General features: G+C 67.2%; 53 protein-coding genes and 1 pseudogene (2 of these 54 cut by a window edge). 30 read left to right on the top strand and 24 right to left on the bottom strand.

From position 1 onward, the window contains the following. Positions 1-270 carry the 5' portion of a PAS and ANTAR domain-containing protein gene (locus tag AC4LGL_RS07430; protein ID WP_491838154.1) on the bottom strand. 417 nt of this gene lie to the left of the window's left edge, so only the first 270 of its 687 coding nucleotides appear in the window; the start codon lies at positions 268-270; the stop codon falls past the left edge of the window. A 72-nt stretch (positions 271-342) separates the two neighbouring features. Between AC4LGL_RS07430 and AC4LGL_RS07425 the strand changes: the two genes are divergently transcribed. Beyond that, positions 343-906, top strand: coding sequence for a restriction endonuclease (locus AC4LGL_RS07425; RefSeq protein WP_491838153.1), 564 nt, complete (start codon positions 343-345; stop codon positions 904-906). On the opposite strand, the gene lat is transcribed toward AC4LGL_RS07425, so the two are convergent. Together lat and AC4LGL_RS07415 are read right to left on the bottom strand one after the other, a co-directional pair. Continuing rightward, a complete protein-coding gene (lat, locus tag AC4LGL_RS07420; protein WP_491838152.1) occupies positions 903-2,237 on the bottom strand; it encodes an L-lysine 6-transaminase in 1,335 nt (444 codons plus the stop codon). The two genes, AC4LGL_RS07425 and lat, sit on opposite strands and share 4 nt — an antisense overlap. A 52-nt stretch (positions 2,238-2,289) precedes the next feature. Then, a complete protein-coding gene (locus tag AC4LGL_RS07415) occupies positions 2,290-2,754 on the bottom strand; it encodes an Lrp/AsnC family transcriptional regulator (protein WP_491838151.1) in 465 nt (154 codons plus the stop codon). Between the two features lie 42 nt (positions 2,755-2,796). On the opposite strand from AC4LGL_RS07415, the gene amaB reads away from it, so the two are divergent. Then, the gene (amaB, locus tag AC4LGL_RS07410) at positions 2,797-4,347 is read left to right on the top strand and encodes an L-piperidine-6-carboxylate dehydrogenase (RefSeq protein WP_491838150.1); all 1,551 of its coding nucleotides are present in this window, start codon (positions 2,797-2,799) and stop codon (positions 4,345-4,347) included. A gap of 5 nt (positions 4,348-4,352) precedes the next feature. Here amaB and AC4LGL_RS07405 read toward each other — a convergent pair whose 3' ends face one another. The 3 genes and pseudogenes from AC4LGL_RS07405 to AC4LGL_RS07395 all read right to left on the bottom strand — a co-directional run. Next, positions 4,353-4,601, bottom strand: coding sequence for a hypothetical protein (locus tag AC4LGL_RS07405; protein WP_491838149.1), 249 nt, complete (start codon positions 4,599-4,601; stop codon positions 4,353-4,355). Positions 4,602-4,683: 82 nt separating this feature from the next. Then, positions 4,684-5,394 carry a Rieske (2Fe-2S) protein gene (locus AC4LGL_RS07400; RefSeq protein WP_491839293.1) on the bottom strand — a complete coding sequence of 237 codons (711 nt, stop codon included), beginning with the start codon at positions 5,392-5,394 and terminating at the stop codon, positions 4,684-4,686. Positions 5,395-5,424: 30 nt separating this feature from the next. Then, positions 5,425-5,640, bottom strand: a pseudogene (locus AC4LGL_RS07395) (RNA polymerase sigma factor); the annotation flags it as partial. Between the two features lie 189 nt (positions 5,641-5,829). On the opposite strand from AC4LGL_RS07395, the gene AC4LGL_RS07390 reads away from it, so the two are divergent. From AC4LGL_RS07390 to AC4LGL_RS07380, 3 genes are read left to right on the top strand one after another with little or no spacing between them, the layout of a single operon-like run. After that, positions 5,830-6,192, top strand: a complete 363-nt coding sequence (locus AC4LGL_RS07390) for a cupredoxin domain-containing protein (protein WP_491838148.1) — start codon at positions 5,830-5,832, stop codon at positions 6,190-6,192. Then, a complete protein-coding gene (locus tag AC4LGL_RS07385; protein ID WP_491838147.1) occupies positions 6,189-7,106 on the top strand; it encodes a metallophosphoesterase family protein in 918 nt (305 codons plus the stop codon). Before AC4LGL_RS07390 ends, AC4LGL_RS07385 begins: the two co-directional genes overlap by 4 nt. A gap of 9 nt (positions 7,107-7,115) precedes the next feature. After that, a complete protein-coding gene (locus AC4LGL_RS07380; RefSeq protein ID WP_491838146.1) occupies positions 7,116-7,919 on the top strand; it encodes an SDR family NAD(P)-dependent oxidoreductase in 804 nt (267 codons plus the stop codon). On the opposite strand, the gene AC4LGL_RS07375 is transcribed toward AC4LGL_RS07380, so the two are convergent. After that, positions 7,899-9,350 carry a lipase maturation factor family protein gene (locus AC4LGL_RS07375; RefSeq protein ID WP_491838145.1) on the bottom strand — a complete coding sequence of 484 codons (1,452 nt, stop codon included), beginning with the start codon at positions 9,348-9,350 and terminating at the stop codon, positions 7,899-7,901. The genes AC4LGL_RS07380 and AC4LGL_RS07375 overlap by 21 nt on opposite strands. Positions 9,351-9,430: 80 nt before the next feature. Beyond that, on the bottom strand, positions 9,431-10,822 hold the full coding sequence (locus AC4LGL_RS07370) for a cytochrome P450 (RefSeq protein WP_491838144.1): 1,392 nt from the start codon (positions 10,820-10,822) through the stop codon (positions 9,431-9,433). A 62-nt stretch (positions 10,823-10,884) separates the two neighbouring features. On the opposite strand from AC4LGL_RS07370, the gene AC4LGL_RS07365 reads away from it, so the two are divergent. Beyond that, a complete protein-coding gene (locus AC4LGL_RS07365; RefSeq protein WP_491838143.1) occupies positions 10,885-11,538 on the top strand; it encodes a TetR/AcrR family transcriptional regulator in 654 nt (217 codons plus the stop codon). A gap of 36 nt (positions 11,539-11,574) precedes the next feature. Then, positions 11,575-16,095, top strand: a complete 4,521-nt coding sequence (locus tag AC4LGL_RS07360; RefSeq protein WP_491838142.1) for an ATP-dependent helicase — start codon at positions 11,575-11,577, stop codon at positions 16,093-16,095. Between the two features lie 6 nt (positions 16,096-16,101). On the opposite strand, the gene AC4LGL_RS07355 is transcribed toward AC4LGL_RS07360, so the two are convergent. Further along, on the bottom strand, positions 16,102-16,638 hold the full coding sequence (locus AC4LGL_RS07355; protein WP_491838141.1) for a TrmH family RNA methyltransferase: 537 nt from the start codon (positions 16,636-16,638) through the stop codon (positions 16,102-16,104). Between the two features lie 102 nt (positions 16,639-16,740). Here AC4LGL_RS07355 and nei2 point away from each other — a divergent pair, with 102 nt between their 5' ends. Both nei2 and AC4LGL_RS07345 read left to right on the top strand, forming a co-directional pair. Beyond that, a complete protein-coding gene (nei2, locus tag AC4LGL_RS07350) occupies positions 16,741-17,493 on the top strand; it encodes an endonuclease VIII Nei2 (protein WP_491838140.1) in 753 nt (250 codons plus the stop codon). 68 nt (positions 17,494-17,561) lie between these two features. After that, positions 17,562-19,106 carry an HNH endonuclease signature motif containing protein gene (locus AC4LGL_RS07345; protein WP_491838139.1) on the top strand — a complete coding sequence of 515 codons (1,545 nt, stop codon included), beginning with the start codon at positions 17,562-17,564 and terminating at the stop codon, positions 19,104-19,106. Positions 19,107-19,126: 20 nt separating this feature from the next. On the opposite strand, the gene AC4LGL_RS07340 is transcribed toward AC4LGL_RS07345, so the two are convergent. Together AC4LGL_RS07340 and AC4LGL_RS07335 are read right to left on the bottom strand one after the other, a co-directional pair. Continuing rightward, positions 19,127-20,443, bottom strand: coding sequence for a flavin monoamine oxidase family protein (locus AC4LGL_RS07340; protein WP_491838138.1), 1,317 nt, complete (start codon positions 20,441-20,443; stop codon positions 19,127-19,129). A 90-nt stretch (positions 20,444-20,533) separates the two neighbouring features. Next, the gene (locus AC4LGL_RS07335) at positions 20,534-21,142 is read right to left on the bottom strand and encodes a TetR/AcrR family transcriptional regulator (RefSeq protein WP_491838137.1); all 609 of its coding nucleotides are present in this window, start codon (positions 21,140-21,142) and stop codon (positions 20,534-20,536) included. Between the two features lie 45 nt (positions 21,143-21,187). Here AC4LGL_RS07335 and AC4LGL_RS07330 point away from each other — a divergent pair, with 45 nt between their 5' ends. Further along, positions 21,188-21,703, top strand: coding sequence for a GNAT family N-acetyltransferase (locus tag AC4LGL_RS07330; RefSeq protein WP_491838136.1), 516 nt, complete (start codon positions 21,188-21,190; stop codon positions 21,701-21,703). Here the strand turns inward: AC4LGL_RS07330 and AC4LGL_RS07325 are convergent. Continuing rightward, positions 21,693-22,841 carry a fatty acid desaturase family protein gene (locus AC4LGL_RS07325; RefSeq protein WP_491838135.1) on the bottom strand — a complete coding sequence of 383 codons (1,149 nt, stop codon included), beginning with the start codon at positions 22,839-22,841 and terminating at the stop codon, positions 21,693-21,695. The two genes, AC4LGL_RS07330 and AC4LGL_RS07325, sit on opposite strands and share 11 nt — an antisense overlap. Positions 22,842-22,879: 38 nt before the next feature. Beyond that, positions 22,880-23,932, bottom strand: a complete 1,053-nt coding sequence (locus tag AC4LGL_RS07320; protein WP_491838134.1) for a ferredoxin reductase — start codon at positions 23,930-23,932, stop codon at positions 22,880-22,882. A gap of 145 nt (positions 23,933-24,077) precedes the next feature. Here AC4LGL_RS07320 and AC4LGL_RS07315 point away from each other — a divergent pair, with 145 nt between their 5' ends. The 6 genes from AC4LGL_RS07315 to AC4LGL_RS07290 all read left to right on the top strand — a co-directional run bounded on the left by AC4LGL_RS07315 (position 24,078) and on the right by AC4LGL_RS07290 (position 32,356). Further along, positions 24,078-24,770, top strand: coding sequence for a TetR family transcriptional regulator (locus AC4LGL_RS07315; RefSeq protein ID WP_491838133.1), 693 nt, complete (start codon positions 24,078-24,080; stop codon positions 24,768-24,770). 37 nt (positions 24,771-24,807) lie between these two features. Further along, positions 24,808-25,290, top strand: coding sequence for an Lrp/AsnC family transcriptional regulator (locus AC4LGL_RS07310; RefSeq protein WP_055111379.1), 483 nt, complete (start codon positions 24,808-24,810; stop codon positions 25,288-25,290). A gap of 163 nt (positions 25,291-25,453) precedes the next feature. Further along, the gene (locus tag AC4LGL_RS07305; RefSeq protein ID WP_491838132.1) at positions 25,454-28,933 is read left to right on the top strand and encodes an indolepyruvate ferredoxin oxidoreductase family protein; all 3,480 of its coding nucleotides are present in this window, start codon (positions 25,454-25,456) and stop codon (positions 28,931-28,933) included. 42 nt (positions 28,934-28,975) lie between these two features. Beyond that, positions 28,976-30,037 (top strand): Glu/Leu/Phe/Val family dehydrogenase, encoded by a 1,062-nt coding sequence (locus AC4LGL_RS07300; protein WP_491839292.1) that lies wholly within the window; start codon positions 28,976-28,978, stop codon positions 30,035-30,037. After that, on the top strand, positions 30,037-31,536 hold the full coding sequence (locus tag AC4LGL_RS07295) for an amino acid permease (RefSeq protein ID WP_491838131.1): 1,500 nt from the start codon (positions 30,037-30,039) through the stop codon (positions 31,534-31,536). Before AC4LGL_RS07300 ends, AC4LGL_RS07295 begins: the two co-directional genes overlap by 1 nt. A gap of 28 nt (positions 31,537-31,564) precedes the next feature. Further along, positions 31,565-32,356: an enoyl-CoA hydratase/isomerase family protein gene (locus AC4LGL_RS07290; RefSeq protein ID WP_491838130.1), complete on the top strand. Its 792-nt coding sequence runs from the start codon at positions 31,565-31,567 to the stop codon at positions 32,354-32,356. A gap of 3 nt (positions 32,357-32,359) precedes the next feature. Here AC4LGL_RS07290 and AC4LGL_RS07285 read toward each other — a convergent pair whose 3' ends face one another. The 4 genes from AC4LGL_RS07285 to AC4LGL_RS07270 are packed head-to-tail and all read right to left on the bottom strand — an operon-like array spanning position 32,360 to position 36,415. Next, positions 32,360-32,971, bottom strand: a complete 612-nt coding sequence (locus tag AC4LGL_RS07285; protein WP_491838129.1) for a hypothetical protein — start codon at positions 32,969-32,971, stop codon at positions 32,360-32,362. Further along, the gene (locus AC4LGL_RS07280; protein WP_491838128.1) at positions 32,968-33,738 is read right to left on the bottom strand and encodes an SDR family NAD(P)-dependent oxidoreductase; all 771 of its coding nucleotides are present in this window, start codon (positions 33,736-33,738) and stop codon (positions 32,968-32,970) included. Before AC4LGL_RS07280 ends, AC4LGL_RS07285 begins: the two co-directional genes overlap by 4 nt. 41 nt (positions 33,739-33,779) lie before the next feature. Next, positions 33,780-34,673, bottom strand: a complete 894-nt coding sequence (locus AC4LGL_RS07275) for a pseudouridine synthase (RefSeq protein ID WP_491838127.1) — start codon at positions 34,671-34,673, stop codon at positions 33,780-33,782. Then, positions 34,670-36,415: a glycerol-3-phosphate dehydrogenase/oxidase gene (locus tag AC4LGL_RS07270; protein WP_491838126.1), complete on the bottom strand. Its 1,746-nt coding sequence runs from the start codon at positions 36,413-36,415 to the stop codon at positions 34,670-34,672. The genes AC4LGL_RS07275 and AC4LGL_RS07270 overlap by 4 nt, the downstream gene beginning before the upstream one ends. A gap of 103 nt (positions 36,416-36,518) precedes the next feature. Here AC4LGL_RS07270 and AC4LGL_RS07265 point away from each other — a divergent pair, with 103 nt between their 5' ends. Continuing rightward, positions 36,519-37,151: a hypothetical protein gene (locus AC4LGL_RS07265; protein WP_491838125.1), complete on the top strand. Its 633-nt coding sequence runs from the start codon at positions 36,519-36,521 to the stop codon at positions 37,149-37,151. A gap of 9 nt (positions 37,152-37,160) precedes the next feature. Here AC4LGL_RS07265 and AC4LGL_RS07260 read toward each other — a convergent pair whose 3' ends face one another. After that, positions 37,161-38,576: an NAD(P)H-quinone dehydrogenase gene (locus tag AC4LGL_RS07260; RefSeq protein WP_491838124.1), complete on the bottom strand. Its 1,416-nt coding sequence runs from the start codon at positions 38,574-38,576 to the stop codon at positions 37,161-37,163. 41 nt (positions 38,577-38,617) lie between these two features. Between AC4LGL_RS07260 and AC4LGL_RS07255 the strand changes: the two genes are divergently transcribed. Then, positions 38,618-39,085 (top strand): gamma-glutamylcyclotransferase family protein, encoded by a 468-nt coding sequence (locus tag AC4LGL_RS07255; protein WP_491838123.1) that lies wholly within the window; start codon positions 38,618-38,620, stop codon positions 39,083-39,085. 11 nt (positions 39,086-39,096) lie between these two features. Here the strand turns inward: AC4LGL_RS07255 and AC4LGL_RS07250 are convergent, their stop codons facing one another. Together AC4LGL_RS07250 and AC4LGL_RS07245 are read right to left on the bottom strand one after the other, a co-directional pair. Then, complete coding sequence (locus tag AC4LGL_RS07250; RefSeq protein ID WP_491838122.1) at positions 39,097-40,263, bottom strand: M20 family metallopeptidase; 1,167 nt, start codon at positions 40,261-40,263, stop codon at positions 39,097-39,099. Further along, entirely contained in the window at positions 40,260-41,444 is a 1,185-nt protein-coding gene (locus AC4LGL_RS07245) for a M20 family metallopeptidase (RefSeq protein ID WP_491838121.1), read from the bottom strand. The genes AC4LGL_RS07250 and AC4LGL_RS07245 overlap by 4 nt, the downstream gene beginning before the upstream one ends. A gap of 47 nt (positions 41,445-41,491) precedes the next feature. Between AC4LGL_RS07245 and AC4LGL_RS07240 the strand changes: the two genes are divergently transcribed. Next, entirely contained in the window at positions 41,492-42,283 is a 792-nt protein-coding gene (locus AC4LGL_RS07240; RefSeq protein ID WP_491838120.1) for a purine-nucleoside phosphorylase, read from the top strand. Here AC4LGL_RS07240 and AC4LGL_RS07235 read toward each other — a convergent pair. Further along, positions 42,280-42,825 carry a TetR/AcrR family transcriptional regulator gene (locus tag AC4LGL_RS07235; protein WP_491838119.1) on the bottom strand — a complete coding sequence of 182 codons (546 nt, stop codon included), beginning with the start codon at positions 42,823-42,825 and terminating at the stop codon, positions 42,280-42,282. The genes AC4LGL_RS07240 and AC4LGL_RS07235 overlap by 4 nt on opposite strands. 100 nt (positions 42,826-42,925) lie before the next feature. On the opposite strand from AC4LGL_RS07235, the gene AC4LGL_RS07230 reads away from it, so the two are divergent. After that, positions 42,926-44,086 carry an FAD-dependent oxidoreductase gene (locus AC4LGL_RS07230; RefSeq protein WP_491838118.1) on the top strand — a complete coding sequence of 387 codons (1,161 nt, stop codon included), beginning with the start codon at positions 42,926-42,928 and terminating at the stop codon, positions 44,084-44,086. A gap of 14 nt (positions 44,087-44,100) precedes the next feature. After that, on the top strand, positions 44,101-44,868 hold the full coding sequence (locus AC4LGL_RS07225) for a hypothetical protein (RefSeq protein WP_491838117.1): 768 nt from the start codon (positions 44,101-44,103) through the stop codon (positions 44,866-44,868). On the opposite strand, the gene AC4LGL_RS07220 is transcribed toward AC4LGL_RS07225, so the two are convergent. Further along, positions 44,823-45,929, bottom strand: a complete 1,107-nt coding sequence (locus AC4LGL_RS07220; protein ID WP_491839291.1) for an AbrB family protein — start codon at positions 45,927-45,929, stop codon at positions 44,823-44,825. The genes AC4LGL_RS07225 and AC4LGL_RS07220 overlap by 46 nt on opposite strands. A gap of 109 nt (positions 45,930-46,038) precedes the next feature. Here AC4LGL_RS07220 and AC4LGL_RS07215 point away from each other — a divergent pair, with 109 nt between their 5' ends. From AC4LGL_RS07215 to AC4LGL_RS07205, 3 genes are read left to right on the top strand one after another with little or no spacing between them, the layout of a single operon-like run. Then, positions 46,039-46,485: a MarR family winged helix-turn-helix transcriptional regulator gene (locus AC4LGL_RS07215; RefSeq protein WP_491838116.1), complete on the top strand. Its 447-nt coding sequence runs from the start codon at positions 46,039-46,041 to the stop codon at positions 46,483-46,485. Then, positions 46,482-48,098 carry a phospho-sugar mutase gene (locus AC4LGL_RS07210; RefSeq protein ID WP_491838115.1) on the top strand — a complete coding sequence of 539 codons (1,617 nt, stop codon included), beginning with the start codon at positions 46,482-46,484 and terminating at the stop codon, positions 48,096-48,098. Before AC4LGL_RS07215 ends, AC4LGL_RS07210 begins: the two co-directional genes overlap by 4 nt. Before the next feature lie 11 nt (positions 48,099-48,109). Continuing rightward, entirely contained in the window at positions 48,110-49,615 is a 1,506-nt protein-coding gene (locus tag AC4LGL_RS07205; protein ID WP_491838114.1) for a hypothetical protein, read from the top strand. On the opposite strand, the gene upp is transcribed toward AC4LGL_RS07205, so the two are convergent. Then, complete coding sequence (gene upp / locus AC4LGL_RS07200) at positions 49,612-50,235, bottom strand: uracil phosphoribosyltransferase (RefSeq protein WP_064879401.1); 624 nt, start codon at positions 50,233-50,235, stop codon at positions 49,612-49,614. The genes AC4LGL_RS07205 and upp overlap by 4 nt on opposite strands. Before the next feature lie 158 nt (positions 50,236-50,393). Here upp and AC4LGL_RS07195 point away from each other — a divergent pair, with 158 nt between their 5' ends. The 5 genes from AC4LGL_RS07195 (at position 50,394) to satS (ending at position 54,705) form a co-directional block, all read left to right on the top strand. Beyond that, positions 50,394-51,032 carry a sigma-70 family RNA polymerase sigma factor gene (locus tag AC4LGL_RS07195; protein ID WP_491838113.1) on the top strand — a complete coding sequence of 213 codons (639 nt, stop codon included), beginning with the start codon at positions 50,394-50,396 and terminating at the stop codon, positions 51,030-51,032. A gap of 19 nt (positions 51,033-51,051) precedes the next feature. Then, a complete protein-coding gene (locus AC4LGL_RS07190; protein WP_491838112.1) occupies positions 51,052-51,789 on the top strand; it encodes an SDR family NAD(P)-dependent oxidoreductase in 738 nt (245 codons plus the stop codon). A gap of 176 nt (positions 51,790-51,965) precedes the next feature. Beyond that, positions 51,966-52,271: a hypothetical protein gene (locus tag AC4LGL_RS07185; RefSeq protein WP_491838111.1), complete on the top strand. Its 306-nt coding sequence runs from the start codon at positions 51,966-51,968 to the stop codon at positions 52,269-52,271. A gap of 2 nt (positions 52,272-52,273) precedes the next feature. Next, complete coding sequence (locus AC4LGL_RS07180) at positions 52,274-53,356, top strand: C40 family peptidase (RefSeq protein WP_491838110.1); 1,083 nt, start codon at positions 52,274-52,276, stop codon at positions 53,354-53,356. 71 nt (positions 53,357-53,427) lie between these two features. Beyond that, positions 53,428-54,705, top strand: a complete 1,278-nt coding sequence (gene satS / locus AC4LGL_RS07175) for a protein export chaperone SatS (protein WP_491838109.1) — start codon at positions 53,428-53,430, stop codon at positions 54,703-54,705. Positions 54,706-54,708: 3 nt separating this feature from the next. On the opposite strand, the gene AC4LGL_RS07170 is transcribed toward satS, so the two are convergent. Beyond that, entirely contained in the window at positions 54,709-56,265 is a 1,557-nt protein-coding gene (locus AC4LGL_RS07170; RefSeq protein ID WP_491838108.1) for a BamB-related PQQ repeat family beta-propellar protein, read from the bottom strand. Between the two features lie 70 nt (positions 56,266-56,335). On the opposite strand from AC4LGL_RS07170, the gene AC4LGL_RS07165 reads away from it, so the two are divergent. Further along, positions 56,336-56,871, top strand: partial view of an alpha/beta fold hydrolase gene (locus tag AC4LGL_RS07165; protein ID WP_491838107.1) — the 5' portion only. The gene runs 274 nt beyond the window's last position; the window shows 536 of its 810 coding nt (coding positions 1-536); it begins with the start codon at positions 56,336-56,338; its stop codon lies beyond the right edge, outside the window.

Below are 56,871 nucleotides of genomic sequence, written 5' to 3'. Positions count from 1 at the left end.
GGTGCTGAACGCACCCGAGGTGCGCCGCATCTCAAGCAGGGTGGCTGCCACCTGCCCGTAGTCCTCGGGGTGCTTGTGGGACAGCACCACCTCGGTCGTCGGGTTCGCGGTACCCGGTTCATACCCGTGCATCCGCTCCACCTGCGGCGACCATTCCCAGCGCTCATCGGCGAAGTAGAACCTGAACCAGCCGACCCGCTGCGCCTCACCGCCGGCAAAGGCATGCTCAATCGGCGAGTTGCGGTTTCCCTCGGCCGAGTCACTCGTCACGGGGTTGAGAATAACGCGCCGGGCTGGCGGCAACTCAATTGATTGTCACAGGTGAGGTCTACATTCGGCGCTGTGAGACGGCTTCGGATCAAGGTCCTCATCGCAGCCGGGGTCGCGGCGGCGATCGCAAGTCATCTGGCCGGGGTCGGCACGGCATGGAGCCTGGTCATCGGCGTCCTGTTGCCGCTGACCTTGGCGGCCACGCCACGGTTCGTCGCGGGCGCCTTCCACGGTGCCCGCACACCCGGCGTCCGTGAGCAGGCCGCCACCCAGATGACCGGGCTGGAGTTCGAGGATCGCGTGGCCCAGGTGGCCCGCAGCTGTGGACTGCCGGTGATCATGACCCCTCTCACCGGCGACTGGGGGGTGGATCTGATCGTCGGTCGCAGGCCCAATCGGATTGCGGTGCAGTGCAAATGCCTGTCACGTCCGGTGGGGGCCGGCGCCGTACAGGAGGTCGTCGCGGGCGCTCCGATGCAGGATTGTGCCAGGACCATGGTGGTCACCAACAACGAATTCACCCCGGCTGCACGCAAACTCGCCGAACTGCACGGGTGCGAGCTGGTGGGCGGAGCAGAGTTGCCCAGGCTCAAGTCGATCCTGCGTCGCGCGGCGTCGGCGGAACGTGCGCCCTAGCCCGCCAGCGGTGATCTCAGTGCAGCCCGCACCGCGTCGAGGCACGCATCGATCTCGGTACGCGTGACGGTCAGCGCCGGCCGGAACCGCACCGAGTCGGTGCCGCTCGGCAGCATGATGACGTGGCTGCCCCACAACCGGCGAATCAGCTCGTCGCGGGCGGCGGGCGAAGGCAGGCTGAATGCGCACATCAGACCGCGCCCTCGCGGATCGAGCACGGTATCGGCGAAATCCACTGCCAACTCCCGTAACTGGCCGAGAAGGTAGTCGCCGATCAGCGCGGCATTGCGCAACAGTCCGTCGGACTCGATGACCTCCAGGATGCGGCGCGACCGCACCATGTCGACCAGGTTGCCACCCCAGGTGGAGTTGATCCGCGAGCTGGCGGTGAACACGTTGTCGACGACCTCGTCGACCCGCCGGCCGGCCATCACGCCACACACCTGGGTTTTCTTGCCGAACGCGACGATATCCGGCGTGACTCCCAATTGCTGGTAGGCCCAGGCGGTTCCGGTGATACCACACCCGGTCTGCACCTCGTCGAAGATCAGCAGGGCGTCGAATTCGTCGCATAGCTCCCGCATCGCGGAGAAGAACTGCGGCCGCATGTGCCGGTCACCACCCTCACCCTGGATCGGCTCGGCGATGAAGCAGGCGATGTCGTCCGGGTTGGCCTCGAACGCCGCCCTTGCCTGCCGTAGCGAATCAGCTTCGACCGCAGCAATATCCACCCCTGGTCGCAGGTACGGGGCATCCATGCGGGGCCAGTCGAACTTGGGGAAGCGGGCCACCTTCACCGGGTCGGTGTTGGTCAGCGACATCGTGTATCCGCTGCGGCCGTGGAAGGCTCCGCGCAGGTGGAGCACCTTGGTACCGAGGGCCGCGTCGATCCCGCGGGCCTCGTTGTGGCGGCTCTTCCAGTCGAACGCCACCTTGAGAGCATTCTCGACCGCCAGGGCTCCGCCGTCGACGAAGAACAGGTGCGGAAGGTCCGGGTCTCCGAGTACCCGGCGGAAGGCGTCGACGAATCGGGCCAACGGCACGCTGTAGATGTCGGAATTGCTGGGCTTGTTCACCGCGACCCGGGCCAGTTCGGCCCGGAAATGTTCGTCGTCGGCCAGCGCCGGATGGTTCATCCCGAGCGCGGACGAAGCGAAGAAGGTGAACATGTCCAGGAAACGGTCGCCGGTACGTGCATCCACCAGATAGGAGCCCCGGGAGCGGTCGAGGTCGAGGACGAAATCGAAGCCGTCGGTCAGGATGCTGCGGGCCAGGACGGCTCGTACCTGGTCAGGCGTTACCTGCGGCGTAGGTGTCAACACTGCAGTCATGACACCATCTTAGCGGAATCTTTACGGTGAATATGGGACTAAACCGTAATCGTTACGGAACGTAGTCTCGTCCGCTGTAAAATGTCTGCAAGATGATCGTGCTGCGCGTGCGGACGTTGGCAGCGGTCCTGATCCGCTGGAGCAGGTCCTCCAACGCCCGCGCCGAGGCCACCCGAACCAGCAGGACGTAGCTCTCGTCACCGGCCACCGAGTGACACGACTCGATTTCGGGGATGTGCTGCAACCGGGCGGGTGCATCATCGGGTTGAGACGGATCGAGAGGGGTGATGGCGACGAACGCCGAGAGCATGTTGCCCAGCGCCTCGGGGTTGAGCCGCGCAGCGTATCCGGTCACCACGCCCCGCGACTCCAACCGGCGCACCCGCGCCTGCACCGCCGAGACCGACAATCCGGCCACTGCGGCCAGCTGCGCCAGTGTGGCCCTGCCGTCGGCCACCAGCGCGCGGACGAGAGTCCGGTCGGTGTCGTCCAGCACGTGCTCGTCGGCTTCACCCATGGTCGGAAACTGTAACGCCGCCACCAACCAGAAAGGCAGACGATGACCACCACCGAACGGACCGACCTCCCCACGGCAGAGGTGTTGCGCCGGCGGGTACGGCAGGCTCTCGATGCTGTGGGGGCGACGGCGGAACTGGGTGAACCGACCGCCCCGGGTCCCGGCCTGCACGCCAGCACCCCGATCAGCGGCGACGTATTGTTCACGCTGCCAGAGGACAGTCCCGATCAGGTCGATGCTGCGATCACCGCTGCGGCACAGGCCTTCTCGACATGGCGCACCACTCCGGCACCGGTACGCGGCGCGTTGGTGGCGCGGCTGGGCGAGTTGCTCGTCGAGCACAAGGCAGATCTGGCGACACTGGTGACGGTGGAGGCGGGCAAGATCACCTCAGAGGCACTGGGCGAGGTCCAGGAAATGATCGACGTCTGCCAGTTCGCGGTCGGGCTGTCACGCCAGTTGTACGGTCGCACCATCGCTTCCGAACGTCCCGGGCACCGACTGATGGAGACGTGGCACCCGCTGGGCGTCGTCGGCGTGATCACCGCGTTCAACTTTCCGGTTGCGGTGTGGGCGTGGAACACCGCGATCGCCCTGGTGTGCGGCGATACCGTGGTGTGGAAACCCTCTGAGCTGACTCCCCTGACCGCGATCGCCTGTCAGGCGCTGATCGAACGCGCCGCAACCGATGTCGGTGCGCCCACGGAAGTGAGCCGGCTGATCCTCGGCGGGCGCGAGTTGGGTGAACGACTGGTCGACGATCCGCGGGTGGCGCTGCTCAGCGCGACCGGTTCGGTGCGGATGGGCCAACAGGTGGGTCCGCGCGTTGCCGCCCGGTTCGGCAAGGCGCTGCTCGAGTTGGGTGGCAACAATGCCGCGATCGTGACTCCCTCGGCCGATCTGGATCTCGCCGTGCGCGCCATCGTGTTCTCCGCCGCGGGCACCGCGGGACAACGCTGCACCACGCTGCGCCGGTTGATCGTGCACTCGTCCATTGCCGACGACCTGGTGTCCCGAATCGTCGCGGCCTACCAGAGCCTGCCCGTCGGTGATCCGAGTGTGGACAGCACCCTGGTCGGCCCGCTCATCCACACCCGCGCCTATCGCGACATGGTCGGGGCGTTGGAGCAGGCCCGCGCCGATGGCGGCGAGGTGTTCGGCGGTGAGCGTCACGACCTGGGTGACGAGGGCGCGTTCTACGTGGCTCCCGCAGTGGTCCGGATGCCTGCGCAATCCGCGGTGGTGCACACCGAGACGTTCGCGCCGATTCTCTACGTCCTGACCTACGACGATATCGACGACGCGATCGCCCTGAACAATGCGGTGCCACAAGGGCTTTCCTCGGCCATCTTCACCACCGATGTGCGCGAGGCCGAGCGGTTCATGGCCGCCGACGGATCCGACTGCGGTATCGCCAATGTCAACATCGGGACGTCGGGCGCCGAGATCGGCGGGGCGTTCGGCGGCGAGAAGCACACCGGCGGTGGCCGCGAATCAGGCTCGGATGCCTGGAAGGCGTACATGCGTCGCGCGACCAACACGGTCAACTATTCCTCCGAGCTGCCACTGGCTCAGGGCGTGCACTTCGGCTAGCCGGCTCAGCCGTCCTGTTGACACACGACGTCGACGTACACGGTGGTGAACTGCAGCGCGGTGGTGCGTGTGGCGGGCACCCCGTGCACATCGGTCACCCTGCACTGCGACAGCGGAACTCCGTTGTCCCCGTTGATCTGAACGGTGTACCCGGCAGCCGTCAGGTCCCGCACCACATCGGCGGCTCTGGTACCGCCGGTGGGTGCTGCCGAGGCCGGGGCGGCAGCACCCAGGAACCCCACTACCACTGCCACAGCGCATATCGATCGGTTCATCTGGAGGCCCTCCCGCATCCGTAGGTTTCACCTATCGATACGCACTGTGGTTACATCCGGTTCAGGCCGGCCGCTCCGGCGGCCGTGGGGCCAACACCTCGATGCTCCCGCCTCGCTCTCGGACATCGAAGTGCGGCAACGGCTTCGGCGCGATCGGAAGTTGGTGTGTGAGTACCTGGCCGGCCGGCGAGAACGACGTCACGTGGCACGGGCAGCGAAGGCTGTCCACGGCGCCGTCGAACCACAGCTTGCACCCCTGATGGGTGCATACCCCCGATACGGCATCGACCTTTCCTCCCGCCCGCCGGACGAATCCCGACACCGTGCCGAGGTCGAACGACAGCACGGAACCCTCTGCGAGATCGGCGCTTCTCGCCACCGGCAGCCACTCGCCGTCGTTGGGCACCAGGTCAGCACCGTCGGCCTGCGCAGGCTCGGTGGGCTGCTCCCGGTCGGACACGACATGGTCGATCGATACGGCGGCGACGGCCGCGGTCGCCGCCGCGGCGGTGCCCACGATGACCTGCCGGCGGGTGGCCGACGGCCCCGGCCGCGCCGGTTCGTCCGCTTCTGCATGGGAAAGCTGTTGGGCGATACGGCTCTTGAGGTCATCGACGAACTCCGGCCGGGGTTCGACTGCGTCGGGACGTGCTGCCCGCAGTTCGATCGCCGCGCGAATCTGTGCGGCGTCGAAGTCGTCGGCCGGGAAGGATTCGGGTCGTCGCCCGGCGAGTAGATCGTCGACGTATTTGCGTACCCCGCGCCTGGTCACCGTGACTCTCCCTCGTTGATCTGAGCGGCCAGAGCGGACCTCGGCCACGCTCGCCGAGAGCCGCAGCGGCCGAAGCGCGGCCAAGAAGACCTCCGAGGTCAGGTCCTCGGCGTCGGCGTGGCTGCCCAACCGCGCGTAGAGCAATCGGTACACCCACGTCAGGTTGTCGTCGTACACGGCGTCCCAGCTCGGATAACACCCCTCCGGCACGATCCGCAGTTCCGGGCGCTCACGTCCGACAGGCATCGAGCATCCTCAGCACCGGCCACCCGCCTTTCACCATGCGGGAACCCGGAGCAGGCTCCCGCACACCTAGATAGAGCGGCGGGTTACACGCGAACGGCGTCCGCATCTGACCAGCATCCACCGGTGTAACCCGGCGCGCTATCTCCTGATGACCGTTTCTGCGCCGCTCTCGACACAACGGAGGTTCCGATGGTCCGACGATTCCCTGCCTCTGCGGCCGTTGCCGCCCTGGCAATAACGGCGGCGTCCGCGTGCTCCGGTGCGCCGGCCGCGCCGGCAAGCACATCGTCGGCACCGGTCCCCGGAACCGCCGTCAGCATCGACAACTTCGCGTTCGCTCCCGCCACGCTGACGGTGCACCGTGGCGACACCGTGACGTGGACCAATCACGACGAGGAACCGCACACCGTCGCGGCCGGCGACGGCTCGTTCCGCTCCCCCGGCATGGACTCCAACGCCACCTTCAGCTTCACCTTCACCAAACCGGGTAGCTACGACTACATCTGCTCGATTCACCCCTCCATGCGCGGCACCGTGGTGGTGACCTCATGACCGATTCGCACGCCATGAGCCGTCGCCAACTCATCCGCCACGGCGCCTGGTTCGGCGCCGCGGTCGGTCTCGCGGTGGTCGGCGGTGAGGTGATCTCGCATGCCGCGGTCAAACCCACCGCGGTGGTGTCGGGGCCGACGATGCGTTTCGCCCAGGTCTCCGACAGCCATATCGGGTTCAACGGATCCGCCAATACCGATGTGGCCGGGTCCTTCGGCCGGGCGATCGACCAGATCAATTCGCTGGACTACACCCCGGATTTCGTCATCCACACCGGTGATCTCACGCACCTGTCCACGCCCGCACAGTTCGATCGGGTCAAGCAGATGATGGGCGACCTCAAGACACCGCTCGTGTTCACGGTGCCCGGCGAACACGATTCGGTCGACGACGCCGGCCAGAAGTACCGGTCGGTGTTCGGAGCGGGCGCCCGCGGCGACGGGTGGTACAGCTTCGACATCGCCGGGGTACACGTCATCGGGCTGGTCAACACGTTGAACCTGAAGAAGCTGGGGCATCTCGGCGTCGATCAACTGGACTTCATCGAGAAGGACGTCGCCCCGTTGTCCTCGGACACTCCGATCGTGGTGTTCAGCCACATTCCGTTGTTCGCGATGTACCCGGACTGGGGCTGGGGTACCGACGACGCCACTCAGGCGTTGAGCTACCTGCGCCGGTTCGCCTCGGTCACCTGTCTCAACGGTCATGTGCACCAACTGTTCTCGAAGACCGAGGGCAACGTGACGTTCCACAGCGGTACCACCACCGCCTATCCCCTGCCGCATCCCGGCGACGGTCCGGCGCCCAAACCGCTGACCCTCCCTGCCGGTCGCCTGCACGACGCCCTGGGAATCCGGGAAGTCAGCTACACCAAGGGCACCACGGCACTGGCGCTCAAGGAGGACCGGCTGTAAGCAGGAGGCATGCAGATTGAGAACTCGGTGGCGGTCATCACCGGCGCCGGATCGGGAATCGGCCGTGCGCTGGCCACATCGTTCGCGGCGGCAGGTGCACGCGTGGTCGCCGCCGACCTCGACGCGGAGTCGGCCGAGCAGACGGCGGCCCAGATCCGTTCCGGCGGCGGGCAGGCACTGGGTGTTCGGGCCGACGCCGGTGTCACCGCCGATATCGAGGAGCTGACCACCACCGAGTTCGGCCCGGTCGACATCTACGTCGCCAACGCCGGGATTCTCGGCGCACCGGGCCTCGGCACCGACGAGGACTGGGATTCGATCCTGGACGTCAACCTGCGCGCACATATCCGCGCCGCGCAAGTGCTTGTGCCGCAATGGTTGTCGCGCGGAGGCGGATACTTCGTATCCCTTGCCTCGGCGGCCGGTCTACTGTCCCAGATCGGAGCCGCCGGGTATGCCGTGACCAAACACGCCGCGGTCGGCTTCGCCGAATGGCTGGCCATCACCTACGGCGATGACAACATCGGGGTCAGCTGTGTGTGCCCGCTGGGTGTGGACACCCCGCTCCTCGACGCGGTACGTACTTCGGCCGATCCGGACGCCGCGGCCGGTGCCGCGTCGATCGTGCAGTCCGGCGAGGTCATCAGTGCAGAACAGGTGGCCACCGCAACGGTCGAGGCCGTGCAGTCGGGCCGGTTTCTCGTGCTGCCGCACCCGCAGGTGCTCGACATGTACCGGCACAAGGGTTCCGATTACGACCGGTGGATCGCCGGGATGCGCCGCTACCAGCGCTCACTGCGCGCCGGCCGATGAGCGGCCCGCCGCAGGCAACGATTGCGGCGGCACGTACACGCCCAGCGATATGCGGTGCCACCAGACGTGTTCGTGCCGCAGCTCGGTCCAGGTGCTGAACTCGTACCGGTACAGCGTCGCCCGCACGTATCGCGGCGGATCGTCCGGGAAGGGATTGCACCGCAGCAGCTTCAGCGTGTCTCGATCGTTCTCCAGCAGCCGGGTCAGCAGCATGCGCAGCCAGCCGTGGGCGTAGGCCGGTGAGATGGCGGCGAACCACATCAGCCAGTCCAAGCGAAGGTGATAGGGCGCGAACTGCCGCGGCCATCGACGGACATCGCCGGGCTTGCCCTTGAACTCGTACTCCTTCCACACGGTGTGCTCACCCAGGCTGGCGTCCGAGGTGCCCTCCAAAACCACTTCGTCACGGGTGCGGCCGACGGTGCCGAACGCGCCGTACGAATTCACCAGGTGATAGCGGGTGTACGAGGCATTCATCCGCTGACGTTTCGAGATGAGGTTGCGGGCCGGCAGGTAGCTCATCACCGCCACCGCGGCCGCGAATCCGACCACCGCCACGATGAACCACACTGGGGTCGGGCCGAATTGATGTTCAGGAACCGGGAACAGTGCGGCGGCACTGGAATCCGACACCGCGCTGAAGGCCAGGACGATGGTGATCCAGTTGAGCCAGGCGAAGTTGCCCGACGCGACCAGCCACAGCTGGGTGACGATCACGACGAGCGCGGCCCCACTGGCCACCGGTTGCGGGGCGAACAAGGCGAACGGCACGATGAGTTGGGCAAAGTGGTTGCCGGCCACCTCGATTCGGTGCAGGGGCTTGGGCAAATGGTGGAAGAACCAGCTCAGCGGCCCCGGCATGGGTTGCGTTTCATGGTGGTAGTACAGGCAGGTGAGGTTGCGCCAGCACGGATCACCTCGGAGTTTGATCAGCCCGGCGCCGAACTCGACCCGGAACACGAGCCACCGGGCCAACCACAGCACCAGCAGCGGAGGGCCGACGTCGTCGTTGCCCAGGAAGGTCACCAGGAACCCGGCTTCCAGCAGCAGCGATTCCCACCCGAACGAGTACCACGTCTGGCCGACGTTCACGATCGACAGGTACAGCGCCCACAGGAGCAGCCAGGCCGGCATCGCGACCCACAGCGGCACCATGTCGCCGCAACCGACGAGCAGGGCGGCGGCGAGCAACGCACCCGTTGCGCACACGCCGGCGAAGAAGCGGTCGGTGTAGTGAAACTGAAACAGGCTCGGGGCGCTGCGGAATGAGTTGGCAGCCAGGAATCGCGGGATCGGCAGCAGGCCGCGCGCACCGAGGAGGCCGCGGAACTGCCGGGCCGCCACGATGAACGCGATCAGGTAGATCGCGGCGGTTCCCCGCTGCAATACCTGTCGGGCCAACCAGTATTCGTCTGCGATGAACCATTCCATGCGCGGACCTGACGACGTTGCGGGTCTGTCCACGAGAACGGTACCCCGAATCGGGGCATTTCATGCGCGGTACGCCGACGCTAGCGGCGCCGCAGGGTCAACCGGAAGCCGGCCGGCATCATGGTCAGGCGCTCCTGCACCTGCAGCGTGTAGTCCGGATCGGCGATCAGGTCATAGCGGCGGATCAGCACGGCGAGCATCAACACGGCTTCATGGAGGGCGAACTGTCTACCTATGCAAGATCTTTCACCGGTCCCGAACGGCTTGTACAGGCCACCGGGGCGCGTCCGCATCTGCTCCGGGGTGAACCGGTCGGGGTCGAATGCCTCAGGGTCGTGCCCCCAGCGCGGATCCCGGTGCAGGGTCGAGGTCAGGGCCAGCGCCCAGTCACCCTTGCGCATCGGGTGCATTCCGGCCAGCACGGTGTCCTCGCGGGCCGCCCGGTAGTAGGCCGGAACCGTCGGCTGCAACCGCAATGACTCGTCGAGAACGCGCCGGACATACCGTAATTTGGCGACCTTCTCGAACTCGGGCCGCTGCTCGTCGCCCCACACCTCCTCGACCTCGGCGCGGGCCCGGGCCAGCACCTCCGGGTGCCGCGACAGGAAGTACAGCGCGAATGACAAGGCACCGGAGGTAGTTTCGTGGCCGGCGATCAAGAAGTTGATCAGCTGGTAGCGAATGTTGGCGGCGTCGAGATCGGACTCCAGCATGATTTGCAGCAGGTCGTCGTGGCGCCCCGATGGCTGTGTCCGCCGTGCGGCGACGATGTCGTCGGCCAGGCCGTGCAGATAACGTGCGTCGCGGTGGAGCCGGTGCTCGTAGCGCCGGTAGGCGAACGGGGGCAGGAATGTTTCCCGCAGCACCCCGAGGCGGTCAGCGGCCAGCAGCGCCGAGACCATGTGGGCAACGAACGGGTGGACGGTGTCGCTCTGGAAACACCGGAACGAGTACCCGGCAGTGCACCGCCCGATGGTCTCCAGGGTGACCCGGGTGGTGTCGGCCGAGACATCGACGGTTTCGCCGGCGCCGGCCTGCTGATCCCAATGGTCGGTGAGCTCGTCGGCGACGTCGAACATCACCGCGTGATAGCGGCGCATCGCGGACTGGCTGAACGCCGGCATCAGCAGTTGATGCGCCGTGAGCCAGTTCGGCTCGTCGTTGTAGGCGGTGAACAGTCCATCGCCCGCCACGATCCGCAGGGCCTCGATATCGGGGCCCACATGCTTGCAGAACCGGGTTTCGTCGTTGAGATCGTTGACCGCGTCGGCACCGGCGGCCACCACGTAACGGGCACCCAGGAACCGGAACTCGCAGATGGGCCCCAGCTCGGCCATGCCCATGGCGTTCTGCATCGAGGAATCCGGCTGCAGACCGAAGATGTCACCGAGCAGGGGCACCCGCCGCGGTGGGTGGGGCAGTTTCGGATACTTGGCACCTTCAGGTGAGGTCCGCGCGCCCACGACGGTCATGACACCAGATTTCCGCCTTGTTATACATGTGTCAAGTAAGGGCCTGGCGTTAGGCTGCAGTCGTGGGTGCCGAGTCGAGACGCCGGCTGTCCCCCGCCGACAGACGCAACGAGCTGTTAGCGCTGGGAGCCGAGGTGTTCGGCCAGCGACCGTACGACGAGGTCCGCATCGACGAGATCGCTGAGCGCGCCGGGGTCTCTCGCGCCCTGATGTACCACTACTTCCCCGACAAGCGGGCCTTCTTCGCCGCCGTCGTCCGAGCCGAGGGCGAGCGGTTGTTCGAGGCCACCAGCACGCCTCCCGAGCCTGGTCAGAGCCTGTTCGGCCAGCTGCGCGCCGGCGTTCTGGCCTATCTGCGCTACGACGAGGAGCATCCGCACGGCGCTTGGGCCGCGTACATGGGTCTGGGTCGCACCGACCCAGTGCTGCGCGGCGTCGACGACATCGACAACGACCGCCAGGCCGACCGGATCATGGGCCGGATCAGCGACGCGATATCCGAGCCCCTCGACGCCAAGGTCGAACGCGATCTGCGGGCCACCGTGTACGGCTGGCTGGCCCTGACCTTTGAGATGTGCCGACAACGGCTCAAGGACCCCTCGATCGACGCGGGATTCGTCGCCGACAGCTGCGCGCACGCCCTGCTCGACGCCATCGGCCGGGTGCCGGGCCTGCCCGCCGAACTGGTGTGTGCGGCTGCTCCCGAACACCGCTGAAACCCACTTGTCGGTGCTGCGCGGCAGGATGGCTAGATGACCACCACGCCGGCAGACCCGCTGGCCCGGTTCAGTGCGCTGACCCGGGAGTGGTTCACGGCCGCCTTCCCGGCCCCGACGGCCGCCCAGGCCCAGGCCTGGTCCGCCATCGCCGAGGGGCGCAACACCCTGGTCATCGCCCCCACTGGGTCGGGTAAGACCCTCGCCGCGTTCCTGTGGGCCATCGACGAGCTGGCCCAGTTGCCGCCCGATCCCCGCTCCGGCACCACCGTGCTCTACGTATCGCCGCTCAAGGCCCTGGCCGTCGACGTCGAACGCAACCTGCGCACCCCGCTGACCGGGATCACCCGGGTGGCCGAACGTCACGGGGTGCCGGCCCCGTCCATCAGCGTCGGCGTCCGCTCCGGGGACACCCCGCCCAGTGCGCGCCGCGCGATGCTGGCCAAGCCGCCCGACATCCTGATCACCACGCCGGAATCCCTGTTCCTCATGCTGACCTCGGCGGCCCGCGAGACCCTTGCCAACGTCCGGACCGTGATCGTCGACGAGGTCCACGCCGTCGCCGCCACCAAACGTGGTGCGCACCTGGCCCTTTCACTCGAACGGCTCGACCAGCTGCTCGACAAACCCGCCCAGCGGATCGGGTTGTCGGCCACGGTGCGTCCTCCCGAGGAGGTGGCCCGGTTCCTGTCGGGCCAGGCCCCCACCACCATCGTCGCCCCGCCGTCCGGCAAGACCTTCGACCTCTCCGTGCAGGTCCCGGTGCCGGACATGGCCAACCTCGACAACAACAGCATCTGGCCCGACGTCGAGGAGCGCATCGTCGACCTGATCGAGTCACACCAGTCCTCGATCGTGTTCGCCAACTCCCGCCGGCTGGCCGAACGGCTGACCTCACGTCTCAACGAGATCCACGCCGAACGGACCGGAGTCGAGCTCTCACTCGACCACAATCCGCAGGTGGGTGGTGGCGCCCCGGCCCAACTCATGGCCAGCGGTCAGGCCAACGGCGCGCCGACGCTACTGGCCCGCGCGCACCACGGTTCGGTCAGCAAGGAGCAGCGGGCCCAGGTCGAAGACGACCTCAAGACCGGCCGGTTACGCGCCGTGGTCGCCACCTCCAGCCTGGAGCTGGGCATCGACATGGGTGCGGTCGATCTGGTGATCCAGGTCGAGTCGCCGCCGTCGGTGGCCAGCGGGCTGCAGCGCATCGGACGTGCCGGGCACCAGGTCGGCGAGATCTCCCAGGGCGTGCTGTTCCCGAAGCACCGCACCGATCTGATCGGCTGCGCGGTGACGGTGCAGCGCATGCGCTCCGGTGACATCGAGACCATGCACGTGCCGGCCAACCCGCTCGACGTGCTGGCCCAGCACACGGTGGCGGCGGCCGCCCTGGAGCCGGTGGATGCCGACGCATGGTTCGACGCGGTGCGCCGCAGCGCTCCGTTCGCCACGCTCCCGCGCAGTGCGTTCGAAGCCACGTTGGACCTGTTGTCCGGCAAGTATCCGTCCACCGAGTTCGCCGAGCTGCGGCCACGCCTGGTCTACGACCGCGACCACGGCATCCTGACCGGCCGCCCGGGCGCCCAGCGCCTGGCAGTCACCTCCGGCGGGGCCATCCCAGATCGCGGGCTGTTCACCGTGTACCTGGCCACCGAATCGGAAAAGCCTTCCCGGGTCGGCGAACTCGACGAAGAGATGGTCTACGAATCTCGCCCCGGCGACGTCATCTCCCTGGGCGCAACCAGTTGGCGGATCACCGAGATCACCCACGACCGGGTTCTGGTGATCCCCGCCCCGGGTCAGCCGGCCCGGCTGCCGTTCTGGCGTGGCGACAGCGTGGGACGGCCCGCCGAATTGGGCGAGGCGGTCGGGGCATTCACCGGGGAACTCGCCGCGCTAAATCGCGCTGAGTTCGATGAGCGTTGCCAGACAATGGGTTTCGCCGGTTTCGCCACCGACAACCTGTACCAGCTGTTGCACGACCAGCGCGAGGCCACCGGTGTGGTCCCCAGCGACAGCACTTTTGTGGTGGAGTGTTTCCGGGATGAGCTGGGCGACTGGCGGGTGATCCTGCATTCTCCGTACGGCCTGCGGGTCCACGGGCCGCTGGCCCTGGCGGTCGGTCGACGGTTGCGGGAACGCTACGGCATCGACGAGAAGCCCACCGCCTCAGACGACGGCATCATCGTGCGGCTGCCCGACAGCGGCGAAACCCCGCCCGGTGCAGACCTGTTCGTGTTCGACGCCGACGAGATCGAACCCATCGTCACGGCCGAGGTGGGCGGTTCGGCGTTGTTCGCGTCCCGCTTCCGCGAATGCGCCGCGAGAGCCCTGCTGCTGCCGCGCCGGCACCCCGGCAAGCGATCCCCGTTGTGGCATCAACGGCAACGCGCCGCGCAACTGCTCGACATCGCCCGCAAGTACCCGGACTTCCCGATCGTGCTGGAAACCGTGCGCGAATGCCTGCAGGACGTCTACGACGTTCCCGCCCTGACCGAGCTGATGCGCCGGGTGGCCCAACGCCGGCTGCGCGTGCTCGAGGTGGAGACCGCCACCCCGTCACCGTTCGCGGCCTCGCTGTTGTTCGGCTACGTGGGTGCGTTCATGTACGAGGGCGACAGTCCGCTGGCCGAGCGGCGCGCGGCCGCGCTGGCCTTGGACACCGTGCTGCTCTCCGAACTGCTCGGCCGGGTGGAACTCCGCGAACTGCTGGATCCGGCGGTCGTCGCCTCTACTTCGGCACAGCTGCAACACCTGACGGAAGAACGAGCCGCGCGCGACGCCGAGGCCGTGGCCGACCTGTTGCGGATGCTGGGCCCGCTCACTGAGGCCGAGATCGCCGAGCGCGCCACCACCGACACCATCGGGGGCTGGCTCGACGGGCTGCACTCCGCCAAACGCGCGCTGCCCGTGACCTACGCCGGCCAGACCTGGTGGGCAGCAGTAGAAGACATCGGACTGTTGCGCGACGGGGTCGGGGCGCCGGTACCCGTCGGGGTGCCCATGGCATTCACCGAATCCATCGACGACCCCCTCGGGGATCTGATCGGACGCTACGCCCGTACCCACGGCCCGTTCACCACCACCGAGGTCGCCGTGCGGTTCGGGCTCGGCCTGCGGGTGACCGCAGATGTGTTGGGCCGCATGGCTGTCGACGGCCGGCTGGTGCGCGGCGAGTTCGTCGATGATCTTCCCGGCGATCAGTGGTGCGACGCCGAGGTACTGCGCATCCTGCGCCGTCGCTCATTGGCCGCGTTGCGCGCCCAGGTCGAGCCCGTCAGCATCGCCGCCTATGGCCGCTTCCTGCCGTCCTGGCAGCACGTGGGGTCCAACCACAGCGCTGGTATCGACGGGTTGGCCTCGGTGATCGAGCAACTGTCCGGAGTCCTCCTGCCCGCGTCGGCCGTGGAATCGCTGGTGTTCGGGCAGCGGGTTCGCGACTATCAGCCGGCGATGTTGGATGAGCTGCTCGCTTCCGGGGAGGTCATGTGGTCCGGTGCCGGGCAGATCGGCAGCAGTGACGGTTGGGTGACGTTCCACCTGGCCGAGACTGCGCCACTGACGCTACTGATCCCTGCAGAGATCGAGTTCACCGACACCCACCGGGCCATCATGGAGACGCTCGGGCACGGCGGGGCGTATTTCTTCCGTCAGCTGGCCGATCAAACCGCCGAATCCGAGCTCAAAACGGCGCTGTGGGAACTGATCTGGGCCGGCTGGATCACCGGAGACACCTTCGCACCGGTGCGGGCGATGCTGTCGGGTCCCCGACGGTCAGGGGCACCCGCACACCGTCAGCGTCAGCGTCCACCCCGGCTCAGCCGCTACAGCGTCGCACGCCCGCACAGCCGCGCGGCTGATCCGATGGTGTCCGGCCGGTGGTCGACACTACCTGGTGCCGAACCGGATTCGACCGTGCGGGCGCACTTCCAGGCCGAGCTGCTGTTGAACCGGCACGGGGTGCTGACCAAGGGGGCAGCGGCAGCCGAGGGCGTGCCGGGCGGGTTCGCCACGTTGTACAAGGTGCTGAGTGCATTCGAGGACGCCGGCCGCTGCCAGCGGGGCTACTTCGTCGAGTCACTCGGCGGGGCCCAGTTCGCGGCGGCCTCGACCGTCGACCGACTCCGGTCCTATCTCGACGGCGTCGATCCCCGGCGCCCCGAGTACCACGCCGTGATGCTCGCCGCGACCGACCCGGCCAACCCGTACGGCGCCGCGTTGGCCTGGCCCGATCGCTCAGGCGACTCCGATGCCCATCGACCCGGCCGCAAGGCCGGTGCCCTCGTCGCACTCGTCGACGGGCAGTTGGTCTGGTTCCTGGAGCGTGGTGGCAAGACCCTGCTCAGCTTCACCTCCGATCCCGACACGCAACGGGCCGCCGCAGGCGCTCTGGCCGAACTCGTGAGCGCCGGGCGCATGCCGTCACTACTGGTCGAGCGGATCAACGGGGTGGCCGTACTCGATCCCGGGGTCGACGAGGATCGCGCCACCGTGCAAGAGGCGCTGCTCGGCGTCGGGTTCGCCCGCACCCCGCGTGGTTTGCGACTGAGGTAGCCGGCCTCACAGGAGGCCTGCGACCTTGTACAGCACGAGCGATCCCGCGACAGCCACGTTGAGGCTGTGGCCCGTACCCACCATCGGAATCTCGACCGCGAGATCAAGCAATTCCATTGCATCGGAAGGTATACCGCCGCCCTCGTTGCCGAGAACCACCACGGTGCGGGAGCGCGCCGCAGGCAGGTCCGCCAGGCGGATCGACTCGTCGGTGAGTTCGACGCCGATGATGCGCGTTGATCGCTCCCGCTGCTTGTCCAGCCAGCCGACGACGTCGCCGTAGATCCAATGGACGCACGACCTGTGCCGCAGCGTGTTTCCCTTACGGAGAGCCTCGGGAACCCATGGCAACCGGGGCACGGCCAGACATGCGCCCACCGCATCGCACGTGCGGAGCAGCGTGCCGAGATTGACCCCATGCTTGGGCCACAGCGGCGCGACGATGATGTGGTTCCAACACTGGTGACGGCCCGAGCGGCGCTGCCGGTGGATCTCTTTACGGGTACGAATACGAGGCGCCGACTGCGGCGCCGTACCGCTCATCGGGGGGCGGGAACGCCCTTCCCGCGGAGTCGAGAATTTATCACCGGGCGATTATGCCATCGAGCATCCGCCAACTTCCATGGCAACTGGTTCAATGAAAACATGCCCGAGGGAGATACCGTCTTCCACACCGCCACGGCGCTGCGCACTGCTCTGGCGGGAAAAATGTTGACGCGCTGCGACATTCGGGTTCCGCGCTATGCCACCGTCGACCTGACCGGGCACATGGTCGACGAGGTGATCAGCCGAGGCAAGCACCTGTTCATCCGAGTTGGTCCGGCCAGCATCCACTCCCACCTGAAGATGGAGGGCAGTTGGCGTATCGGCTGGCCCAAAGGCGCGGCGCATCGCATCCGCATCGTGCTGGAGACTGCCGACAGCCGGGCCACCGGGATCGATCTCGGCGTTCTCGAAGTACTCGACCGCGACACCGATATGGCCGCGGTGGAGCATCTGGGGCCGGACCTGCTCGGCCCCGACTGGGAGCCGCGCACCGCTGTGGCCAATTTGGTTTCTGATCCCGATCGAGCCCTGGCGCCGGCCCTGCTCGATCAACGGGTGATGGCAGGGGTGGGCAACGTCTACTGCAACGAGCTGTGTTTTATCTTCGGACGTCTGCCCACCTCGCCGGTGAGCTCGCTGGCCGATCCCCTACGCGTCGTGCAACGTGCTCGGGACATGCTGTGGCTCAACCGGTCCCGCTGGAACCGCACCACCACCGGGGATACCCGGCCAGGACGTCAGCTCTGGGTGTACGGCCGCGCCGGTGAACCATGCCGACGCTGCGGGACACTGATCGAGACCGATGCCGGCGGTGAGCGGGTGACCTACTGGTGTCCGACCTGTCAAACGTAAGGCCGTTGCATCGACGTCCTGAGACATAACGCCTGTGCGTGTCCGGGGGTCGGCGTATTATCGAACACATGTTCGAAGGCGATTCCGATGTGGCACTGATCGACGCGATGTCCGCGTCGGCCCGTGCGGAATCAGCGGCCATTGCGGGGCGGCTGGCCGCGATCGGGGCGTTGGACCGCCTGCGGGAACACGAGTTGGCCGAATCGATCTTTTGGACCACCGATCCGTTCGAAGAAGTGTCCGCCGAAGTGTCGGCGGCGTTGCGGATCAGTCGTGGCCGCGCCGGTACTCAGGTGCATCACGCCCGGGTGCTGCGCGACAAACTCCCGTTGGTGGCGGCCCGGTTCGCCGTTGGGGACATCGACTACCGGGTGGTGCGGATGATCATCGCCCGCACCGGCATCGTGGATCCCGCAGTGTGGACGGGGTTGGATGAGGAACTCGCCGGCCGGGCGCATAAATGGATGCGGTTCTCCGAACGACAGCTACGCGACCGGGTGGATCAATGGATCGCCAAACTCGACCCCAACGGGGTACGAGTCCCACCCCCTATCGACGACGGGCGGTTCGTTCAGGTCGAACCAAGCACCCCGGGCATGGCCTCGGTATGGGCCAACCTCCACGCCGCCGACGGGGTCGCCTTCAGTCAACGCCTTGACGCGGTCGCCGACACCGTCTGCAAACACGACCCCCGCACCCGCGAACAGCGCCGCGCCGATGCCGTGGGACCGGTCGCCCGACTCGAATCCCAACTGCCGTGCCTGTGCGGACTCGACGACTGCCCCGCCAAACAAAAACGCGCCGCCGCGGATGCAGCGATCGTGCACGTGCTGGCCAACCAATCCACCGTGAACGGTCGCTCGGATGATCCGGGGTATCTGGCCGGCCATGGCATCCTGCCCGCCGAATCGGTACGCGACCTGGCCGCCACCGCCAAGATCAAACCCGTACGCATACCCACCGGGCGCCCGGCTGAGCCCACGGAGCCTGGCGAGCCGAAGGAACCCGGTGAGGCCGCCGACACGGCTGAGCCTGGCGAGCTCAGCGATCCGGCCGAGCCGGAACGCCCTGAGCCCGCTGCTGCCGGCGAGCCGCAGTACCGCCCCTCGGTCGCACTGTCAGAGTTCATCCACTGGCGCGACCTGACGTGCCGATTCCCGGGCTGTGATGCCCCCGTCGAACGCTGCGATATCGACCACACCGCACCCTGGCCTACCGGGCCGACACATCCCTCGAACACCAAACTATTTTGCCGCGCACACCATTTGGTGAAAACGTTCTGCCCCGGCTGGAGCGACCGTCAACGACCCGACGGCACCATCGAGATCACCACCCCCACCGGACACACCCACGTGACCGAACCCCACGGCGCCGGCATGTTCCCCACCCTGGGCCAACCCACCGGGGACCTCAACCTCCCCGAACCGCAAGCACCACCCAACTTCAATCGCGCGGCGAAAATGCCCAAACGCAGCCGCACCCGCGAACAAGACCGACAAGACCGCATCGCCGACGAACGACGCCTACGCGCCGAACTCAACAACGACCTCGACGTCGAACGCCAATACCAAGCCTGGCTCGCCGAAGAATACGGACCACCACCACCCTTCTGAGACAGGGCGATCATGGGCTGCTATGCAGGTAGCGCCTGGGCGACCTCCTGCGCCACCCGAGTACCTGATTCGATGGCGCCCTCGATATAGCCGGCATGGTCGCTCGCGGTTTCGGTTCCCGCCCAATGGATGTGGCCAACAGGCTCGAAGGGCCACGGAAGTAGCCCGTCCAGGGTGCCCGCGATGGGCAGTGCCATATAGCCGCCGCCGACGTATTCATCGGTCTGCCACGACTTCTCATGCCAGCTGACCGGCTCAAGCACCTCTGGCCCGATGTGACCGATCAAGGGTTCCAGCACGGCCCTGCGACGCTCATCGGCGCTGAGACCATCGAGCTGACGGGCCGCGGGCCCCCCGACGAGCACACATAGATGCCCCGGACCGTCCGGCGGGCTGGTGTCGAACACGCCGCTACCCGGGCCGTCGAGGACGATGAGCTCACCACCCTTGCGCTGCCTCCAGAACGGCCGGTGGTACACCGCAATGGCCTTGTAGACCGATCCCATATACGTGTCATCCGCAAGCCGCGCCCGCTCTGGCGGCAGCGGCGGTTGGTGGGTGATAGACCGCGCCATTGGCGCCGGTACAGTGACGATCACCTTGGCGGCCCGCACCGCGCCCGCGGTGGACTCGACTGTCACGCCAGATTCGTCGCGGCTGATCTTTACGACCTTATGTCCCAGGCGGATCCGGGAACCGAGCTCGGCAGCAAAACCGCCGGCCAGCCCCCGCATACCCTCGACGATCAGGGAATCCTGCGCGCCTCCCTTGGTCGACAACATGGTGAGCACGCCGCCTTGCTGGCGGATCATTCGCGCCATCGCATACACCGAGTGTCGGTCCAGATCGGCAGTCCACGACACCGCCGCAATCACTTCCAGCAGCCGGCGTGCAGTGCGGCCCGGCACCCGGCGCAGCCATGAGTCCACAGTCTTGTCGTTCCACCGCTGCGGAACTCCGGTGCGGGACAACACCTCTACACCGGCCAGCGCCAACACGGCCGTGAGCACAGCCGGCGATGCTGCCGACAACCGACGTGAGCGGTCGACGAGGCCGGGCATCGGACCCGTGTGCATCTGATACCTGGTGAGGCCGAACTCGTCGACCAGCGACGAGAGCCGGTGGTGCCCGTGGCCGATCCACTGACCACCGAGGTCGACCGTCGACCCCAGCGCGGTGGTCTCGCTCATCGTTCGGCCGCCGAGTCGGTCCGAAGCTTCCAATACGAGCACGTCGATTCCGCGACGGTGCAGCTCGCGGGCTGCCATCAGCCCCGATACTCCCGCGCCGACCACGACCACCGTGGTCTGTTCCGTTGCGTCATCTTGCGCCGTCATCACGACCCGCCATTTCTAAGTCGGTCAACCGTCCGACTTTTATAGCACGAGAGGACCCGAGGGCGACAGCCCGGCGCCGTCCTCAGTCCACTAGGCCGCAGGCTGCGGGTCCGCGAGCGTCACCAGCATCTGGATCGCGTGGTCGAGGTCGCGGCGCGCGCGCCCGCGGTCCCGGCTCGCCACGTACTGGATGATCAGCCCGTCGAGCATCGCGAGCCCGAGGCGGCCCAGCGTGGCGAAGTCCACGGCGCAGCACTCCCCGGCGGCGTTCGCGGACTGCTCACAGAACTCGGTGACCAGCGCGGTGTACCGGTCGTACTGCAGCCGCGCCAGCCCCTCCGAGCCCTCGCTGCGCACGGAGTACATCGCCAGTTCGTACTGCATGACCTGCACGCCGACGTCACCTTCGACCAGGGCCTCCCAGAACGTCGTGACACCGTGGCTCAGGGCGTGCGCCAGACCTTGGTCGAGTTCCAGGCTGCCGTGCACGGTGGCGACGACATCGTCGATGACGGCGACAATGACGGCGCGCAGCATCTGATCCTTGGACGGAAACACGTAGTGCAAGGTGCCGAGCGGGATGCCCGCCTCCGCCGCGACTGCGCGCAGGGTCGTCCCCGGCACTCCGACGTCACTGAGCACGCGGATCGCCGCCGCGACGATCTGCTCCTGACGCTCGGCTGCCTTGACGTAGGCCATCGGAACCTCTCTCCCCTCAACTGAGCGACAGCTTAGGGTGAAAACATGGCCAACGCCGTCGTCCGCGCTACGTCACCGGACGACCTTGATGCGATCAGCGCGATCTATGCCCATCACGTCGAGACCGGGGTCGCCACGTTCGAACTGATCCCACCGCATCGCGAAGAGTGGGAGAGTCGGCTGGCGACCGCGCGTGAACGTGAATTGCCGTTCCTCACCGCCACACTCGACGACGAGATCGTCGGCTATGCCTACTGCTCACCGTGGAAGCCGCGCCCGGCGTATCGGCACACCGTGGAGAACTCGATCTACCTGGCACCACAAACCGCCGGCCGCGGCATCGGAACCCTGCTGCTGCAAGTACTTCTGGACGGCTGCACTGCGGCAGGTATCCGTGAGGTCATCGCCGTGGTGGTCGACACCGACGAGGCGGCGGCATCCCTTGCCCTGCACCGCAAGCACGGTTTCGCCGAGGCGGGCCGACTGCGCGCGGTCGGATACAAGCACGGACGATGGCTGGACACGGTGCTGCTTCAGTGCAGCCTGTCGATCAGCAGTTGACGAGTTCGGGCTCGCAGATCGGCTGCGATGCAGGCTCCTTGGCAGCCGCCTGCTCGACCGGGACTTCCTTGGGCGCAGCATCCTTGGGCGTGCCGCCCCAGGGGAACGCCAGTCGCACGATCTTGCGCACGACGGAGGCGAACTGCTTGTGGATCGGGCCGGTGTTGTAGGGCAGGCCGTAGCGCTGGCAGATCTCCTTCACCTCGCCTGAGATCTCGGCGTAGCGATGCGCCGGGATGTCCGGGAACAGGTGGTGTTCGATCTGGAAGGACAGGTTGCCGCTGAAGATGTGGAACCACTTGCCGCCGGTCAGGTTTGCCGAGCCGAGCAACTGGCGGAAGTACCACTGTCCACGGGTCTCGTTCTCGGTCTCCTCGATGGTGAACTCGTGGGTCCCCTCCGGGAAGTGCCCGCAGAAGATGATCGTGTAGGACCACACGTTGCGCATCAGGTTGGCGGTCATGTTGCCCGCGAACACAAATGGCGCGAACGGCCCTGCCAGCAGCGGGAAGGCCACGTAGTCCTTCACGGTCTGCTTGCGCACCTTCGCCCACATCTCGCGCAACATGTCCTTCTTGTCCCGCAGGCGGATCTCACCGGTGCGGATGCGCTCGGTCTCGAGCTCGTGCAGCGCGACACCATACTGGAAGAACACCATCAGCAGGAAGGCGTACAGCGGATTTCCCAGGTAGTACGGGCTCCACTTCTGGTCTTCGCTCATCCGCAGGACGCCGTAACCGATGTCGCGGTCCATGTCGACGATGTTGGTGTAGGTGTGGTGCATGTAGTTGTGCGAGTGCCGCCATTGATTGGACGGGCACGCCGAATCCCACTCGAAGTTCTGGCCGCGCAACGCCGGATCGCCCATCCAGTCGTACTGGCCGTGCATGACGTTGTGGCCGATCTCCATGTTGTCGAGGATCTTCGACAATCCGAGCATCACCGTGCCGATCGGCCACGCCGGCGGCAGGAACAGCAAGGCACGGCCACCGACCTCAAGCTTGCGTTGCATCTTGATGATGTCGCGGATGTAGGTGGCGTCGCGCTCACCGAGGTCGGCGAGCGCGCGTTCACGGATGGAGTCGAGTTCGGCGCCGAAGGTCTCGAACTGCTCGGGGGTCAGGGTGTAGTGAGTCATGGTGTGTCCTTTCTTCGAAAAGGGCTGAAAGTAGGTGTCTAGAGGTCGATCTGGACGTCGCCGCAGGGGGCGGTCACACAGATTTCGATGTTTTCGTCAGGGTCCGTCGAGACCGCGCCGGTGATCAGGTTTTTCACCGGGCCGCTGATCTTCTTGCGGGTGCAGGTGTGGCAGATGCCCATCCGGCAACCGCTCGTCGGATTCAGTCCGGCGGCCTCGGCCTGCTCCAGGATCGAGCGGCCGTCGTCGACGACTGCGACGACGCTTTCGGCGAAGGCGACGGTTCCGCCGGACACCTCGGTCGGCGCGGCGATCACCGGCGGCACAAAGCTCTCCGAACGGGCTTCGGGCAGCAGGCCCTTGACCGCGGAGACCAGAGCCGGTGGGCCGCAGACGAACACCGCGTCGGGGTTCGGCATCGCGGCGGCCAGGTGGTCCGGACCGAAGTGTCCGGTCAGGTCGCCCTGGTTCGAACGGGTGTAGCTGTGCAGCACCGTGACGCCCGGGGTCGCCGCCAGTTCGGTGGCGTACGCAGCCTCTTCGGGGTTACGGGAGTAGTGGATGAAGGCAACCTCGCCGTCGAAGTTCTCCTCGCGCAGGGTGCGCAGCATGGAGAGCACCGGCGTGATGCCGCTGCCGCCGGAGACCAGCAGGATGCGGCGGGGGCGCTGTTCCGGAATGACAAAGTCGCCGCCGACCGAGTCGAGGCCGAGGACCATGCCCGGCGCTGCGTTGCGGTACAGGTACTGCGAGACCAGTCCGTCGTCGTGCAGGCCGATGGTCAACTCGATGACGGGGCTGCCTTCGGCGTTGGCCGGCGAGTAGCACCGGGTGCGGCGGCGGCCGTCGATCTCCACGGTCAGGTTGATGTGCTGGCCGGCCTTGAAACCCCGCCAGGCGTCGTTGGGCTGCAGGGTCAAGGTGACGCTGCGGGGAGTCTGCTTACGGACGGCGACCACCTTGGCGCGGGCGTCATTGACGGTCCAGGTGCGGTCGTAAACCTCGGTGTACCGGTCCACGCCGTGCGGGCCGGTGAGGATCCCAACCAGGGCGGAGCGCCGGATTCGGCGGCTCAAAGTTTCGGTGAACATGTGTACACAATGAAGCCGTCGAGACGTTCACGTCAAGGGTTAAGCCGCAGGTTGTTGTGCGGATCACGTGGTGAACAAATGTGCCGACATGTCATACACAATCGTTCTGATCAGGCGTTCGATGTCCCTGTGCTAGCTTTTTTCGGTGAACAGTCGTAGCCCCAGTTCACGAGACCGGCGGTCAAGCCGCTCGTCAAGCTCCCGGTCCAAGGACAAAACCAAGGACAACCTGTCTCGCGAGGAGCGCAAGGAAGCCACCCGCCGCGCGATCATCACGGCCGCCCTGAAGTTGCTCGAAGAGGACAGTTTCAGCGCGCTCAGCCTGCGTGAGGTCACCCGGGAGGCCGGAATCGTGCCTGCCGCCTTCTACCGGCACTTCGAAACCATGGACGCGCTCGGCCTGGTGCTGATCGACGAGTCCTTCCGCGCCCTCCGGGAGATGCTCCGCGGCGGTCGCGCCGGCCAGCTCGACCCCAAGCGCATCATCGAGTCCTCGGTCGACATCCTGTTCAACAGCGTCGCCGAACGGCCCGAGCACTGGCGCTTCATCAGCCGGGAACGCAACACCGGGGTCACTGTCGTGCGCTATGCGATCCGCACGGAGATCCGGTTGATCACCTCCGAGCTGGCCATCGACCTGGCCCGGCTACCCGGCTTGACCACATGGAGCAGCGAGGATCTCAATATCCTGTCCGGGCTGTTCGTCAATTCGATGATGGTCACGGCGGAATCCATCGAGGACGCCAACGACGCGAAGGCGCTCGCAGACATCAAGCAGACCGCACGTAAGCAGCTCCGCATGATCGTGGTCGGCGTCGCGGGCTGGAATAGCCGCTGACGTCACCACCCGAACCGTGGCAATGGGAAAATGCCACATGGCCATCAAGATTGACGCCCTCGATGCCGCACTGCTGTCGGCATTGGCGACCGACCCACGCACGCCGATTCTTGAGCTGGCGTCGCGACTGAAGGTCGCCCGCAACACGGTGCAGGCGCGCATGAAGCGGCTCGAGGAATCCGGCCTGGTCCGCGGCTTCCCACCGAACATCGACCTGGCGGAGCTCGGGTACGCGGTGCACGCCTTCGTCGGTATCGAAACCGACCAGAACAAGATGAACGCCATCATCGACGCGCTGCGCGCAGTCCCCCACGTGCTGGAGGTGCACGCAACGACCGGCCGGGCCGATCTCCTGGTCCGCATTGCCGCCCAGACCCAAGAGGAGCTACTGCGGCTCATCCAGGAAGTGCATCGGATCGACGGCGTCAAGCATTCGGAAACCATGCTCGCGATGGCGACTCCGGTCGAATACCGGTCGCTGCCCCTCGTACAGCATCTGACTCAGCACTCAACAAAATGATGCGTGGATCACAGTGCTCCACGTCACAATTGAGCAATCTGATCAACATTTTCGCCAACTATTGACGCGGATCACCCTCCACGGCAGATTTCGCTGCACCGATTGCTAGTAGTTCTCGCTTCGCAGCTCACGATCTGAGTTGTGGAAAGTGTGGAGGTTATCCGTGACCAGCGTGCTGTCCCGATCCGAACTCACCGCGACGGAACCCGTCGCGCCGTACGACCTCGACGACCGGTATCGAGTGGGGGCCGGACCGGTATTGCTCACCGGGGTGCAGGCGATCGCGCGAATGATGGTCGAGCAGCATGTCCGTGACCTCCGCGCCGGTCGCCGTGTGGCGACCTTCGTCTCCGGCTACCAGGGCAGCCCACTGGGCGGCGTGGACAAGATGCTGCTGGGTATGCCCAACGTCCTGGCCGAGCATGACGTCGTCTTCACTCCAGGGTTCAACGAGGAACTCGCGGCCACCTCCGTCTGGGGCAGCCAGACCGACCTCCCGGCAGGCAAGGCAACCCACGACGGCGTCGTCGGCATCTGGTACGGCAAGGGCCCCGGCGTCGACCGCGCCACCGATGCGCTGCGGCACGCCAACATGTACGGCGTCAACCCGCGCGGTGGTGTGCTGCTGCTCGTCGGCGATGACCCGGCATCGAAGTCGTCGACGGTGCCTGCGGTCAGCGAGCGGTCCCTGGCCGCACTGGGTATCCCGGTGCTGTTCCCGCGCAACGCCGAAGAGATCATCACGATGGGCATGCAGGGTGTCGCGCTGTCGCGGGCTTCTGGCTGCGTCGTGGCGATGAAGATCGTGGCCGATGTCGCCGACGGCGCGTGGACGGTCGACGCCGAAGTGTCCGATCTCGCCATCAAGGTGCCCGAAATCCAATGGGATGGACAGCCATTCACCTACCGCCAGCGCCCGATGGCCGCCCCGGCGGACAGCCTGCTCGCCGAGGCCGACCTGTACGGGCCGCGCTGGGCGACCGTGCGTGCCTTCGGTACGGCGAACGACCTCGACGTCGTCGAGGTAGCCCCGATGCGCGCCAAGGTCGGCATCGCCGCCACCGGCACGACATTCGACGCGGTGCGTCAGGCGCTGCTCGACCTCGGCGTCGACGACGCGGCGTTGCACCGGGCGGGAATCCGCCTGCTGCGCATCGGGATGCCCTACCCGGTCGGGCAGCAGTCGGTCAGGGAGTTCGCCCGTGGCCTCGAGCAGGTGATCGTCGTCGAGGACAAGACCGCGTTCATCGAGACACAGGTCCGCGAAATCCTCTACGGCACCGCCGATACGCCGCAGATCATCGGGAAGTCCGACGCTGCCGGCGCGCCACTGTTCCCGCTCGGTGGCGAGCTGACCGCCGGTCGTCTGCTGGCGCCGCTGCGCCGCGTGCTGCGCGACCATGTCGAGGTGAAGCGCATGCCGCCACCCTCCCTGTCACTGGAAGTGTTGTCCGCCAAGCGAACCGCATACTTCTGCAGCGGCTGCCCGCACAACCGCTCCACCGCGATCCCCGAGGGCTCGATCGGTGGTGGCGGCATCGGCTGCCACACGCTCGTCACCATGTCGGGCCGCAGAGACAGTGCCGTGGTCGGCCTGACGCAGATGGGTGGCGAAGGGAGCCAGTGGATCGGGCAGGCGCCGTTCACCGATGTGCCGCACCTGTTCCAGAATGTGGGCGACGGCACCTTCTTCCACTCCGGTCAGCTTGCGGTGCAGGCCTGCATCGCGGCCGGGGTGAACATCACCTACAAACTGCTCTACAACGAGGTCGTCGCCATGACCGGCGCGCAGGACGTCGAGGGTGGGCTGGGTGTTGCCGAACTCACCCACAAGCTCACCACCGAAGGCGTCCGGCAGATCATCGTCTGCGCCGACGAACCCAAGCGGCACAACAGGAAAGCCCTCGCCAAGGGCACGCTGCTCTGGCACCGCGACCGGCTCGATGAAGCACAGAAAGTCTTGCGCGAGATCCCGGGCGTCACCGTCCTCATCTACGACCAGCACTGTGCCGCCGACGCTCGCCGCCAACGCAAGCGCGGCACCCTGCCCACCCGCAACACCCGTGTGGTGATCAACGAAGCGGTCTGCGAGGGCTGCGGCGACTGCGGCACCAAGTCGAACTGCCTGTCCGTGCAACCCGTCGATACCGAATTCGGACGCAAAACCCGTATCGACCAGACCTCGTGCAACACCGACTACAGCTGCCTCGACGGTGACTGCCCGTCGTTTGTCACGGTGGAGCTGACGCCGGACACCAAGGGCCGCAAGACAGCCCGACGGAAGAGCGCCGAGCCGCCGCGTGTCGCGGACCCGGGCTTCGGCATCCCTACCGGCACCCAGAATGTCCTACTGGCAGGCATCGGCGGCACCGGGATCGTCACGGTCAACCAGGTTCTGGCCACGGCCGCGCTGCGCGCCGGCTACCAGGTCGAAAGCCTCGACCAGATCGGGCTCAGCCAGAAGGCCGGACCGGTCGTATCCCACCTGAGGTTCTCGACCACTGCGCTGGAGCCCGCCAACCGGCTCACCCCGGGCGGCGCCGACTGCATCGTCGCGATCGACCTACTGACGGCGACCGACAGCCGCAACCTCGCCTACAGCAGTCCGGAGCGCACGGTCGCCGTCGCCTCGACGAGCCAGACCCCTACCGGCGACATGGTGTACGACAAGTCGGTTGCCTACCCCGAGACCCAGTCGCTGCTGGACCGGCTCGCGGTGGCCACCCGGGCACTCACCCATTTCGACGCGCTCGCCGCGGCCGAGGCATTGTTCGGCAATACCGCCGCGGCCAACTTCCTGGTCATCGGCGCCGCATTCCAGAACGGCGGGTTGCGCCTCCCCGAGGCGAGCATCGAAGAGGCCATCGGCATCAACGGCGTCGCGGTCGCCGCCAACGTCGCGGCATTCCGCTGGGGCCGGTTCGCGGTCGCCGATCCGGCTGCGTTCGCCGCCGCGGTGGATGCAGCGCGGCCGAAAAGCGCGCCCGCTGTTGCGAGCCCGGAACTGTTGACCGGAACCACCTTCGACGGCGAGGTCCGGCGCCTGGTCGAACTGCGTGCGGCTGAGTTGGTTCGCTACCAGAGCGCGAGAATCGCCCGCCGCTACGTCAATGCGGTGCAGTCAGTCTGGCAGTCGGAGCGTGCTGTCACCGACAAGACGGCATTCAGCGAGGCCGTCGCGCGGGGACTGCACAAGTTCACTGCCTACAAGGACGAGTACGAAGTGGCGCGCCTGTTGGTCGATCCGGCCTTCCTGGCCGACGTGCAGGCGCAGGTGCCCAACGGTGAGAATCTGACCTATCGGCTGCATCCGCCCGCTCTGCGTGCGATGGGCCGCTCGAAGAAGGTCGGGTTCGGGCCGAGATCGCATGTGGCACTGAAGCTGCTCGCCAAGGCCAAGGTGTTGCGCGGCACCAAGCTGGATCCGTTCGGCTACGCCCATGTCCGGAAAGTGGAGCGGCAGTTGCTGTCCCATTACACCGACATGGTGCTCAGGCTTGCCGCCGCATTGAGCACGGACAACTACGACACCGCCGTCGAGGCGGCCGGACTGCCCGACCTGGTCCGAGGCTACGAGGACGTCAAGCTCGGCAACGTCGAGCTGTACCGGGCGCGCCTGCGCGACCTCGGCATCACCGCCTGACCATCCACGATAGAAAGAGAAAAGGAATCACCAGTGACAGTCATGCCCACCACCCTCGGGGTCTTCGGTCGCTCCCGCGAACTGAGCGCCAGAAGTCACGAGCAGGTCGTGTTCTGCGAGGACGAGAAGTCCGGACTGAAGGCGATCATCGCCATCCACTCGACCACCCTTGGCCCGGCGCTCGGCGGCTGCCGGATGTACCCGTATGCCGACGAATTCGAGGCCCTCGAGGACGTGCTGCGGTTGTCCTGGGGGATGACCTACAAGGCCGCGGCGGCCGGGGTGAACCTGGGCGGGGGGAAGTCTGTCATCATCGGCGACCCGACCAGCGACAAGAGCGAAGAGCTGTTCGCCGCGTTCGCCCGGTTCGTCGACAATCTCGGCGGACGGTATGTCACCGCGGGTGACGTCGGCACCAACACGGACGACCTGGACGTCATCGGCAAGTACACCACGTACGTCACCGGTCGCAGCACCGCCGCGGGCGGTTCCGGCGACAGCGCGCGGCTGACTGCACTCGGCGTGTTCAACGCCATGCGCGCCGGAGCCGAATCCGTCTGGGGTACGGCATCGTTGGCAGGCCGTACGGTGGGTGTCGAAGGCATCGGCAAGGTGGGGCGCGAACTGATCGCTCTGCTGCTCGCCGACGGCGCAGAGGTGTGCGCGACCGACGTGAACGACGCTGCACTGCAGCGAATCTCGATTGATCATCCATCGGTTCGCCTGCTGAGCTCGGTGGCAGACGCACCCGTCGATGTCTACGCGCCGTGCGCCCTGGGGGCTACCCTGACGCCTGCGAGCGCGGAAACCATCGAGGCGAACCTGATCTGCGGCGCGGCCAACAACCAGCTGGCCGATCCCGGTGTCGAGCATCTGCTTCGCCGGCGCGCGATCACCTGGGTGCCTGACTTCGTCGCCAACGCCGGCGGCCTCATGCAGGTCGCCGGCGAATTGCAGGGTGTTGACCGCGCCACGGTGGAAGCCGACGTGACCCGCATCTTCGACCGATCCCGCGAAATCATCTCCGCGGCACGGGAATCGGGCGTCAGCATCGGTGCGGCAGCGAACCGGTTCGCCGAACGACGCCTCGACGGCGCGATCTGATGTCGGCCGGCGGCGGATGGTTCCGTACCAAGTCGATAGAGCAGTCGATCCGGGACACCGATGAACCTGACTCGAAGCTACGCAAGGATCTGACGGCAAGAGATCTCACCGTCTTCGGCGTCGCGGTCGTCATCGGTGCCGGCATCTTCACCTTGACTGCTCAGACGGCGGGCACCATGGCGGGACCGTCCGTATCGCTGGCCTTCATTCTCGCGGCGATCACCTGCGGGCTCACCGCACTCTGCTACGCGGAATTCGCCTCCACGGTCCCCGTCGCGGGCAGCGCATACACATTCTCCTACGCCACCTTCGGTGAGTTGGTCGCCTGGATCATCGGCTGGGACCTGATATTGGAGTTCGCGCTCGCGGTATCCGTTGTCGCCAAAGGCTGGTCGCAATACCTGGGTGAAATCCTCGGCGGATCGATGTCGCCGGTCGTGCACTTTGGTTCGGTCAAGTTCGACTGGGGTGCGGTGGTGATCATCGCCATCGTCGGGTTCCTGTTGGCGACCGGGACCAAGCTGTCCTCACGGGTGTCCGCCGTCGCGGTGGCGATCAAGCTCGCGGTGATCGTCCTGATCCTCGTGGTCGGCGCCGGCTACTTCAAAGCATCGAACCTCACGCCCTTCATCCCGCCGGCTCAGCCATCGGCCAGAGCGGACGGCGTGCACCAGTCGATGCTCGGGTGGCTCACCGGGACCGGCGGCTCGAGCTTCGGCTGGCTGGGCCTACTGACTGCAGCCAGCATCGCCTTCTTCGCCTTCATCGGCTTCGACGTGGTCGCCACCGCCGCGGAGGAGACCCGCAATCCGCAGCGCGACGTACCGCGCGGCATCTTCGGAGCGCTTGCCATCGTCACGGTGTGCTACGTCGCGGTCTCATTCGTCCTCACCGGCATGGTGCCGTACACCCAGCTCCAAGGCGACAATGCCACCCTGGCAACGGCATTCGCCCTGCACGGTGACACCTGGGCGAAGAACATCATTTCCATCGGAGCGTTGGCCGGCCTGTCGACCGTCGTCATGGTGATGTTCCTCGGCCAGACCCGGGTCCTGTTCGCGATGTCCCGCGACGGACTGCTCCCCCGCCGCCTCGCGCACACCAGCAGGCAGGGCACCCCGGTGCGCCTGACGGTCATCGTGGGAACGGTGTGCGCGCTGCTCGCGGCGTTCGTCGACTTCGGCACTCTCGCGGGAATGGTCAACATCGGCACCCTGTTCGCGTTCATCCTCGTTGCGATCGGCGTCCCGGTCCTGCGCCGGACCCGGCCCGATCTGAAGCGCGGCTTCCGTGTTCCGTTGGTTCCGGTGATACCGATTCTGGCCGCACTCTCCTGCCTGTGGCTGATGTTCAACCTCGAGTTGGAGACCTGGCTGCGCTTCGCGATCTGGATGGCGATCGGCGTGGTGCTGTACTTCGCCTACGGACGCTCCCATTCGATGCTGGCGCGGCGGCAGGAGCGCCGCGACGTCGCCGACCTTGTTGAAGTGTCAGTCTGAACCAGGTGCGGCGGATAGGGTCCCGCTCATGTCCCTTGCAGAGCCACTCGACCTCACCTACCCGCGCCCTGACATCGCCGTCGTCACCCTCAATCGGCCCGAGAAACTGAACGCGCTGTCGTACGAACTGGTCGAGGCCCTGCACGCCACCCTCGACGAGATCGCGGGCAACAACGAGTGCCGCGTCGTGGTCCTCACCGGCGCCGGTCGCGGCTTCTGCTCAGGGCTGGATCTGAGCAATCCCAACCCGCCCGAGGCGGGTGGCGGCACCGAGTTTCCCCGCTCGGGCATGCGCTGGCAGGAACGCATCGCCAACCTGACGGTCAAGCTGCACCGGCTGCGCCAGCCCGTCATCGCCGCGGTCAACGGCGCGGCCTACGGCGGCGGCTTCGCGCTGGCCGCGGCGAGCGACATCCGCATCGCCGGCCCGGCGGCGAAGTTCTGCACACAGTTCATCAAGCTGGGCATCGGCGGCTGCGACATCGGGGTGAGCTACACCCTGCCGAGGATCATCGGCGCGGGCCCGGCGTTCGATCTGATCCTGACCGCGCGGGCGGTCGACGCGACCGAGGCGCTGCGACTCGGCCTGGTCACCCGCATCGTCGACGACACCGCGGAGTTGGTCGACGCTGCCCTGGAGATTGCCGAAACCCTCTGCGGATATGGCAAATTCGGCCTGGAATCCACCAAACAGGTGCTGTGGGCCAATCTCGACGCCGGCTGTCTGGAGACCGCGCTGCACGTGGAGAACCGCAGCCAGATCCTGTCCGTCGGCACGGGCAGTCTGAGCGGGACAGCTCAGTTCACCAAGCGTGAGTGAGCATCACAACTTGCGCCCGTTGATCGGCACGAGCCACAGGAATCCGATCGCGAGCAACCAAGCCAGCATGACGGTAGTGAAGATGAACCCTGCGATCCGAAAGCGCCGAGGCGAGGTGAAAGGCAGCGTCATCACGACCATGAGCGCCACGATCCCGAGTCCGCGCACAAACGATTTGGTCGCGATGAACGAGGCCACCAGTACGGCCACCACAGCGAACGGGATGGCCCACCGGTAGTACTCGCGCGGCATGCCGAACGGCAACATCGCTCCGTCGGCCGGCAGCACCAGATCGGGCCGATAATGCGCCAGCCACCGCCCGATCTGCCCGGTGGGCCAATCCTTCTCGAACTCATGCGGGTAGATCGCTTCTACATCCTGCGCGCAGATGGCCCAGGCATTGAAGACGACTCGAAAGGAGTTGCTCATATTGACCATGGCGATGCCGGTGACGTCGCGCCACTCGAGCTGCACTGTCTTCCCGCGACGTTCGAACGTGATGCCGGCCGGCGACATCGTCAAGGTCTGACGGGCGCGACTGCGCCACACCCGGGTACTGTCTGCGCCCTGCAACACGACCGGCACGGTGAAGTCGTCGTGCACCGGCACAGTCATCGCGCTGTCCCGCCCCCGTCGACGATGACCACCTGACCGGTCATGTAGCTGCCGGCATCCGAACACATCAGCAAGGCCGCGCCGACCATCTCGTCCGGGGTGGCCAGCCGCTTCATCAGCGTCCCACCCTTCATCAGATCGATGGCCTCCTGCGGGTTGTTGCGCATCATGTCGGTGTCGACCGGTCCCGGCGCCAAGGCGTTCACCCGGATGCCCAGCGGGGCGAACTCGGCCGCCATCGACCGGGTGACCGACATCAGCGCGGCCTTGCCCGAGGCATAGATCGACAGTGCGGGGGCGAAATTGAACGCCCCGACCGACACCATGTTCAGCACCGCCGCCTTGGGGCTGGCCTTCAGATGCGGCAAGGCGTGCTGCACCAGGAACACCGGCCCGCGCAGGTTCACCTCATAGGACTTGGCCCAGGCCTCCGGTGTCATCTGTCCCAGCGGCTGCGCGAGCGCGTTGGCGGCGTTGTTGACCACCACGTCGACCCCACCGAACTCGGCGACCGTACGCTCGACCAGCGCGCCGAGGTCGTCGATGTTGCCGCTGTGGGTCGGCACCCCGATCGCCTGTCCCCCGAGCTCGCGCAGGTGCTCGGCCGCCCGTTCGCAGGCATCGGCCTTGCGGCTGGCAACCACCACGCGGGCGCCGGCCAGCGTGAAGCCCTCGGCGAGGGCCAATCCGATGCCACGGGTGCCGCCGGTGACGATCACGGTGCGGTCGGTCATGTCGAACAGATGGTCAAAGGTCTCACGGTTCACCCCGTCAGTAGACCATCACCACGGTCCGGTCGTGCAAGGCTTCAGCCCAATGTCCTGGCACTCACGAATTCGCGGTCCTCACCGGTGATCGGGTCGGTGAACTCGAGGCGCTGGGCCAACAGTTGCAGTGGATGGTCGAAATCATCCGGTGCGACGTCGATCACGTTGGGGTACAAGGAATCCCCGATGATCGGCAACCCGATCGAGTTCATGTGCACCCGCAGCTGATGCGTCTGCCCGGTACGGGGCGACAGGCGGTACAGCCCGCTTCCCAGTTCCTCGACATAGGTCTCGGCGTTGGGCGCCCCGGATTCCTCGAAGGCCTGTAACCGGCCGCGGTGCTTGATGATCCGGCTGCGCAAGGTGATGGGCAACGAGACGGTGGCGGTGCCTGCGGCCCGGGCCAGGTACGTCTTGCGGGTCTTACCCGCGGCGAACAGCCGCTGATAGCTTCCCCGCACCTCGGGACGCACGGTGAACAGCAGCACCCCGGCGGTCAGGCGGTCCAGCCGGTGCGCAGGGCTCAGCTCCGGCAGGTCGAGCTTCCGACGCAACCGCACCAGCGCCGTCTGTGCGACGTGCCCACCGCGTGGCATCGTGGCCAGGAAGTGTGGTTTGTCGACGACGACGATGTCGTCGTCGCGGTAGAGCACCGGGATGTCGAACGGCACCTCCACCTCATCGGCCAAGTCGCGGTAGAAGTAGACGTGGGCACCTACGGGCAGTGTCGTGGTGGCGTCGACGACTGTGCCGTCGGGCAGAACCACCTCCCCGGCAAGCACTTTCGCGCCGATACCGAACCGCTGCTGCAGTTCGTCGTACACATTCACCAGGGAATCCCCGGTCGCTGCGCTCCTGCCCGCCGGACCAAGCAACCGCAACCGCGCCGGCCCGATACCGTCACGCGCCGGCAGCGGCGGGGGGCGCTTTCTCAATTGAGCGGCACGGGTTCGAGGATCTCGGCGCGGGCCTCGGGCGCAGCCTGGCGCAGTGCATCGGCGGACTCGTCGTCGGGCTGGGTCTGCGACAGCACCTCGGCCTCCACCCGGGCGACATACGTGGCAACCTCGCGGTCGACGTCCTCGGCGGACCATCCCAGTACGGGCGCAACCACTTCGGCGACCTCACGGGCGCAATCGACTCCGCGGTGCGGATATTCGATGGCGACCCGCATCCGGCGGGCCAGGATGTCCTCCAGGTGCAGAGCGCCTTCGGCCGCAGCCGCGTAGTAGGCCTCGACCTTCAAGTAGACCGGCGCAGCGGTGATGGGTGCCAGCAGTTCAGGCCGGCCCTCCGCCATCTTGAGCACCTCGCTGATCAGCGAGCCGTACCGGTCGAGCAGATGCCGGACGCGATAAGGATGAAGTCCGTATTGCTTGCCGACGTATTCGGTCTGATTGATCAGGGCGAAGTACCCGTCGGCACCCATCAGCGGGACCTTCTCGGTGATCGAGGGCGCCACCCGGGCCGGAATGAACTCTGCGGCAGCGTCGATCGCGTCGGCTGCCATCACCCGGTAGGTGGTGTACTTCCCGCCCGCGATCGCCACGAGTCCCGGCGAAGGCACCGCGACGGCGTGCTCACGCGAGAGCTTGGAGGTCTCCTCGCTCTCACCGGCCAGCAGCGGACGCAACCCGGCGTAGACGCCGTCGATGTCGTCGTGGGTCAACGGGGTTGCCAGCACGGTGTTGACATGGCCGAGGATGTAATCGATGTCGGCCTTGGTCGCGGCGGGGTGCGCGAGGTCGAGATTCCAGTCCGTGTCCGTGGTTCCGATGATCCAGTGCGTACCCCACGGAATCACGAACAGCACCGACTTCTCGGTGCGCAGGATGATCGCCACCTCGCTGACGATCCGGTCCCGCGGAACCACGATGTGCACACCCTTGGAGGCACGCACCCGGAACCGGCCGCGTTCCTTGGACAACGCCTGGATCTCGTCCGTCCACACCCCGGTGGCGTTGACCACCACGTGGCCCCGCACTTCGGTGATGGCGCCGTCCTCGGAATCGCGCAGCGTGACACCCACCACGCGATCGCCCTCACGCAGCAACGCCACCACCTGGCTCGACGAGCGCACGACCGCGCCGTAGTGGGCCGCGGTGCGGGCCACCGTCATGGTGTGCCGGGCGTCGTCAACCACGGTGTCGTAGTAGCGGATACCGCCGATCAGGGAACTACGCTTCAGCCCAGGGGCCAGCCGCAGCGCTCCGGACTTGGTCAAATGCTTTTGTGCCGGAACGGATTTCGCGCCGCCCAGCTGGTCGTACAGGAAGATGCCCGCCGCGATATAGGGCCGCTCCCACCAACGGTTGGTCAGCGGGAACAGGAACGGCAACGGCTTGACCAGGTGCGGCGCCAACGTGGTCAGCGAGAGTTCACGCTCGTACAGGGCCTCGCGCACCAGGCCGAATTCGAGCTGCTCGAGATAACGCAGCCCGCCGTGGAACATCTTGGAGCTGCGACTGGAGGTACCGGAAGCGAAATCGCGAGCCTCGACGAGGGCCACAGTGAGTCCGCGGGTCGCGGCGTCCAACGCCGCCCCGGCGCCCACCACACCGCCGCCGATGACCACTACGTCGAATTGTTCACTGCCGAGTCGTTGCCAGGCTTGCGCCCTGTGCTGCGGTCCGAGGAAGGTTTGCCCGTCGCCCGGTGCTGAGATCGGGTCAGTCACGAAACCCAGGCTACGTGGGTGACGTGGGATCTGCCCGATTCTGCCCGTCCTCGGCCAGTCCAATTCGTCTGCGCCGCCCGTTCTGAGCGGTAGGTTCCCTAGCGTGTCGATTCAACCCCCGGGCTTGCCGGGACAGCCATACCCGCCCGGTGGTGTCGGGCCGACGGGATACGGATACGGACCGCCGCCTGGTTACTTTCCCGGCCCCCCGCAGCGGAAGGCGGCGCCGAAGAAGCTCTGGTACGGCGTCGGCGCGGCACTGTTCATCGTCGGGGTGCTGATCGCGGTATTCGGGGGCGTGGGGATGATCAGTAGTTTTTCCGACGCGGCACCTGATGCCGAACACACCTTCGGAAGCGGCGAGACGACGACGGTGCACTTCGACGCCGGCGAGACCAGGGTGATCTTCGCGGCAGAGCCTGATGAGAACCACCATGTGCGGTGCAACGTGAGCACGGGAACCGGTTCCGACGATGACATCGAGATGGTCAACTACGACGGCACCCTCACGATCAACCAGTGGCAGGCCCTGTTCACCGTGACCGTGAAAAACGCGTCTGACTATGCCGTCACATGCAAAGGTGCTGCCTCAGACCAGTTCGGGGTGGGCGGTGACGCCAAACCCGGCTCGCTCGTCGGCGGTATCTTCGCCATCTTCGGCGGCGGCATCCTGTGTGTCGCCGGGATCCTGACGCTGATCATCACGGCGCTGTTGCGACGACGCCGCCGGGCGTGACACCGCCCGCTAGTCCAGGTCGTCGTGCTTCATCAACTGACGCGCGGCCTCGGTGATCGAACCGGACAACGACGGGTACACCGAGAAGGTCTGGGCCAACTCGGCGACCGGAATGCCGTTCTGAACCGCCAGGGCGATCGGCAGGATCAGCTCGGAGGCGATCGGCGCCACCACCACACCGCCGATCACCACCCCGGTTGCCGGGCGGCAGAAGATCTTCACGAAGCCGCGGCGCAGGCTGGACATCTTGGCCCGGGCGTTCGTGTTGAGCGGCAGGGTCAGGGTGCGGGCCGGTACCGACCCGTCGTCGATCGCAGCCTGTGGCACCCCGACCGCGGCGATCTCGGGGCGGGTGAACACCGCCGCGGCGACGGTGCGCAACCGGATCGGAGCCACGGCCTCGCCGAGGGCGTGATACATCGCGATGCGTCCCTGCATGGCCGCCACCGAGGCCAGCGGCAGCAGTCCGGTGCAGTCCCCCGCCGCGTAGATACCGGACACCGAGGTCCGCGACACGCGGTCGACCTTGAGGTAATTGCCCGACCCGAGCTCGATGCCGACGCGCTCCAGACCGAGACCACTCGTGTTGGGGACCGAGCCGACCGTCATCAGGGCATGGCTGCCGTCGACGGTGCGTCCGTCGGCCATGGCGACGCGTACGCCGCTCTCGGTGCGGGTGACCGACTGGGCTCGGGCGTTCTTGATCAGCGTGACACCGCGTTCGGAGAACACCTCCTCCAGCACCGCGGCGGCATCGGAATCCTCATGCGGCAGGATCTGATCGCGGCTGGCCACGACCGTCACGGTCACCCCGAGTTCGGTGTAGGCGTTGACGAACTCGGCGCCGGTGACACCCGACCCCACCACCACGAGATGCTCCGGCAGCGATTCGAGGTCATAGAGCTGTCGCCAGTTGAGGATGCGCTCGCCGTCGGGAACGGCGTTGGGCAGCACCCGCGGGCTGGCACCGGTGGCGATCAGCACCACGTCGGCAGTCAGCTGGCTGACCGTGCCGTCGGGGCCGGTGACCTTGACGCGGTGCTGGGCCATGCCGGGGACGTCGTCGATCAGCTCGCCGCGGCCGGCGATCAAGTCGATTCCCTGGCTGCGCAGCCGCTCGGCGATGTCGTCGGACTGGGCCGTCGCCAGGTTCTTGACCCGCTCGTTGATCTGCGGCAGCGAGATCTTGGACTGTTCGAAGTCCAGCGAATACCCCAGGTTGGGGGCGCGCCGCAGTTCGGTACGCACACCCGTGGACGCGATGAAGGTCTTGGACGGCACGCAGTCCCACAGCACGCAGGCACCGCCGATGCCGTCGGAGTCGACGACCGTCACATGCGCGACCTCAGGGCCGCGGGCAGCGGCGACGAGTGCCGCCTCATATCCGGCGGGTCCGCCGCCGATGATCACGATGCGGGTAGCCACCGCACCAACCTAACGAACTTCGCCGATTAAGCTGTCTTACCGTGCCGCTGTACGCCGCGTATGGATCGAATATGCATCCGGAGCAAATGCTCGAACGAGCTCCGCACTCGCCGATGGCGGGTACCGGGTGGCTGCATGGCTGGCGGTTGACGTTCGGCGGTGAGGACATCGGCTGGGAAGGCGCGCTGGCCACCGTCGTCGAGGACCCGATGTCGAAGGTTTTCGTCGTGCTCTACGACATGACGCCGGCCGATGAGCATTCGCTCGATCGGTGGGAGGGCTCCGAACTCGGGTTCCACAAGAAGATCCGCTGCCGGGTGGACCGGTTGGCGTCGGACACCAACACCGATCCGGTGCTGGCCTGGCTCTATGTGGTCGACGCCTGGGAGGGTGGCCTGCCCTCAGCCCGCTATCTCGGGGTGATGGCCGACGCCGCGGAGATCGCCGGGGCACCCGACACGTATGTGCACGATCTGCGCACCCGCCCCGCCCGCAATATCGGACCCTAATTTCTCTCCGCTTACGCAGAGGCCTCGACGATGTTGACCATCGTGCGGACACCGACGCCCAATGCACGTTCGTCGATGTCGAACGTCGGCTGATGGAGATCGAGTTGCGGCCCTTGTCCGCTCCAGACGCCCAGTCGGCCCATGGCACCGGGCACGTCTTCGAGGTACCAGGAGAAATCCTCGCCACCGCCGGACTGATGGGTGTCGGCGAGCACGTCGGGGCCGATGGCCTCGATGGCGTGCGTGAGGATGCGGGTGGACACCTCTTCGTTGACGACCGGCGGCACGCCGCGCCGGTAGTTGAGGCTGTGCGAGATGTTCAGCGGCGCGAGCAGCGACGTAACCGTCTCTTCCACAATCGATTCCAGCGTCAGCCAGGTATCGCGGCTTGCCGTGCGGATGGTCCCGGCCAGGGTGCCGATCTGCGGGATGGCGTTGGCGGCCACGCCGGCATTGACCGCGCCCCACACCATCACGGTGTCGTGGCGGGGGTCGATGCGACGGGACAGCACCCCGGGCAACCCGGTGATCAGCGTGCCGAGCCCGTAGACCAGGTCGCCGGTCAGGTGTGGCCGGGAGGTGTGCCCGCCAGGCGAGTGCAGGGTGATCTCGATGGAGTCTGCGGCCGACGTGATCGGTCCGGGCTTGGTGGCCACCTGACCCACGACCAGCCGAGGGTCGCAGTGCAGCGCGAAGATCCGGCTCACCCCGGTCAGCACGCCGGCGTTGATCGCGTCGATCGCGCCGCCGGGCATCAGCTCCTCGGCCGCTTGGAACAGCAACCGGACCCCGACCGGCAGCTCCGGCACCGACGCCAACGCCATCGCGGCGCCGAGCAGCACCGCGGTGTGTGCGTCGTGCCCGCAGGCGTGCGCGACGTTGGGCACCGTGGAGGCATAGGACGCGCCCGTGCGGTCGGCCATCGGCAGGGCATCCATGTCAGCGCGCAGCGCGATCCGCGGGCGGTCCTCCGGCCCGAAGTCACACGTTAAACCGGTGCCGCCGGGCAGCACCTTGGGGTTCAGCCCGGCCTCGGCCAGGTGGTGGGCGACGAACTCGGTCGTGGCGAACTCCTGGCGACCCAGTTCCGGATGGGCGTGCAGATGCCGCCGCCACGACACCATCTCGTCGTAGTTGGCGGACAACCAGCGGGCAGCCGCGTGCTGCAGCACACTCATGACGCCTGCCTCCTCTGCAGCGCGTCCAGGACCCGGTCCCGCTGCGCAGGTGTCTCGGCCAGCTGAACGACGCTGCGGGCCAACATGATTGCGCCTTCCAGCACCGCTTTGTCCGCACTCGGACCCACCGCGGCAGCGGCGAACGCCGGTTGGTGGATCGCGGCGCCCCCCGAGTCGATACCGATCACCGGATGGATGCCGGGCATCACCTGACTGATGTTGCCCATATCGGTACTGCCCAGTGGCACACTCGCCTCCACGTTCTCCGGCAACGGTTTACGGCCCAGACGCAGCATTTCGGCGCGGATGGTCTCCGAGAGCCACGGATCGGGCACCAGTTCGGCGTAGGCCGGGCCGATCTCGGTGACCAGATGCTCGCAGCCCGTCGCCAGCGCCCCGGCCGAAAAACAGCCGGCCATCCGGTCTTCCAGCTCACGCAGGGCCGCCATGTCGGTGGCCCGCATCGTGTATCGCATTTCGGCCCGACCGGGAATGACGTTGGTGGCCTGCCCGCCGTGCGTGACGATCCCGTGCACCATCTGGCCCGGCATGAGCTGCTGGCGCAGCAGCCCGATCGCGACCTGCGCGACGGTGACCGCGTCACCGGCGTTCACACCCAGATAAGGCGCCACGGCGGCATGCGATTCCCGGCCGGTGTAGTTCACCGTCACCTCGGAGAGCGCCAGCGAGCGCGCCGCGGCGATGTCCACGGGCCCGGGATGCAGCATGACCGTCGCGGCGATGTCGTCGAACACACCGGCATTGAGCAGCAAGACTTTTCCGCCACCGAGTTCCTCGGCGGGGGTGCCGATCAACACCACGGTCAGGCCGAGCTCGTCGGCGACATCGGCGAGAGCCAGTGCGGTGCCGACCGCCGAGGCCGCGATGATGTTGTGTCCGCAGGCATGCCCGATCTCGGGAAGGGCGTCGTACTCCGCGCAGACGCCGACCACCAGCGGGCCGCTGCCGTAGGAGGCCCGGAACGCGGTGTCCAGCCCTCCGGCCGCCGCGGTGATCTCGAAGCCGTACTCGGCCACCAGCGCCTGGGTCTTCGCGCAGCTGCGGTGCTCGGCGAACGCCAACTCCGGCTCGGCATGTATCGAGTGGGAAAGTTCGACGAGGTCGCCACGACGCCGGTTGATGGCGTCTTCGACGCTCAGCGAGGCGGTGGCGGAGGGCATCCTCGCAGTATCTCACTGCCAGTTTCCGGCGGTTAAGCTCGCCTATCGTGACCGATCCCCAGGCATCCAGCCAGGCCGCCGCTGCCATCGCCGAACGGACCGGCGTCGAACGCCACGATGTCGCGGTGGTGCTCGGATCGGGTTGGGCACCCGCGGTAGCCGAGCTGGGCGAGCCGGTGGCGACGGTGCCGATGGCCGATCTCCCCGGCTTCACCCCGCCGACCGCGACCGGCCACGGCGGCCTGGTGCACTCGGTTCGCCTCGGGAGTCACCGCGTGCTGGTGCTGGCCGGGCGCATCCACGCCTATGAGGGCCACGACCTGCAGCATGTCGTGCATCCGGTCCGGACGGCCGCGGCAACGGGCATATCCACCGCGGTGCTGACCAACGCGGCCGGCGGGCTGCGAGCCGAGTATCAGGTGGGCCAGCCGGTACTGATCAGTGACCATCTCAACCTCACGGCGCGGTCGCCGCTGGTCGGTGCCCAGTTCGTCGACCTCGTCGACGCCTACTCCCCCAGACTTCGAGACCTGGCCCGGGAGATCGAGCCGACCCTGGCCGAGGGCGTCTATGCCGGGCTGCCCGGTCCGCATTACGAGACTCCGGCCGAGATCCGGATGCTGCGCACCCTGGGAGCGGATCTGGTCGGCATGTCGACGGTGCACGAGACCATCGCTGCCCGCGCCGCCGGCCTGCAGGTGCTGGGCATCTCGATGGTGACGAACCTGGCCGCCGGGATGACGGGTGAACCGCTCAGCCACGCCGAGGTCCTCGAGGCCGGGCGTCAGTCGGCAACCCGGATGGGTTCCCTGTTGGCTTCGGTGATCAGACAGATCTAACCGACGAGATACCGCTGCAGGGTGGGTCCGATCCAGTCGACGACCTCCTGGCGGGACATGGTGACCAGTGGCGGGAATTCCAGCACGTAACGGCACAACGCCATACCCAGGACCTGGGACGCGGCGAGGCTGGCCCGCACCGGCGTGTCGGGGGCGTCGCCGGTGGTCTGCGCTATCACCGGCGCGAGTTGCGCCGCGAAGATCGTGCGCATCCGCTCGGCGACCGCCTCGTTGGTGACGCCGGCCCGCAACAGGATCAGCAGTGCCTCGTCGCGCTCCCAGCGTTCGAGGAAATGCGCGGCCAGCGCGGCGCCGATCTCTTCGCGTGCGACCTGGGTGAGATCCGGTAGTTCCAAATCGAATTCGGCGGCCGCGGCGAACAGCCGCTCTTTGTTGCCGTAGTAGCGCATCACCATCGCCGGGTCGATCCCCGCGTCGGCCGCAATCGCCCGGATGGTCGCGCGCTCGTATCCGTCGGCGGCGAAGCGCTCCCGAGCCGCGGCGAGGATCACGGACTTGGTCTCGGCTGCCGGACGTCGCATGTCAACAAGTGTAGGTCAACAACCGTTGACAACCATTCCCGACAGGCCTACCTTGAAGTCAACAAGCGTTGACCAACAGTTGTTGACAAAGGAGTCGAAGATGCAAGCGCTCACCACCGACGTCCTGATCGTCGGAGCCGGACCCGTCGGCCTGACCGCCGCCATCGTGCTCATCCAGCACGGCCACGAGGTGACCATCGTGGATCGGCAGGCCGAGGGCACCAACACCTCGCGGGCGGCCGTGGTCCACCCCCACACCCTGGAATTGCTGGAGCCCTACGGCGTGGTCGCAGACCTCGTCGCTCGCGGCGTGCACACCCCGACCTTCGCCATCCGGGACCGCGACGATCTCCTGATCGCAGTGCCGTTCAGCGGCCTGCCGACCCGTTACCCGTACACGCTGATGATCTCGCAGGCCGACACCGAGGCGTTCCTCCTCGACCGGCTGGAAGAGCTGGGCGGCAAGGTCGTCCGCCCCGCTTCGGTCATCAGGATCCAGCAGACCGCCGACCAGGCAATCGCCACGTTCGCCGATGGCCAGCAGATCCGGGCCCGGTACCTGATCGGAGCCGACGGCATGCACAGCACGGTCCGCGACCAAGCCGGGATCGCGTTCAGCGGCGGCACCTACGGCGAGTCGTTCGCGCTCGCCGATGTCCGCCTGTCCGGTGGTGTAGCTGCCGGCATCCCCAACGATCAGGTGATCCTGTACTTCTCGCCGGCCGGGCTGGTCGTCGTCGCGCCACTGCCCGACGGGATGTACCGCATCGTCGCGACGGTGGACGAAGCCCCGCAGCAGCCGGACGTCGCCTTTGTGCAATCGCTTCTGGACGACCGCGGCCCGGTGGCCGAACCCGCGGTGGTCGAGGAGGTGGTGTGGGGTTCCCGGTTCCGCGTGCATCACCGCATCGCCGACGCGTTCCGCAACCGCCGCATCCTGCTGGCAGGCGACGCCGCACACGTGCACTCCCCCGCCGGCGGGCAGGGCATGAACCTCGGCATCGAGGATGCCGTCGTCCTCGGTGAGCACCTGGCGCAGGTGCTGGACGCCGGAGCCGACGACGCCGTGCTCGACGAATACGCCGCCACCCGCCGTCACACCGCACGCGGTGTCGTCTCGATGACCAGCCGGCTCACCGAACTCGCCACCGCGTCCGCCCGCCGCCGCCCGATCCGCAATCGCGTCATGCGACTGGCCGGCAAGCTGCCCGTCGTCCGCCGGGCGCTGGCCTGGCAGTTGTCCGGCCTGAACCGGCGTTGAGCAGGGAGAAGCTGATGAAACTGGTGAATGACCAACTCGCGGTACCGGTCCGGCTCATCCGACCGACGGACGAGGGATTTCTGATCCTGGCCGCCGAGGCCGGCCGCTGGGCCGGGCCGCTCCCCCTGCCGTCGCGCACCCGCCGCCGGCTGGCCGGCCACCTCGAACAGTGCGCGGCGAAGCTGGCTGAGCGCGATTACGTCGTCGAGGCCGTGGTGTTCCGGGGAGCGCTGCGACCGCCCGGCGAGGGCGCAGCGCTGCTGGCGCGCGCCGGGGTCCGCCCCGCCCGCTACGACCTGGTCGTCCTGATTCGCACCACCGATGTCGACGCGATCGACGACGTGCGAGCCGACGACGCCTACCGCGCCATGGTTTCCGAGATCCACCGGTGGGCAAGGCATTCCTACCAGCTGGCAGCGGACAACGCCGCCCGGATCGCCGACGTCGACCACACCGGCGACCGCTGGTTCCTGTTCAACTACTTTCACTGCGATTCAGCGGAAACCGTCTATGCCACGTGGGAATACACAGCCGGCTGGTTTCAGCGCCACACCCGCCTGCCGGACTCGACGCTGCTCGCCCCACGGCCAGGTGAACCGACGGACTACCGCGTGGTCAACCACGCCAGTTGGCCGACGCTGCGGGCGTTCCTACCGAGTCTGCTGCTCCGTCGCACGTTCCGAACCTTCGTGCTGGCCAACTTCAAGGCCAATACCGTGGCGGCCCAGCCGATCATCTATCGCCGGACCGCGGCCATCGGTTCGTCGGCATCCCGGTCGTGAGGCTCGTCGCGGCGCCGGACCAGCCGGGCCATGACCCGCGCCATGAGCGGGGCGGCGAACAACATCAGCAGCACCCGGAGCACCTGGGCAGCGATGATGAAGGTGACGTTGGACCCCGTCTCCACCGCGGTGGCGAGAACCGCGTAGACGCCACCCGGGCTGGTCGCCAGGTAGCCCTCCAATTGCGTCATCCCGGTGACGTTGGCCAGCAACACCCCGAGTCCGGCGGTCGCCACGCCGAGCACGACTATCAACGTCAGCGCCAGCGGAAGTATCCGGCCGATCGCCCGTAGCGAGTCGCGGGTGAAGGCAATGCCGGCCTGCCAGCCGATCACCATGTAGGCGGCCTGCACCAGCAGCACCGGAACGGCCAGCCCGAAGGACAGACCCGTGAGCTGCAGTGCCACCGTCAGAGCCAGCGGGCCGAGTAGTCCGGCGCCCGGCAACCTGGCCCAACGCCCGCCGACCACCCCGACCGCAACGATCACGGCAAGCATGCCCAGGCTGAAATACCAAGGCGCTGAGGCGGATTCACCCGGATCTGACGGCGGGTGCGACCGGTCGGCGTGGAAGACCAGGGTCACCACGAGCGGAATGGTCCCGGTGACCAGTGCCACCCGAAGATATTGGACGACGGAAACGACGCGATCGTCGCCGCCGAGTTCGCGGGCGATGGCCACCAGGCCCGACGCGCCCCCGGCCACGAGCGCGAGGGAGCCGGTCAGCGGACTGACGTCGCGGTGCAGACCGAGCAATCCGCCGGCGAGAATGCTGAGCAGCAGCGTGGCCACGGTGATCACCAGCACGATCAGCCAGTCCGATCCGAGCGCACTGACGGCGTCCCGATGGACCATCGTGCCGATGTAGACGCCCAGCACGCCCTGGGCGGCCACCCCCGCCGGGCGCGGCATCTGTTCCGGGGCGAGCGAGACCAGCGCCAACACGATGCCCACCGCGAGTCCGGCGAACAGCGCGGCCGAGGGTACGTCGACGAGGGTGAGCGGGACGGTGACGGCGACGGTCGCGACGAGAAGCAACACCCACCGCAGCATCCGTGTCATCCCCGTCATGCACCTCCACCCGAGATAATAAGGGATACCTTTGTAATATTCACGGTCCAATGGCATTCAAATGCTTCAATCGCGTCGAATACCAAGGTATAACTTTCCTATGGCGGCGACATCGGCGACTGAACTGCGCGAGTCGATGATGGCGGTGGCGCGGCAGATGCGGCGGCACCGTCCAGATCACGGCCTGACGTTGAGCCAGCTGGAACTGCTGGGCGAGGCCAGTCGCAGCGGAACCACCACCCCGGCCGAGATGGGTACGCGGCTGCATGTGCGGGCCCAGTCGCTGACCGACAGCATCAACGAACTGGTGCGCCGCGGCCTGATCGCGCGACGTCCCGACGACAACGACCGCCGCCGCCAGCTCATCGAGATCACCGCAGCAGGAACGGCGTTGCTGCAGGCCGACCGCGACGAACGCGACGCCTGGCTGCACGCCACGATGCGGGAGAACCTCACCGATCTGGAATTCGATCTGCTGATGCTGGTGGCACCGGTCCTGCGCAAGCTGGCGTACTCCGACGCCGCTGCGGGCACACTTGGGTCATGACCACCATCGCGACCGCTGCCGCCGAATGGATCGCGCATGACCCCGACCCTCAAACCGCGGCCGAACTGTCCTCCTGCACTCCCGAAGAACTCGACCGCCGGTTCGGCAATCCGCTGACCTTCGGCACCGCCGGGCTGCGCGGACCGTTGCGGGGCGGGCCCGATGCCATGAACCTGGCCGTCGTCATCCGCACCACCTGGGCACTGGCCCAGGTCCTCAAGGACAGATGCCTGGGCGGGTCGCACGTGGTGGTGGGCCGCGATGCCCGGCACCGGTCCGACGAGTTCGCCCTGGCAGCCGCCGAAGTCCTTGCCGCCGAGGGCTTCCAGGTTGTCCTGATGATGGCCGCGGTCCCCACACCGGTCGTCGCCTACACCGTTCGGCACCTGCCTGCCGTCGCCGGCATCCAGATCACTGCATCGCACAATCCGCCGACGGACAACGGCTACAAGGTGTTCCTCGACGGTGGCATGCAGATCATCTCGCCCGCCGACCGGGATATCGAAGCCGCGGTGGCCCGAGCGCCGTATGCAGACGAAATCCGCCGATCCCCAGTGGAAACCGGTGGGCGCCACCAGGTCTACGGCTATCTGGAGCGGGCCGCCCGGGTCCGCCGCAGCACCGGTTCGGTGCGGGTGGCGCTGACGCCGCTGCACGGAGTCGGCGGCGAGTACGCGCTTGATGCCCTAGCCCTGGCCGGGTTCGACGACGTGCACGTGGTCGAGGAACAGTTCACCCCCGACCCGGACTTCCCCTCGGTCAGCTTCCCCAATCCCGAGGAGCCGGGTGCGGTCGACGCGCTGCTGGCCCTGGCCGACGACATCGACGCCGAGATCGCCATCGCCCTTGACCCCGACGCCGACCGATGCGCCGTCGGTGTACCCGGCCCGGACGGATGGCGCATGCTCACCGGCGACGAAACCGGCTGGCTGCTCGGCGATTACATCCTGTCTCAACTCGAGCCCGGCCCGGTCAGCGAAGCCGCCCTGGTGGCCAGCACCGTGGTGTCCTCCCGGATGCTGGCCGCCATCGCAGCGGCGCACGGTGCCCAGCACGCCGAAACCCTCACCGGATTCAAGTGGCTGGCCCGCGCCCAATCGCCCGGCAACACCCTGGTCTACGCCTACGAGGAGGCGATCGGTCATTGTGTCGACCCGGCCTCGGTGCGCGACAAGGACGGGATCAGCGCGGCGATCCTGGCCGCTGATCTGACCTCCGCACTGCGCGCTCAGGGCCGCACCATGCTCGACGCCCTCGATGCACTGGCCAAGGCACACGGCGTGCATGTGACGGGCGCGGTCAGCCGCCACGTCGACGACGCCGAAACGGCCATGACCCGATTGCGCGAGGCCCCGCCGACCGAACTGGCCGGCATCGGCGTCACCGTCGACGATCTGCTGGAGCGGCGTGGACAACAACGCACCGATGCGCTGATCTTCACCGGTGATGACGCCGGTACCTCGGTCCGCGTGGTGGTACGCCCATCGGGGACGGAGCCGAAACTCAAGTCCTACACCGAAGTCCGGTGTACACCGACCGATGATCTGGATACCGCGCGGGCCCACGCCCAGAAGCTGAGCCAGGACCTCGCCGACGCGGCTGCGCGCTGGTAGCCGGAAACGTAATGCCGGACTGGACTTATCAACCGCTTCGCCCCATCGCGTCCGCCGTCATCGGTGAACATCGCACCCAACGCTGGGCGCTGCGGTTTCTGGCCACGCTGGTCGAGGCGGGCGGGTACCGCTGGATCCCCAGGGTTTTCGATCACCCGCCGGTCCCGCCCGAGTGGACAGGCCGCTTCGGGGCGGTGGTCCCGCCGTCGGTGGCGCGCGACGCCGTGCTGGTGTTGCCGGTCCAGAGTGCCAGCATCATCGAGATCGCGCCGGTGACCGCCGCCGACGTCGAAGCCGTACGTCGGGCCGCCACGGGTCGGCGCTGCCGTGTCGTCGCGCGGGTGGATTCTGCCGAGGTAGCCGAACTGATCGCCGCTGACGTCGACGAGGTGGCCGTCGGCGCAGCCCGTGGGCACCGCTACCTGAACGATCCGGATGTCGCCGCCGCCGTTGTGGCGCTCCAAGATCCGGACGTCATCGTGCTGGCCCGGCCGAGCGTGCTGCTCGCGACCGGTCCGGGCTGGTTCAACCGCGTGATCGAGGCAGCCTCGCAGACATCGACGCCGCCGCCGAGCCTGGCCGACGCCGGGCTCAACCCGTTTCGCTGGCCGGGCTGGCTGTGGGGTGTGCTGGCCGGACTCGGCTTGATGGTGGCGGGTGTCGGTGCCGGCGCCATCACGCTCGGTCCCGTGTTGCTGAGTTATGACCGTTCCTATCTCGGCCTCGGGCTGGATGGCCTGCGGCAGATCAACGACAACCTTGTGCATTTCATCCAACATGACCGGATCAGCATGGCGGGCAACATGATCGGCCTCGGCGCGCTGTACACCGGCCTGTCCTGGGGCGGCATCAGGCGCGGCTTGGCATGGGCGCGCACGGCCCTGCTCATCTCAGGACTCGTCGCGTTCCTCACGCTGTTCTACTTCGTCGGGACAGGCTTCGTCGATCCCCTGCACACGCTGGTGGTGGTGACGCTGTTCCCGATGCTGCTGGCCGCGGTCTGGAACAAGCCCGACCCGCCCCGATGGCGGTCACTGCCGGACGGTCCGGAGCCGCAGCGCCGTCGCGCATTGTGGGGACAGTTGCTGTTCATCGGCCTCGGCGCCGGGCTCGCCGTCGCCGGCGCGACCATCTCGTTCGTCGGACTGACCGACGTGTTCGTCAGCACCGACCTGGGCTACCTGCACACCCATGGCGCGACGCTGCGGGCCGCCGACCCGCAACTGCTCGGCTTCATCGCCCACGACCGGGCCGGATTCGGTGGGGCTCTGATCGGTTCCGGGCTGGCGATCGCACTGATCGCGCTGTGGGGATTCCGCCGCGGCGAGCGCTGGGTGTGGTGGTCGTTGTTGATCGGGTTCGTGACGGGCACGTTGCCGGCGCTGGCCGTGCACTATGCGATCGGGTACACGACCTTCATCCATCTGCTGCCGGTGTATGTGCTCATGCTGGCCACCGCGGCGGCACTGGTGTTGTCCCGGCCGTACCTGACGGCGACCGAGCCTCAGCGGCCTTAGCGCGGGCCGAACTGACGGTCCCCGGCATCGCCGAGCCCCGGGACGATGTAGGCGATCTCGTTGAGGCCCTCGTCGATGGTTGCAGTGATCAACCGGATCTCGGGGGCGACCTTCTCCAGCGCGGCGATCCCCTGCGGAGCACACACCACACACACCGCGGTGATGTCGTCGGCGTTGCGCTCTTTCAGCAGGTTGAGGGTGTAGGCCATCGAGCCGCCCGTCGCCAGCATCGGGTCGAGCACGAACACCGACCGCGTGCTCAGGTCGTCGGGCAACGACGCCAGGTAGGGCGTCGGCTGGTGCGTCGACTCGTCGCGCGCCATCCCGACGAACCCGACCTGCGCCTCCGGGATCAGGGCGTGCGCCTGGTCGACCATCCCGAGCCCGGCCCGCAGCACCGGCACCAACAGCGGCGGATTGGCCAACCGCGAACCGGTGGTATCGGTCACCGGGGTGCGCACCGCGATCTGCTCGCAGGGCGCGTCCCGGGTCGCCTCGTACACCAGCATCATCGTCAGATCGCGCAGCGCCGCACGGAACCCGGCGTTGTCGGTCCGCTCGTCCCGCAGGGTGGTCAGCCGCGCGGCGGCCAGGGGGTGGTCGACGACGCGCACATCCATGCGCTGACCTTAACGGTCAGCGCCGTCGGCGTGCATGTCTATCCGGTGTCCACCCCACGGACTACGAGGACCACGGATTCTCAAGGGTCCGCTACGAGCTTTCGCGAATCAAGCTGAGGACACGCTCGTTCTTGTCCTCAAACGCTGGAGTTCTGATCATGACGAGAGTCGTAACCGCCCCGTCAGCCGATATCACGTCAGCGGCCGTCTCCGACGCGCAACTGGCGGCCCGGTTCGTCCGCGACGCCATGCCATTTCACTCCATCCTGCTGCGCACCGCGCGGCGGCTGACGCACAGCCAGGCCGACGCCGAGGACCTGGTTCAGGACACATTGATGAATGCCTACACCGGTTTCCACCGGTTCGAACCGGGCACCAATCTGCGTGCCTGGCTGTTCCGCATCCTGCACAACCGGTGGATCAGCACGCACCGCATGAAGCAGCGGCGTCCCGACACGTTCGCCGTCCCGGAGTTCACCGACAGCGACATGTTCGGCAGCGCAACCCATTCCACGACCCTCCAGCGCTCCGCCGAGGACCTCGCCCTCGATCTGTTCTGCGACGACCGGATCCGTGATGCGTTGCAGACGCTGCCCGAGGGTTTCCGAACAGTGTTGTACTACGCCGACATCGAGGGCTGCACATATGCCGAGGTCGCCGCACGCATGGGAATCCCCCTGGGAACCGTCATGTCACGCATAGCGCGCAGCCGCGAACGCCTGCGGGCCGCGCTCGCCGATGTCGCCGACGACCGCTGGATCCCCCACGAAGACGACGGCACCCGCAATGTCGCATGACGAACAACGAGAGGACACCATGGAATCGGGATCGACAGAACTCAACGGCTATCGCGCACTGGTCACCGGCGGCACCGCGGGCATCGGCTTGGCCTGTGCCGACCTGCTGGGCCGGGCCGGCGCGGACGTGACCATCACCGGGCGAGATGAACAACGGGGACGCGACGCCGCGGCCGCGCTCGGTGGGGACGTCCAGTTCGTGAGCGCCGACCTCGCCGACCTGGACTCGGTGCGATCGCTGGCGCAACGATGCGGCGAGCTCGACATCTTGGTCAACAACGCCGCGGCGTTTCCCGGAGCTCTCACCGTCGAACAGGATGTCGCCTCCTTCGAGCGGACTTTCGACACCAATGTGCGGGGCACCTATTTCCTCGTCGCGCAGCTGGTGGGCGGAATGCTCGAACGCGGCCGCGGCAGCATCGTCAACGTCACCTCGATGGTCGCGTCCAAGGGGGTGCCCGGTGCGTCGACCTACAGTGCTTCCAAGGCGGCCGTCGAATCTCTGACCCGCACCTGGGCCGCGGAATTCGGTTCCGGCGGAGTGCGAGTCAACAGTGTCGCGCCAGGGCCCACCCGCACCGAAGGCGTCGCGGCCCAATGGGGCGACACCAACGAGGAACTCGGCCGCGCCCTGCCCCTGGGCCGCACGGCCACCCCGGAGGAGATCGCCCACGCGGTGCTGTTCCTGAGCTCGCCGCGGGCGGCATTCATCACCGGCTCGGTGTTGCATGCCGACGGCGGTGGTACCGCCATCTGAGCGGGCAAGCACCGGAACGGCGGGCCGGGCAGCCAGGCGTACGCCGATTTCCACACCAGGGCAGCCACCCCGGCGCGCCAACAAGCCCTGGCGTGGGAAACGACGCGGGAGCACGACCACCCGAACGCGCCACGGATCACGCGGAACCGATCAGGGGCGGCGGACGTCCTAACCACATGACCGCCGAGCCCCTGCGCGCCGACATGACGGGCATCCACGCCCTCGGCGGCGCCTTCGACGCACACGCCGCCGATCTCAACGCGGTGGCCGCATCACTGCGGTCGATGCCGTCACCGGCGGGCGCCCTCGGCCCGATCGGCGAACGGTTCGTCGCCGCCTTCGCCGCATCCGTCAGCGCCCACATCGACGCGGTAGCGGCGCTGAGTGCCCGGGCCGACACGGGTGCCGTCAGCGCCGGGGCCACCGCCGCCGGCTACGACGCCGCCGGTCAGCTGGCCGCCGCACTGTTGCCTCGGGTATAGCCGTGCCCGCGTCCGCCGCCGCGCTGGCCACGCCGCTGTATGCGCTGCGTGACCTCCTGGGCAGTGGCGGGCCGGAGACGGCGCCCACCGTGACGGCGCTGGACGCGGCCCATTCCACCCTGTCGGATATCGCCGCGGCACTCGGCCGATCGTGGGAACGCGCCGCCGGCGACTGGTCGGGTACGGCGGCAACAGCGGCCGCCGGCTTCGCCGCAGGCACCGCGGCAGAGGTGACCGATCTGGCCGCACAGGCGCACGTACTGAGCGCTGCTGCCCGGCGTGCGGGCTCAGCCGTGACCGAGGCGAGGTCGCGACTGCAGGCCATCATCGACCGCTTCGAGGATCGCGCCGCGGCGTTGATCCCCCATCTCGACGAGCCCGGCGTGGCTGAGGAACTGCAGGCCGAGGCACGGCGCGCGGTCGCTGAGGCGTCGGCCGTCGTCGACGAACTACGCGCCGAACTGGACGGTCAGGCCGGCGCGGTCACCGCTGGGATGCGCGCGGCCTCGGCGGGGCCACCGGCCGGCGCCCCGACGTCGCCGGGATTTCCGGGGGCCGGCTTCTCCGGGGCGGGGTTCTCGGGAGGCTCACCGCTGGGCGGCTGGGGTGGCGCCGCAGACCTACCGGTGGCATCGGGTGCCGATCGCTACGAAGCGCCGGCCGGGCTCCGCGACCCAGGCATGTTCGGCGAGGGCGTGGCGGTGCGGCTGCCCGACGGCAGTACCGCGGTGGCACCCAATGCCGTGGCAGCCAGCGCGGTGCGGCATGCGCTGACCCAACTCGGGGTCCCCTACCGGTGGGGCGGCACTGCGCCCGGCGTCGGCCTGGACTGCAGCGGGCTCACTCAATGGGCCTATCACGAAGCCGGGCTGGACATTCCGCGGCTGGCCCAGGAGCAGGACATCGGCAAGGCGGTCTCGGCGGCGACTCTGCGCCCGGGTGACCTGGCGGTATGGGACGGCCATGTCGCCATGATCGTCGGCGAAAATACGATGATCGAGGCCGGTGACCCGGTCAAACTGTCGCCCGTCCGAACGACGAATGCCGGGCAGGGCTTTCAGGGCTTCTGGCGACCCACGGTGTGATGCCACCCGAACCGGCCCCGAACGGGACACAACCTGACTGGCGTCAGAGGCGTCCCATTAGGCTGTGCCGCATGGCTGCTGACATCGTGCCGATCAGGCTCGGGCTGACGAAGGGCGACCTCTACACACTGTGGGCTCCGCGTTGGCGGGATGCCGGTGACGAGTGGGAGGCCTTCCTCGGCGAGGGTGACGCCCTGTTCGCCTTCGAATCGGTCGCTGACCTCGCGGCATTCGTCCGCACCAACACCGACAACGATCTGGCCGACCACCCGACGTGGGAGAAGCTGACCGCGGCCAACGCCCACAAGCTGCAGCCGGCCGACGACCGTGAATACGACATCGTCGGGCTGCCGGACCTGGTCGCCGACAAGCCGACCGAAGAGTCCGTCGCGACCGTGCACCGCACGCTGGTGGTGGTCTCCTCCATCGGCTCGGTCTGTGAACTGGCGGCCATCAGCAAGTTCTTCAACGGCAACCCGGTGCTCGGCACGGTCGGTGGCGGGCTGGACGGCTTCACCGGCCGCTCCGGGCGCAAGCGTTGGGCCGAGATCGAAGCCGTGATCGCGCGGGGCTGGGACGGCGTTCTCGACGCCATCGACGAGATCGTCACCGTTCCCGAGGACATCGACGAAGCCGCGGTAAAGAAGGCCGAGGCCGAGCTCGAGGAAGACGCTCCCGAGGAGGACGAGGACGACCTCGCCATCGGCGCTGACACCGAAGATTCCGAGGGCGACGACAACGAAGACGACGAGGACGCCGAACCCGCGCGCAGCGTTGCCGACACCGCTGTCCTCGGTGACGACGAGGACTTCTGGCACAAGGTCGGTATCGACCCGGTGCGCATCATGACCGGCTCAGGAACCGTCTACACCCTGCGCTGCTACCTCGACGACGATCCGGTCTTCCTCGGCCGCAACGGTCGCATCAGCGTGTTCAGCTCCGAGCGGGCCCTGGCTCGCTACCTGGCCGACGAGCACGACCACGACCTGTCGGACCTGGCCACCTATGACGACATCAGGACCGCCGCCACCGACGGCTCCCTGCGGGTCGAGGTCGCCGAGGAGAACGTCTACGTCCTGTCCGGCATTTCCGATGACATCGCCGACGGACCCGACGCGGTCGACCACGACCAATTGGAGTTGGCCGTCGAGCTGCTGCGTGACGTCAGCGACTACTCCGAGGACAAGACCGTCGACGAGACGCTTGCCGAGACGAAAGCCCTCGGCAAGTTCGTGAGCTATGTGCTCGGCGACGAGGGCGCCCGCAAGCCCGACGCGCCGTACGCCCAGGCCGTCGAGCAGTGGGACGCGTTGGAGCGTTTCGTGGAATCGCGCCTGCGGGCGGAGTAGAGCTCAGGACACGCGCTTCAGGTCGTCGTACCCTTCGATGTACAGCCCGTCACCCGCCCAGGTGACGATGTGGACATCGTCGGGGAACTGCCAGGTTCGTTGGCCGGTCGCGGTGTCGTAGGCGCTCACCGGCCCGTCTCCGCTTCCCACGATCTGCTTGCCGTCGGTCGCGATAATGAAGCCTGAGATCTCTGCACGGTCGACAAACGCACCCGTTCCGTCATTGCAGCCTCGTACTCGCACGCCACCGGCACGCGTGCCCACCTCCGAGTACGACAAGACACACAACCCGCCGACGCCTTCGAGGGAGACCAAGGTGTCGGACGTCATCGGAATCTGCTGGGACCACGTCAATTCTCCGGTGAGCGGGTCCACTCCGGCGATCTCGCGCTTCTCCTCGCTGTACACGATCGGCGACGTGACGCCCGACATTGTGTACGGTATCGAGCCGTTGAAGCTGAATATCGGGGTGGCGCCGGGAAGCCGATAACCGCGGTCCTCCGGAATCCTCCACGCCAGCTTTCCGGTGAACGAGTAGAAATCGATGCGCTGTCTCGGTAACCCGCTCCGCATGATCGGCCCGCTCCGCTGCGACACCGCGATGCCCCGACTGGTGGCGATGACACTGTCGACCGCCCCGATGGAGAACAACTCGCTACCGGTTTTGGCGTCGTAGAACTTGGTACTCAAACCGCCCCGCTCTTGTTCCGCCACCACGCCTTGGTCCAAGAACACCGACGTCTGTCCAGGCATCGGCTTGGTCCAGAGTTGCTGTCCCGAATCGTCGAACACGGTGAGGCTCTGCTGATGGCTGGAATACGCGAGCAAGCCGGAACCGCTGTAGGTCCGTGGGAGTCCTCCTCCTTGATTCGGTGCCACGTTCTTCGTGGCGCCGGTGGCCACATCCAGAAGTGCCGCGCTCTTGTCAGCGGCAACGCAGAGGGCGGTGGCGCCCGACGTGCTGAAGACGCAGTTCGTAAACACGCCCGGCTTTAGCCATTTCTGCGAGCCGTTGCCGGCATCCAGCGCGGTGAAGGAATCGTTCAGATTGACCAGGACGGTCTTGGTATCGCCACCGACAACCCTGGTAAGCCCACGTGGGCTGCCCCCACCCAGCGGATAGCTCCACAGCGGAACGCCAGGGGCCGCGCCGAGCGAGGGCAGCTTGACCGCGGTAGGCGGACGCTCCACCCCAGCGATCTCAGCCTTGCCCGCAGCAGTATCGGCCTCCGACAACCCTGAGTCAGAGCCAGACATCCAGTACACAACCGAGCCGACCAATGCCAGCACGACAACCACTGCGGCAACGACGATTCCGATGACCTTGCCGCGTCCGCGGCGATCCTCCGGGGGCTGCGGACTGAACTGATGTGGGTATCCGCCGTAGGGCGGTTGCTGGCCCCATCCCTGCGATGCGGGAGTCGTAGGAAATCCAGGTGCGGCGCCGAAGACTGGGGGCGCACCGGGTTGTACCGCGGGAGTATCGAACGGCGACCCGCTCACGCCTGGTGCCTGCTGACCATCGTTGTCGCCCCACGGCGAACTCCCCCACGGGTTCACGTTGGGAGTGTATTTGACAGGTCCTGGGGTGAGCCGATGAGTTCTGGCCGCGCCGGCGGTCAGATCACTCATGACCGCATCGACCAGCCTTTCCACGCACACCGTCGAGGTTCCCGGGGCTCGCCTGCACTACGAGGTGCGCGGCGAGGGCCCGCTGTTGCTGATCCTCGGCGCGCCGATGGCCGCCGCCGAATTCGCGCCGCTGGCCCACGCGCTGGCCGGTGACCGCACCGTGGTGACGGCCGACCCGCGCGGCGTCGCCCACAGTTCCCTCGACGATCCGACCGAGAACTCCATCCCGGAGCGCCGGGCCGATGACGTCGCCGCGATCCTCGACGATCTGAACGCCGACTCCGCTGACGTGTTCGGCTCGTCCGGCGGTGCGGTGACCGGCCTGTCATTGGTGGCCCGCCACCCCGAACGGGTGCGCATCCTCGTCGCGCACGAGCCTCCCGTGCTGGAGTTGCTGCCCGACGCCGCCGCGCAACGCGCCGCCACCGAGGACATCATCGCCACGTTCAACCGCGACGGGATGTTCGCGGCCTGGGGCAAGTTCATGGCCAACGCCGGCTTCGACGTACCGCCCGGTGCACCGGAGATGCCCGC

The sequence above is a fragment of the Mycolicibacterium arcueilense genome, assembly GCF_058536225.1.
This window is presented reverse-complemented; position numbering and strand designations above follow the sequence as displayed.

Excerpts from the sequence above, each read along its gene's own strand:
- AC4LGL_RS07355 (WP_491838141.1), bottom strand. The coding sequence starts at position 16,638 with ATGAGCGGTACGGCGCCGCAGTCGGCGCCTCGTATTCGTACCCGTAAA.
- AC4LGL_RS07330 (WP_491838136.1), top strand. The coding sequence starts at position 21,188 with ATGGCCAACGCCGTCGTCCGCGCTACGTCACCGGACGACCTTGATGCG.
- AC4LGL_RS07190 (WP_491838112.1), top strand. The coding sequence starts at position 51,052 with ATGGAATCGGGATCGACAGAACTCAACGGCTATCGCGCACTGGTCACC.
- amaB (WP_491838150.1), top strand. The coding sequence starts at position 2,797 with ATGACCACCACCGAACGGACCGACCTCCCCACGGCAGAGGTGTTGCGC.
- AC4LGL_RS07325 (WP_491838135.1), bottom strand. The coding sequence starts at position 22,841 with ATGACTCACTACACCCTGACCCCCGAGCAGTTCGAGACCTTCGGCGCC.
- AC4LGL_RS07340 (WP_491838138.1), bottom strand. The coding sequence starts at position 20,443 with ATGACGGCGCAAGATGACGCAACGGAACAGACCACGGTGGTCGTGGTC.
- AC4LGL_RS07285 (WP_491838129.1), bottom strand. The coding sequence starts at position 32,971 with ATGACTGTGCCGGTGCACGACGACTTCACCGTGCCGGTCGTGTTGCAG.
- AC4LGL_RS07250 (WP_491838122.1), bottom strand. The coding sequence starts at position 40,263 with ATGAGTGTGCTGCAGCACGCGGCTGCCCGCTGGTTGTCCGCCAACTAC.
- AC4LGL_RS07345 (WP_491838139.1), top strand. The coding sequence starts at position 17,562 with ATGTTCGAAGGCGATTCCGATGTGGCACTGATCGACGCGATGTCCGCG.
- AC4LGL_RS07220 (WP_491839291.1), bottom strand. The coding sequence starts at position 45,929 with ATGACACGGATGCTGCGGTGGGTGTTGCTTCTCGTCGCGACCGTCGCC.
- AC4LGL_RS07245 (WP_491838121.1), bottom strand. The coding sequence starts at position 41,444 with ATGCCCTCCGCCACCGCCTCGCTGAGCGTCGAAGACGCCATCAACCGG.
- AC4LGL_RS07225 (WP_491838117.1), top strand. The coding sequence starts at position 44,101 with ATGAAACTGGTGAATGACCAACTCGCGGTACCGGTCCGGCTCATCCGA.
- AC4LGL_RS07415 (WP_491838151.1), bottom strand. The coding sequence starts at position 2,754 with ATGGGTGAAGCCGACGAGCACGTGCTGGACGACACCGACCGGACTCTC.
- AC4LGL_RS07320 (WP_491838134.1), bottom strand. The coding sequence starts at position 23,932 with ATGTTCACCGAAACTTTGAGCCGCCGAATCCGGCGCTCCGCCCTGGTT.
- AC4LGL_RS07230 (WP_491838118.1), top strand. The coding sequence starts at position 42,926 with ATGCAAGCGCTCACCACCGACGTCCTGATCGTCGGAGCCGGACCCGTC.
- AC4LGL_RS07210 (WP_491838115.1), top strand. The coding sequence starts at position 46,482 with ATGACCACCATCGCGACCGCTGCCGCCGAATGGATCGCGCATGACCCC.
- AC4LGL_RS07235 (WP_491838119.1), bottom strand. The coding sequence starts at position 42,825 with ATGCGACGTCCGGCAGCCGAGACCAAGTCCGTGATCCTCGCCGCGGCT.
- upp (WP_064879401.1), bottom strand. The coding sequence starts at position 50,235 with ATGGATGTGCGCGTCGTCGACCACCCCCTGGCCGCCGCGCGGCTGACC.
- AC4LGL_RS07375 (WP_491838145.1), bottom strand. The coding sequence starts at position 9,350 with ATGGAATGGTTCATCGCAGACGAATACTGGTTGGCCCGACAGGTATTG.
- AC4LGL_RS07290 (WP_491838130.1), top strand. The coding sequence starts at position 31,565 with ATGTCCCTTGCAGAGCCACTCGACCTCACCTACCCGCGCCCTGACATC.
- lat (WP_491838152.1), bottom strand. The coding sequence starts at position 2,237 with ATGACTGCAGTGTTGACACCTACGCCGCAGGTAACGCCTGACCAGGTA.
- AC4LGL_RS07335 (WP_491838137.1), bottom strand. The coding sequence starts at position 21,142 with ATGGCCTACGTCAAGGCAGCCGAGCGTCAGGAGCAGATCGTCGCGGCG.
- AC4LGL_RS07300 (WP_491839292.1), top strand. The coding sequence starts at position 28,976 with ATGCCCACCACCCTCGGGGTCTTCGGTCGCTCCCGCGAACTGAGCGCC.
- nei2 (WP_491838140.1), top strand. The coding sequence starts at position 16,741 with ATGCCCGAGGGAGATACCGTCTTCCACACCGCCACGGCGCTGCGCACT.
- satS (WP_491838109.1), top strand. The coding sequence starts at position 53,428 with ATGGCTGCTGACATCGTGCCGATCAGGCTCGGGCTGACGAAGGGCGAC.
- AC4LGL_RS07215 (WP_491838116.1), top strand. The coding sequence starts at position 46,039 with ATGGCGGCGACATCGGCGACTGAACTGCGCGAGTCGATGATGGCGGTG.
- AC4LGL_RS07380 (WP_491838146.1), top strand. The coding sequence starts at position 7,116 with ATGCAGATTGAGAACTCGGTGGCGGTCATCACCGGCGCCGGATCGGGA.
- AC4LGL_RS07195 (WP_491838113.1), top strand. The coding sequence starts at position 50,394 with ATGACGAGAGTCGTAACCGCCCCGTCAGCCGATATCACGTCAGCGGCC.
- AC4LGL_RS07385 (WP_491838147.1), top strand. The coding sequence starts at position 6,189 with ATGACCGATTCGCACGCCATGAGCCGTCGCCAACTCATCCGCCACGGC.
- AC4LGL_RS07310 (WP_055111379.1), top strand. The coding sequence starts at position 24,808 with ATGGCCATCAAGATTGACGCCCTCGATGCCGCACTGCTGTCGGCATTG.
- AC4LGL_RS07295 (WP_491838131.1), top strand. The coding sequence starts at position 30,037 with ATGTCGGCCGGCGGCGGATGGTTCCGTACCAAGTCGATAGAGCAGTCG.
- AC4LGL_RS07185 (WP_491838111.1), top strand. The coding sequence starts at position 51,966 with ATGACCGCCGAGCCCCTGCGCGCCGACATGACGGGCATCCACGCCCTC.
- AC4LGL_RS07370 (WP_491838144.1), bottom strand. The coding sequence starts at position 10,822 with ATGACCGTCGTGGGCGCGCGGACCTCACCTGAAGGTGCCAAGTATCCG.
- AC4LGL_RS07360 (WP_491838142.1), top strand. The coding sequence starts at position 11,575 with ATGACCACCACGCCGGCAGACCCGCTGGCCCGGTTCAGTGCGCTGACC.
- AC4LGL_RS07205 (WP_491838114.1), top strand. The coding sequence starts at position 48,110 with ATGCCGGACTGGACTTATCAACCGCTTCGCCCCATCGCGTCCGCCGTC.
- AC4LGL_RS07390 (WP_491838148.1), top strand. The coding sequence starts at position 5,830 with ATGGTCCGACGATTCCCTGCCTCTGCGGCCGTTGCCGCCCTGGCAATA.